Raw genomic sequence first — 57,671 nt, 5'->3', positions numbered from 1 at the left:
GGCGCACCCTGGCCTGGCTGGCCGCCCTCCTCGTGGTCCTGGCCGCGATCCTCGGCGGGGGCGTGGCCTCCGGCGCGGCCTCCTGGGCTCCCAAGCTCGCCCTCGACCTCGAGGGCGGCACGCAGATGGTGCTGGCCCCCGAGACCTCGACGGGCGAGTCCGTCACCCCCGAGCAGCTGGACCAGGCCGTGGAGATCATCCGCCAGCGTGTGGACGGCTCCGGCGTGGCCGAGGCGGAGGTCGCCACGCAGGGCTCCCAGAACGTGGTCGTCTCCCTGCCCGGGGTCCCGGACGAGGAGACCCGCCGGCTGATCCAGGCGTCCGCGGACATGCAGTTCCGCCCCGTGCTGCAGTCCGGCTCGGGGGAGGCCACGCCCGAGGACCAGCGCCTGCCCGAAGACCAGCTGCCGAAGCCCGACGGCGAGCCGGCCGACGCCTACGACCCGAACTGGGTCACCCCGGCCCTGCTGGCCGAGTTCCAGGCCACGGACTGCACCGCCCCGCGGGACCCGGCCGCGCCCCCGCCGCCGTCCGACCGGGCGATCGTCGCCTGCCAGCCCTCCGAGGAGCTCGCCGACGGCGCCGTCACGTCCGCCCAGAAGTACATCCTGGGCCCCGTGGTCATCCCGGGCACCCAGATCAAGGGCGCGTCCAACGGCATGGCCCAGGCCCAGAGCGGCGTCTCCACCAACCAGTGGGTCGTCAACATCGAGTTCGACGAGGAGGGCACCAAGGCCTTCACGGAGGTCACCCAGAAGCTCACCCCGTACCCCGAGGGCGACCCGCGCAAGCAGTTCGCGATCCTGCTGGACGGGGACGTGATCTCCGCGCCGCAGTCCAACGTGGTCATCACCAACGGCAGCGCGCAGATCAGCGGCCCCACCCTGAACGAGCAGACGACGGCGCAGTTGGCCGAGCAGCTCAACTACGGCTCCCTGCCGATCTCCTTCTCGATCGAGTCCGAGCAGCAGATCTCCGCCACGCTCGGCCGGGACCAGCTCTTCTGGGGCCTGATCGCCGGCCTGATCGGCCTCGGCCTCGTGGCCGTGTACCAGTTCTTCCAGTATCGGGCCCTGGGCCTGCTGACCTTCGCCTCGATCATCGTGGCGGGCGTGCTGACGTGGCTGACCATCGCGATCCTGGGCTGGACGGACAACTACCGCCTGTCCCTCGCGGGCATCGCCGGGCTCATCGTGGCGATCGGTCTGACGGCGGACTCGTTCATCGTCTACTTCGAACGCATCAAGGACGAGCTGCGCGCGGGCCACACCGTGCCCGTCGCCGTGCACGAGGGCTGGAAGCGCGCCCGGCGGACGATCACCGCGTCCAAGGCCGTGAACCTGCTGGCCGCCGTCGTGCTGTACTTCGTGGCCGTCGGCAACGTGCGCGGCTTCGCGTTCACCCTCGGCCTCACCGCGATCGCCGACCTGATCGTGGTGTTCATGTTCACCCACCCGCTCATGGTGCTGTTGGCCCAGACCCGCTTCGTGGGCGAGGGACACCCGATGTCCGGACTGGACCCGTCGCTGTTGGGCGGGCCGTCCCTGTACCAGGGCGCCGGGCGCTTCCGCGAGCCCGCCACTGCCCCCCGCACCGGGCTCCCGGCGGAGGCCTCCGACGAGCCGGCCGCCGACGCCCCGCGCCCGCTCGCCGCGACGGGCGCCCCCCGCGCGGGCTCGTCCGCCCGGGGCGGCCGCCGCTCGCGCACCGCGCCGCCCATGACGATCGCCGAGCGACGCCGCGCCGAGCGCCGCCGCCAGGAGGAGGACCAGTGAACCGCTTCGCCGACTGGGGCAACGCCCTCTACTCGGGCCGCATCTCCTACCCGTTCATCCAGCGCTGGCGGCGGTGGTTCGCCCTCGCCGCCCTGCTGCTCGTCCTCGCCGGCGGCCTGACCGCCCTCCGCGGTGGCTTCAACCTCGGCATCGAGTTCCGGGGCGGCTCCGAGTTCACCGTCTCGCAGACGGCCTCCACCGACGTGGCCGCGGGCGAGCGCGCCGTGACCGACGTGCTGGCCGACGGCCACGCCACCGTCACGAACGTCGCCCCGGGCACCGTGCGCGTCCAGACCGAGCAGCTCGACGACGCCCAGACCCGAGCCGTGGCCGCGAACCTGCAGGAGGCCTACGGCGTCGGCCAGGACCAGGTGACCTCGACCTTCGTGGGGCCGACCTGGGGCGCCGCGGTGTCGCAGCAGGCCCTGATCGGCCTGGTGATCTTCGTGGTGCTCGTGACCCTGTTCATGGCCGTGTACTTCCGCACCTGGAAGATGTCCCTGGCCGCCGTGCTCGGCATGCTCTACGTGGTCGCGCTGACCGCCGGCATCTACGGCGCCACCGGCTTCGAGATCACGCCGTCGGCCATCATCGGCTTCCTCACGATCCTGTCGTACGCGCTCTACGACACCGTGGTGGTCTTCGACAAGATCCGCGAGAACACGATCGGGGCCGAGGAGGACCCGGAGCGCTCCTTCGTCGAGAACGTGAACCTCGCGGTGAACCAGACGCTCGTCCGGTCCATCACGACCTCCGTCGTCGGCATCCTGCCGGTCGGCTCGATCCTGTTCATCGGCGCGGGGCTGCTCGGTGCCGGCACGCTGCGGGACATCGCGCTCGCGCTGTTCGTGGGCATCATCGTGGGCACCCTGTCCACCCTGTTCCTCCAGGCGCCGCTGTACGCCCTGCTGCGCCGCAACGACCCGGACGTGCGCGACCACGACGCCCGGGCCGCGGCCCGCGCCGCCCGGGAGCGTGCCTCAGAGGCGGTCACCGATCCCGACGTCGCCCCCTGGGACGACGGCGCGCGACTCTGACGGAGCCGCTGCGGCCCCGGTGCACCTGCCACCGGGCCCGGCGGTCTTTCTGGGGCGGGGCGGGACGGGCGCGGGTAGACTCGCCGATCATCCCGGCCGGAGCGGTCGGGGCCGCACGAGTCAGGAGGCGTGGCCCATGAGCGAGCAGGACCCCACTCCCGTCCCGGTCCGGCCCCGCGGCCGGATCGCACGCCTGACCGGCCGGCACGCCACCGAGTACTCGCCCCTGCTCGAGCCGCTGATGCGCACGGTGCGGCAGCGAGCCACCAAGACCGAGCTGGCCGACATCGTCCGCGCCTTCGAGGTCGCCCGCGCGGCACACGAGGGGCAGATGCGGCGCTCCGGGGACCCGTACATCACCCACCCCGTCGCGGTCGCCACGATCCTCGCCGAGATCGGCGTGACCGGCCCGACCCTCCTGGCGGCCCTGCTGCACGACACCGTCGAGGACACGGACTACTCCCTGGAGCGCCTGCGCGCCGACTTCGGCTCCGACGTCGCCCTCCTCGTGGACGGCGTGACCAAGCTGGACAAGGTGACCTACGGCGCCGCGGCGCAGGCCGAGACCGTGCGCAAGATGGTCATCGCGATGGCCCAGGACGTGAACGTCCTGCTCATCAAGCTCGCCGACCGGCTGCACAACGCGCGGACGTGGCGGTACGTCTCCCCGGAGTCCAGCGCCCGCAAGGCCCAGGAGACCTTGGACATCTACGCCCCGCTGGCCCACCGGCTCGGCATGAACACCGTCAAGTGGGAGCTCGAGGACCTCTCCTTCGCCGCCCTCAAGCCCAAGATGTACGCGGAGATCGTGCGCCTCGTGGGGGAGCGCAACCCGGAGCGGGAGAAGCACATCGCGGCGCTGCGCACCGTGATCGAGGAGCACCTGCGCGAGCACCGGATCCGGGCGACCGTCACCGGACGGCCGAAGCACTACTACTCGATCTACCAGAAGATGGTGACGCGCGGGAAGGACTTCGACGACATCCACGACCTCACGGGCATCCGGGTGCTCGTGGACTCCGTGCGTGACTGCTACGCCGTGCTCGGCGTCATCCACGCGCGCTGGAACCCGGTCCCGGGCCGGTTCAAGGACTACATCGCGGTCCCGAAGCTCAACATGTACCGCTCCCTGCACACCACGGTGATGGTGCCGGGCGGCAAGCCGGTGGAGATCCAGATCCGCACGCAGGAGATGCACCGCCAGGCCGAGTACGGCGTCGCCGCGCACTGGCGGTACAAGGCCCAGGTCGCCGGCCAGGCGCCGGTGCAGGCCACGCCGGCCTGGCTGCGCTCGGTGATGGACTGGCAGGCGGACACCCGGGACCCGGACGAGTTCCTCGCCTCGCTGCGCACCCAGATCGGGGCGGACGAGGTGTACGTCTTCACGCCGAAGGGGGAGATCCGCACCCTGCCGGCCGGCTCCACGCCCGTGGACTTCGCCTACGCCATCCACACCGACGTCGGCCACCGCACCATCGGCGCCCGGGTCAACGACAAGCTCGTCCCGCTGTCCACGCCGCTCAGCCACGGCGACACCGTGGAGGTCTTCACCTCGCGCGCCGAGGACGCGGGGCCGAGCCGGGATTGGCTGGGCTTCGTGGTCTCGCCGCGGGCCCGGTCCAAGATCCGTCACCACTTCGCCACGCAGCGCCGCGACGAGCAGGCCGACCGGGGACGCGAGTCGCTGACCCGTCAGCTGCGCAAGGCCGGCATGGCCGTGCAGCAGGTGCTCGGCGGCGAGGAGCTGGTGCAGGTGGCCACGGATCTCGGCTACGCGGACCTCGACGGGCTGTTCGTGGCCCTCGGCGACGGCCACGTGTCCGCCCAGTCCGTGCAGGAACGCGTCGCGGAGCGCCTCGCTCCGCCGACGCCGACGCAGGCCGAGCCGGAGGGCGAGCTGACCGTCGGCGAGGTGGACCTGCAGGAGCTGGTCCCGGCCCAGTCGCGGCGCGCCCCCGCGCGGGCCACCAACGACGCCGGCGTGCTCGTGGACGGCGACGGCGGCGTCATGGCCAAGCTGGCACGGTGCTGCAACCCGGTGCCGCCGGACGCCATCGACGGGTTCGTCACCCGCGGCTCCGGGGTCTCCGTGCACCGGGTCGACTGTCCCAACCTGGCGACCCTGCTCGCGCAGGAGCCGGAGCGCCGCACCCCGGTCAGCTGGGCGCCGTCGCGGGACACCGTCTACCTGGTGGAGATCCAGATCGAGGCGCTGGACCGCAAGTCGCTGCTCTCCGACGTCACCCGGGTCCTCTCCGAGAACCACGTGAACATCCTCTCGGCCTCCGTGAACACCACCCGCGACCGCGTGGCGATGAGCCGGTTCGTCTTCGAGATGGGCGACCCCCGGTTCCTCGGCCACGTGATCGACGCGGTGCGCCGCATCGACGGCGTCTTCGACGTGCACCGCACCTGAGCCTCCCGGCCTCAGTCGGGGACGTCCAGCGCCGCCAGCAGCGCGCCCAGCCGGCGCCGGGCCGCCACGACGCCGGCACGGCGGGTCCGGCGGGCCAGCCGCTCCCGCAGCCCGGCGGCGCCGTGGGCGCCGATCACGGCGGCCGCGCGCCGCGCCGCATCCGGGTCGGCGCTGAGCAGCAGGTCTTCGACTGTCCGGGCGGGCGTCGTGACCCGCACGGGGCCGAAGCGGAGCACGTCGTGCTCGGCGGGGGCGACGCCCGTGGCATCGGCCGCGACGTCCGACTGCGTGAGCGTCCAGGGCAGCAGGCCCCCGCCGGCGGGGCGCCGGTGGAAGTGCGGCACGGCCGCGTGCAGCCGCCCGGGCGCCGCGCCGCCGGCCAGGATCCAGGCCGCCGACGGGCCGATCGCGGTCCAGCCGGCGGCCAGGAGCGGGCCGCCGAGGGTCCACAGGGCAGCGGCCCGGACCGCGGGATCGTCCGCGGCGTCCGGCCGCGCCCACACCCCGGGCAGCAGCGGCCGCACGGCGCCCCGCGCGCCGAGCGCCTGCAGCTCCGGCTCCGTGAAGGGGTCGCCCGCCAGCACGAGTGCCCCGGTCGGGGCGGTCTCCTCGATCGTCACGGTCGTCATGCCCGGATCCTGCCAGAGACGGGGACGCCCCCGCGGCCGCCTGTGGACAGGCGGGCCGCGGGGGCGTGCTCGAGACGGGTGGGGCTCAGCGGAGCTCGGAGGCCGAGGCCTCGAGGGCCTGCTTCCACTGCAGGCGCGCGTCGAGCGCCTCCTGGGCCTTCTTGACGGCGCGCTGGTCGCCCCGGGCCTGGGCCCGGGCGAGATCCGCCTCGAGCCCCGCGATGGTCTCCTCGAGCTGCGTGAGGGCGGAGTTCGTGCGGGCCTTGGTCTCCGGGTCGGTGCGGCGCCAGTGCTCGTTCTCCGCCTGCTTGAGGGCGTCCTCGAGCTTGCGGAAGCCCTCCTCCATCCGGCGGACGTCCCCGCGGGGCACGCGGCCGGCATCCTCCCACCGCCCGCGCAGCTCGTTGAGCGCGCGCCGTCCGGCCTTGACGTCCGTGAAGGGGAGCAGCTTCTGGCCGTCGGCGAGGATCTGCTCCTTCACCTTCAGGTTGGCCCCGTACTCGCGGTCGATCTCCTGGTTCGCGGCCTTGCGGGCGGCGAAGAAGACGTCCTGGGCGGCGCGGAAGCGGGCCCAGAGGGCGTCGTCCTCCTTGCGGGAGGCCCGGGGGGCGCGCTTCCACTCGTCCATCAGGTCGCGGTACTTGCCGGCGGTCACGCCCCAGTCGGTGGACGTGGACAGCTCCTCGGCGCGGGCGATGAGGCGCTCCTTGACCTGCTTGGCCTCGGCCGAGGCGGCGTCCAGCCGGGAGAAGTGGGCGCGGCGGGTCTTGTCGAACGTGGTGCGGGCGCCGCGGAAGCGCTTCCACAGGTCGTCCTCGACCGACTTGGCCAGACGCGGACCGGCCTTCTGGGCGGCCTTCCACTGCTCGAACAGCTCCGTCATGCGCTTGGACGCGGTCTTCCAGGGCATCCGCTCGGCCGGGGTCTGGGCGAAGGTCTCGGCCTCGGCGACGATGGCCTCGCGGGTGGCCAGCTGCTCGGCCTGGGCGGCCTGCCGGGCCTCCTGTTCCGCGGCGCGGTAGTCGCCCAGGAGGGTCTCCAGGGCCGCCAGGCGGGTGCGGAGGGCGTCCATGTCGCCGACCATGTGGCGCTCGTTCACCGCGGTCGTCATCTGACCCAGCGCGCGGCCCAGCTCACCCGAGGGGGCGCCGGCGGCGATGCGCTGCTCGAACAGGGCCATCTGGGCGCGCACGTCGTCGTACTTGCGCACGAAGTACGCCAGCGCGTCCTCGGTGCTCGCGTCCGGCACCTGGCCGACCGCGTGCTCCTCCTGCCCGTCCAGCAGCGTGACGTGGCCGTCCTCGCTCACCCGGGCGAACCTGGCGGCCTCCTCCACCGGGGTGGGCGGCACGGTCGGGGCCACGACGGGGGCCGGGGCGACGGACGCGGCGGCGGGCGTCGCGGGGCGCACGGCGGCCGGGCTGGCCTTCTTCATCGCGGCCGGGGAGGGCACGGCGGGCGTCTCGGCGGGCTGGGAGGAATCACCGTGCGCCGGGGCGTCGGGGACGATCTCGGGGACGGGCCGGGCCTCGGCGGGCACGGTCGTATCGGCGGCCTCGGCCGACGCGGGGGTGGACTCGGTGGCGGGGGACTGCTGGTCGTCGGGCTGCATGTGATTGGTCACCGCTGGAACTCTCCCTGACTGCGCCGGCACGCAGTCGTCGAGGGATGCGGCCGGTCGGGATGGACACGAACAGGGCCAGCGTACCGGGCCGGACAGCGCCCGCGCCTAGAATGGGCCGGTGCGCCGGCGGGGGACCGTCGCGCGTCCCCGCCGTCGTCGTCTCGAAGGATCGCCATGTCCCGCAAGGCCTCCCTGTCCGGTTTCCACGAGTGGCTGCCCGCCGAGCGGCTCGTGGAGCAGCACGTGCTCGACACGCTGCGGCGGACCTTCGAGCTGCACGGGTTCGCCGGCATCGAGACCCGTGCCGTGGAGACCCTGGGCCAGCTGCTGCGCAAGGGCGAGGTGGACAAGGAGGTCTACGCGGTCTCGCGCCTGGCCGAGGACGAGGAGGTCGCCGCGGGCCTGCGCGATCCCAAGGACCCGGCCGACCCCAAGCGCCTGGCCCTGCACTTCGACCTCACCGTGCCGTTCGCCCGCTACGTCGTGGAGAACGCCGGCCACCTCGCCTTCCCCTTCCGTCGCTACCAGATGCAGAAGGTCTGGCGCGGGGAGCGCCCTCAGGAGGGCCGCGCCCGCGAGTTCACCCAGGCGGACATCGACGTCGTCGGCGACGGCGCCCTCTCGCCCCGGTACGACGCCGACGTCGCACTGGTGATGGCCGAGGCGCTCGGCGCCCTGCCGATCGGCGACTTCCTCATCCGCGTGAACAACCGCAAGCTCGCCGAGGGCTTCTACCGGGGCATCGGCCTGGAGGACACCGCCGGCGTGCTGCGCAGCATCGACAAGCTGGAGAAGGTCGGCCCGGAGGAGGTCGCGCGGCTGCTCCAGGAGGAGGTCGGCGCGAGCCCCGAGCAGGCTGCGCAGGCGCTGGCCCTGGCGGACATCCGCACGTCGGACACCTCGTTCGTCGAGCGGGTCCGCGCCCTGGGGGTGACCCACGAGCTGCTCGAGGAGGGGCTGACCGAGCTGGCCGACGTCGTCGCCACCCTGCACCGCCGCGCCCCCGGGCGCGCCGTGGCGGACCTGTCCATCGCGCGCGGCCTGGACTACTACACGGGCACCGTCTACGAGACCGTCCTGGTGGGCCACGAGCAGCTCGGCTCGATCTGCTCGGGCGGCCGCTACGACGCGCTCGCGTCCAAGGGGAACCGCGTGTTCCCCGGTGTCGGACTGTCCATCGGCGTGACGCGGCTGGTGATGCGCATGCTGTCCCAGCAGATGGCCGTGGCCTCCCGCTCCGTGCCGACCGCGGTGTACGTGGCGCTGACGGCGGACGAGGACTGGTCCGAGGCCCAGGACGTCGCGGCCCTGCTGCGGGAGCGCGGCATCCCCGCGGAGGTCGCGGTGTCCGCGGAGAAGTTCGGCAAGCAGATCAAGTATGCGGACCGCCGCGGCATCCCGTTCGTCTGGTTCATGGGTCGGGACGACGCCGGCGCGCGGGTCCACGAGGTGAAGGACATCCGCTCCGGCGAGCAGCACGCCGCGGACCCGGCCGACTGGACCCCGCCGGCCGAGGACCTGCTGCCGCAGGTCGCCCGCGCGCAGGACTGAGCGGACGCGGCCGCTATGCCGGCCCCGGTGTGCGGCGGCGGTGGGTGTCTGCGCGTCGGGTCACCGGCCCCGGCGCCCGGCCCGCACGAACGCGCGCCCGCCCACCCCGATCAGGAACACGCCCGCCATCGCGGCCACGGACATCGGCGGCAGGCTGAGGGCGAGCAGCAGGCACAGGGCCAGGCCCAGGACGTTGACGGCGCGGGGCACGCGCAGCGGGCGCAGCGGGCGCGGCCGGGCCGGGCGGCGGCCGTCGTCGTCCCCGCGCAGGGTCAGGGCGGACAGGTTCGCCACCGCGTAGTAGACGAGCACGCCGAACGAGCTGAAGCCCACCACGGTGAGGATGTCCGTGGTGAGCAGGAGCAGGATCACGGCCGCGGCCAACGTCAGCTGAGCCGTCCACGGCGTGCCGGTCCCCGCATGGACCCGTGCCAGGGGGCGGGGCAGGTCGGACTCGCGGGCCATGGCCAGGGCGGTGCGGGAGATGCCCGTCAGCAGGTTGAGCATGGCCCCGGCCGCGGCGAGGGCGGCGCCGGCCACCGCCACCCAGCCCCAGCCGGAGCCCAGGGCGGTCTCGAGCAGGTCGCGCACGGGCGCCGGGGACCGGGCCAGCCCGGAGGTCCCGAGGCCCGAGATCAGCGCCGTGGCGAGCAGCAAGTACAGCGCCACGGTCACGGCGAGGGCGATCAGGATGGCGCGCGGGATCGTGCGTGCGGGGTCGATGACCTCCTCACCCATGGTGGCCACGCGCGCGTAGCCGGCGAACGCGAAGAACAGGACGCCCGCGCCCATGAGCACGCCCTGCACGGGGGAGTCGACGCCGAGCGCCGCGGCCGAGCCCCCGGGGGCCTCGCGCGCCAGGCCTGCGCCGATGGCCAACACGAGCACGGCGAGCACGGGCACGAGGATCGCCAACGTCGCCTGCGCGGTCCGCGTCACGCCCGCCATCGCCACCCCGGTGAGCACGACGACGGCGGCCACGCCCGTCCACCGGGCCGCGGCGGCGTCGTCGGGGAAGAGGTACAGGCCGAGGGTGGCCGCCATCGCGGCCACCGACGCGGTCTTGCCCGTGACGAAGCCCCAGCCGGCGACGAAGCCGGCCCACGGGTGCAGCTGCCGCCGGCCGTAGACGTAGGCGCCGCCGGACTCGGGGTGGACGGTGGCCAGCTGCGCCGTGGACAGGGCGTTGCACAGGGCCGCGACGGCCGCGACCGCCAGGGCCCCGTACAGCAGGCCGGGGTGGCCGCCGGTGAGCGCGGCCGCCAGGCCGATCGCGGTGAACACGCCCGCGCCGATCATCGAGCCGAGGCCGATCGCGACGGCGTGGAGCAGGGTCAGGCGGCGCTGCAGGGCGGCGGTCATGACGGGGTCCTCCTGGGCTGGGGCAGTGTGGACGGGGCACTAGACTGACGGGAACGGCGCGCGCCCGCCCCGCAGGCGTATCACACGGCGTCGACCATCACATGAACCCCGCACATCGTCCGGCGACCGGACGGAGAGGATCCTCGTGCTGCGCACCCACTCCCTCGGCGAGCTCAACGCCTCGCTCATCGGCCAGACCGTCACCGTCACCGGCTGGGTGGCGCGGCGGCGAGACCACGGCGGCGTGGCCTTCGTGGACCTGCGCGACGCCTCGGGCTTCGCCCAGGTCGTGGTGCGGGACGAGGCGGACTTCGACCCGCTGCGCAACGAGTGGGTCCTGCAGGTCACCGGCACGGTCGAGCGCCGCCCCGAGGGCAATGAGAACCCGAACCTGCCCTCCGGTGAGATCGAGCTGATCGCGGAGACCGTGACGGTGCTCAACACCGCCGCCGCGCTGCCGTTCCAGGTGGACGAGCACGTGGAGGTCGGCGAGGAGGCCCGGCTGCGCCACCGCTACCTGGACCTGCGCCGCCCGCAGCCCTCGCGCATCATGCGCCTGCGCTCCGAGGTCAACCGGACGGCGCGCGAGCTGCTGCACGGCGAGGGCTTCGTGGAGGTCGAGACCCCGACACTCACGCGCTCGACGCCGGAGGGCGCCCGCGACTTCCTCGTCCCGGCCCGCCTGGCTCCCGGCTCCTGGTACGCCCTGCCGCAGTCACCGCAGCTGTTCAAGCAGCTGCTGCAGGTGGGCGGGATCGAGAAGTACTACCAGATCGCCCGCTGCTACCGCGACGAGGACTTCCGCGCGGACCGCCAGCCCGAGTTCACCCAGCTGGACATCGAGGCCTCCTTCGTGGAGCAGGACGACGTGATCGCCCTCGGCGAGAAGATCGTCAAGGCCCTGTGGGCCCTCGTCGGTGTGGACGTCCCGACGCCGATCCGCCGCATGACCTACGCCGAGGCGATGGAGAAGTACGGCTCGGACAAGCCGGACCTGCGCTTCGGCCTCGAGCTGACGGACCTGACCGAATACTTCAAGGACACCCCGTTCCGCGTGTTCCAGAACGAGTACGTGGGCGCCGTCGTGATGCCGGGCGGCGCCTCCCAGGCCCGCCGCACCCTCGACGCGTGGCAGGAGTGGGCCAAGCAGCGCGGCGCCAAGGGCCTGGCCTACGTGCTCATCCAGGAGGACGGCGAACTGACCGGCCCGGTGTCCAAGAACATCTCCGAGGAGGAGAAGGCCGGGCTGGCCGCCGCCGTGGGCGCGAACCCGGGCGACTGCGTGTTCTTCGCCGCCGGGAAGCCGAAGGAGTCCCGCGCGCTGCTGGGTGCGGCCCGCGTGGAGATCGGCCGTCGCTGCGGGCTGTTCACCGATGCCGGTGACGGCGTGGCCGCGAAGGACGCCGACTGGGCGTTCGTGTGGGTCGTGGACGCGCCGATGTTCGAGCCGGCGGCCGACGCCGTGGCCTCGGGCGACGTCGCCGTGGGTGCGGGCGCCTGGACCGCCGTGCACCACGCGTTCACCTCGCCCAAGCCGGAGTTCGCGGACACCTTCGACACCGACCCGGGCGCGGCCCTGGCGTATGCGTACGACATCGTGTGCAACGGCAACGAGATCGGCGGCGGTTCCATCCGCATCCACCGTCGGGACGTGCAGGAGCGCGTGTTCGAGGTCATGGGCTTGTCCCCGGAGGAGGCGAACGAGAAGTTCGGCTTCCTGCTCGAGGGCTTCAAGTACGGCGCCCCGCCGCACGGCGGCATCGCGTTCGGCTGGGACCGCGTGGTCGCCCTGCTGGCCGGCACCGACTCGATCCGCGAGGTCATCGCGTTCCCGAAGACCGGCGGCGGCTTCGACCCGCTGACGGCCGCACCGGCGCCCATCACCGCCCAGCAGCGCAAGGAGGCCGGCGTCGACGCGCAGCCGGAGCCGAAGCAGGCCGAGGCCGAGCCGGAGGCCTGATCCGGGTCCGCGGCGGGCCCGCCTCAGCCGCGCCGCGGACCGGCCAGCTCGTCCGAGTCCACGATCAGCGTGAACGGCCCGGAGTTGGTGAGGGAGACGTCCATCTTCGCGCCGAACACCCCGCGCTCCACGCGCACGCCGGCGGCCTCGAGCTCGGCCGTGAACCGCTCGTAGAGCGGCTCGGCCTGGTTGCCCTTCGCCGCGCGCGTCCAGGACGGCCGCCGGCCCTTCCGCACGTCGCCGTACAGCGTGAACTGGCTGACGACGAGCGCCGGGGCACCGGCGTCGGTGAGGGACCGCTCGCCGTCGAGCATGCGGAGCCCGGCCACCTTGCGGGCCACCTGGACGGCCTCGGCCTCCGTGTCCGTGACTGACACTCCGAGCAGGATCACCAGCCCCTCGCCCTCGAAGGAGCCGACCACCTCGCCATCCACGACGACGGAAGCGGAACGGGCGCGTTGCAGAACGGCTCTCATGCAGCCATTCTGCAACGCGCCCGGAACCGGTCCGCGTCAGCGGATCACTGACGACGGGTCGGATCCACCTCGTACACGGTGGTCGAGCCGGAGACCTCGTTGGCGACGATCAGCAGGGCGGTGCCGGAGGGGGACTCGTCGGCCGGCACGAAGGTCAGGCCCTCGGCGCCCATGTCACCCAGGCCGGCCGCGGCGTCGTCGCCCGCGGCATCCCAGTCACGGTCGTTGACGTAGTCCACGTAGGTGGCGTTCCGCGGGTCGGTGATGTCGAAGACCATCACGCCGCCGATGCGCTCGAGGCCCACGAACGCGTAGGTGCGGCCCTGGATCGTGCCCACCACCACGGACTCGGGCTCGGGGCCCTTGTCATCCGAACGGGAGTCCCCGGACGGGGTCTCGTCGTTGTTCGCGTTGAACGCGTGCTCCGGCAGCTCGCCGGCGGCCACGAGCCGGGCGATCTGCTCTTCGATCATGCCGGCGGAGTCGAACAGGCGGGTGCCGTCCGCGGTGTAGATGGAGAAGGACCGGCCGCCCAGTGTGGTCAGGGAGGAGTGGCACTCGCGCTCAGAGTCGTAGCCGAGGTCGGTGAGCACCTTCAGGCGGCCCAGGGCATCCTTCTTCTGCAGGGCCTTGGCCCCCGGGAACTCGGCGGCGCACAGGTCCAGGTCGCTGACGCGCTCGGAGTCGTTGAAGTCGCCCCACTCCCGCCCGTCACCCTCGTTGGCGGTGACGACCAGGTTCTGACCGCGCCAGCGGTACGTGTCGATGCCGTCGGGCATGGGCAGGCCGTCGACCGGCCAGTGGCCCAGCTCGATGCCGCCGTCCTTGTCCGAGGCGTCCAGCATGCCCTCGGTGGACCAGTCGGTGGGCGTCAGCGCCCAGAGGTCCTCCAGCGTGGCGGACTTCAGGTCCACGACGGCGACGGCGTTGGCCTCCTGCACGGACACGTAGGCGGTGCGTCCGGGCGGGTCGATGGTGACGTACTCCGGCTCGAGGTTGCGGGCCACCCGACCGGCGGGCTCGTGACCGGCGGGCACGGCCACATCGGGGCCGGAGACGCGCACGCCGGCGGGCAGGGCGGTGCCGGCGTCGTAGGCGCGGAAGTCCACGGTGCGCACCGCGTCTTGGGTCAGGCGGGAGAACTGCTGGGCGTTCTTCGGCACGGAGACCACGGAGATCGTGCCCTCCGGGTCGACGGAGAAGTCGTCGGCCGGTTCGCCCTCGTTGGCGACCACCACGTACGCCCCGTTCGGGGAGAAGGCCAGCGAGTCCGGCAGGGCGCCCACCCGCACGCCGCCGAGGTAGCGCAGGGTGGTGGTGTCGAAGAACACGACCCAGCCGTGGTCGGTCTTCTCGGCGGCCTCCACGGCGACGGCCATCACGCCGCCGGAGACGGCCACGGAGTTCACCGTGGCGCCCTTGTCCGTGACGGAGCCGTCCGCGGTGCGCAGGCCCTCGGCGGAGAGGGTCCGCTCGGCCACGGGGGCGGCGTCGGCGCCCAGGCGCATGACGTCGACGGCGCCGCGCTGCGCGTTCACCACGAACAGGCGGCCGGAGACCGCGTCGAAGGCCGGGATCTCGGCGGCGGACTCGCCGAACACGCCGGTCTCGTGGGTGCCGGCGCGGGTGAGCTCGATGCTCTTGCCGGACGGGTTGGCGGCGATGGCGGCGCGCTGGGCCGTGGCCGAGTGCGGGGCGGGCGCGCTGAGGGAGGCCGGGGCGAGGAAGGCCGTGGACAGGGCCGCGGCGGTGACGGCCGTGGCGAGGCGTGCGAGGCGAGGCATGGATGCTCCAGTCAGGGCAGGGAGGCGGAGGACGGGGTCACCCCATCGCACGGATGTGAACGGACCGTGACGTCCCGGCCAGCGCGCGGTGTCCCGCGGGTGTCGACGCCCCGGACGCCCCGCGTGCCGTCCGCCGAGGTCAGTCCTCGCTCGGCAGCCCCGCGAGCACCCGCACCGTCGTGAGGTTCCGGGCCGTGCCGCGCACCCCGAGCGCCCGGTCGAGGCGAGCCGGGGTGAGCGGGGAGTCGGCGACCCCCGCGGCGCAGCGCATCCACAGCAGCCGTCCCTCCAGGGCCGTGCGATCCGGCCCCGCGGGTCGGCCATCCCCGTGGTCGAGCGCGGCCAGGGCGGCGGCCGCCTCGGGTGCGGGGTCGTCCTCGAGCACGGTGAGCTGGGTGCGTTTCGGCTCGCCGCCGGCCCAGGGGAGCGCGTCGTGCAGCTCCAGGGCGCGCCGGAGCGTGCCCACGTCCACGAGGACCACGGGGACGTCGAGGCCGCCCTCCTCACGCGCCCGCCGCGCGAACCCCTGCCGCACGCCCTCGGCGGCCGCGTCGGAGGACGCCCGGAACAGGACGTTGCCGCTGGCCAGGTGGGTCGTGACCGCCTCCCCGCCGGCGGCCCGGGCCCAGCGGATCAGCGTGTCCTTCCCGACACGGTTGCTCCGGCCCACGTTGATCCCGCGCAGCAGCAGGACATGGGTGTGGTCGGCGCGCGGGGCGGCGGGGCTCATGCGGCCAGGATGCCACCCACGCGCCCGCGGGCCGAGGACTACCCTGGACCCGATGGACGACCTCTTCAGCGCCGCGCACACCGGGGCCGACGACGACGGCCCGGCCGGCACCGTGGCCGCCCCGCACCCCGGCGCACCGCTGGCCGTGCGCATGCGCCCGCGCACGCTGGATGACGTGCTGGGCCAGCGGCACCTCATGCGGCCGGGCTCCCCGCTGCGCAAGCTCGCCGAGCCCGATCCGGACTCCGCCGCGGGACCGAGCTCGGTCATCCTCTACGGGCCTCCGGGCATCGGCAAGACGACGCTGGCCCACGTGATCGCCCGCGCCCCCGGGCGCACGTTCACGGAGCTGTCCGCGATCACGGCCGGTGTGAAGGACGTGCGGCAGGTGATGGAGCAGGCCCAGCGCGAACGGGACCTCTACGGGCGCACCACCGTCCTGTTCCTCGATGAGATCCACCGCTTCTCCAAGGCGCAGCAGGACGCGCTGCTGCCGGGCGTCGAGAACCGCTGGGTCGTGCTGGTGGCCGCGACCACGGAGAACCCGTCCTTCTCCGTGATCGCACCCCTGCTCTCCCGGTCGCTGCTGCTCACGCTGCGTCCCCTCACGGACGACGACATCGTCGGGCTGCTGGACCGTGCCGTGACCCAGGAGCGCGGGCTCAACGGCGCCGTGGTGCTCCAGGACGACGCGCGGGACTACCTGGTGCGGATGGCCGGCGGCGACGCGAGGCGGGCGCTCACGGTGCTGGAGGCCGCGGCCGGCGTCGCCCTGGACAAGGCGCGCGAGGCCGGCCGGGCGGGGGAGGGCGCCGTCGCGGTCACGGAGGAGGACGCCGCGCAGGCGATGGACCACCACGTCCAGCGCTACGACAAGGACGGCGACCAGCACTACGACGTGATCAGTGCCTTCATCAAGTCCATCCGCGGCTCGGACGTGGACGCGTCGATGCACTACCTCGCCCGGATGCTGGAGGCGGGGGAGGACCCCCGGTTCATCGCCCGGCGGCTGATCATCTCCGCGTCCGAGGACGTGGGCATGGCCGACCCGACCGCGCTGCAGACCGCCGTGGCCGCCGCCCAGGCCGTGCAGCTGATCGGCATGCCGGAGGGACGCATCATCCTGGCGCAGGCCGTGACGCATCTGGCCACCGCGCCGAAGTCCAACGCGAGCTACACCGCCGTGAACGAGGCGATCGCGGACGTGCGGGCCGGCCACACGGGCGCGGTGCCGGCGCACCTGCGGGACGCGCACTACCCCGGCGCGGCGGCCCTCGGCCACGGCCAGGGCTACGTCTACAGCCACGACGAGCCGCACGCCGTCGCCCGTCAGCAGTACGCGCCGGACCCCCTGGTCGGGAGGGACTATTACCGGCCCAAGCCCATCGGACACGAGAAGCGGCTCACCGAGCAGGTGGTCGCGCTGCGCCGGATCATCCGCGGCGACTGAGCGCGCGCCGGGCCCGAGGGCGGAGGCCTCGGGCGGCCGCGCGGAATAAAGACGCCCGGATCACCGGTTGTCCAGGGATGAGCGGGGCGGTCGACGTCGGCCCGCCGACTCCTCGCCCGCTCGCGCCCCCATGCACCACCGACGCACAGAAGGAACAGAAGGAGCCGCCCCCATGACCCAGTCCACTCCGCAGCAGTCCACCCCCCAGCACACCGCCGCGCAGCAGCCGGCCCCGTACGGCCGCCCCGGCGCCGGCGGCCCCGCCCTCCCGCAGGCCGACTACCGCATCCTGCGCTCCGTCCCGGCCTACGCCGAGGCCCAGGCCCTCGTGGACCAGCTCTCCGACGCCGGGTTCCCCGTGGAGCGCGTGCGCATCGTGGGCACCGGGCTGCGCTCCGTGGAGCAGGTCCTGGGCCGGATGACCACCGGCAAGGCCGCCGTCCGCGGCGGGCTGCAGGGCCTGTGGTTCGGCCTCCTGCTCGGCCTGCTCTTCTCGATCTTCGCCCCCGGCTTCGGGTTCCTCTGGATCCTGCTGATCTCCCTGGGCCTGGGCGCCCTGTGGGGGGCGGTCTTCGGGGCGATCGGCCACGCGGCCACCGGCGGCAGGCGCGACTTCACGTCCCTGCAGACCATGGAGGCCGAGTCGTACGACGTGCTGGTCGAGGCCTCCCACCTGGACCAGGCCGGTCAGCTCCTCGGCGCGGACCCCGGCACCGCGGCCACGCCGCGCGCCTGAGCCCCGGCCCGCCCCGTCGTCGTCGCTCTGGTAAGGTGGACCGGTCTGGCAGGCGCTGCGCCCCGGACGCATCCCCCTCGCTCGGATCCCCGCGGACGCCCGCGTGCCCGGGCGAGGGACGCGCAGCGCATCAGTGGATGACGGGCGGCGGCACGCCCCTCAGCTCTCCTCAGGATCGCGGGGAGGCCAGGTTCGAGGCCCCTTGACCCGTGCGCCCCGGCGCCCGGACGAGACCTCGAGACAAACCCGAACCGTGCCGCACGTCAAGGAAAGGCAGGTCCACCATGAGTGGCAACCTTCGCACCCGCCGCACCGTGCGGCACTCCCGCGCCCTGGGCATCGCGCTGACCCCCAAGGCCGAGAAGTACATGGAGCGTCGTCCGTACGGCCCCGGCCAGCACGGCCGTGCCCGCCGCAAGCAGGACTCGGACTACGCGGTGCGCCTCAAGGAGAAGCAGCGTCTGCGCGCCCAGTACAACATCCGCGAGGCCCAGATGCGCCGCTACTTCGAGGAGGCCAAGCGCACCGCCGGCCTGACCGGTGAGAACCTGGTCGAGCTCCTCGAGCAGCGCCTCGACGCCCTCGTGCTGCGTGCCGGCTTCGCCCGCACCATCCAGCAGGCCCGTCAGCTCGTCGTGCACCGCCACATCATGGTGGACGGCAAGCGCGTGGACGTCCCCTCGTTCCGCGTGAAGGAGGGCCAGATGATCCACGTGCACGAGCGCTCGGAGAAGATGGTCCCCTTCCAGCTGGCCGCCGCCGGCGCCCACCAGCAGGTCCTGCCCGCCACCCCGGGCTACCTGACCGTGGAGATCGACAAGCTGCGCGCCACCCTCACCCGTCGCCCGAAGCGCTCCGAGGTCCCCGTGACCTGCGAGGAGCAGCTCGTGGTCGAGTACTACGCGCGCTGATCCGCCGCGGCCGGGTCCGTCCCGGACGACGGCGCCCCGCGCGTCCCGCAGGCCCGGTCACCTCTCGGAGGTGACCGGGCCTGCGGCGTCCCCCGGGCCCGCCGCCGGGGATCGGCGCCGCGCCCGGTAAGGTGGGGCCGGAATCCCTGCCGTCCGAAGGAGGCCCCCGCCATGCTCCGCTCGCTGCTGCTCGTCGGCGCCGGCGCCGCATCCGGCTGGTTCGCACACCGCGCCCTCGGCGACCGTGCCCACCCGGCCACCGACGCGACCGACGCGCCGACGTCTGACCCTGGCTCCGCGGGGGGGCGCGCGGGGTTCTCCGCCCGCCTGGACCCGGAGCGTCTGGCCCGCCAGGCCGGTGAGGCCGCCGCCGACGCCGCGGCGGCCGCCCTGCAGGACGGTGCCCGGCGCCTGGCCGAGCGCGTCCGCGCCGAGGCCCCCTGGGCCGCGCCCTACCTGCCCCACACGGGGCCGATCATCTCCGGGGAGACCGTGGAGCCGCCGTCGCACGGCGCCGCCCGCCCCCAGACCACCACCACGCAGAAGGACACCCCCGCATGAAGTCCCAGGAGATCGCCCGCCGCTGGACCGCCTTCTTTGAGTCCAGGGGGCACCGCGTGGTGCCGTCGGCGTCGCTCGTCTCGCCGGATCCGTCGCTGCTGTTCACGGTGGCCGGCATGGTCCCGTTCATCCCGTACTTCCTGGGGGAGCAGACCCCGCCGAGCCCGCGCGTCGTCTCGGTGCAGAAGTGCATCCGCACCGCGGACATCGAGGAGGTCGGCAAGACCGTCCGCCACGGCACCTTCTTCCAGATGTGCGGCAACTTCTCCTTCGGCGACTACTTCAAGGAGACGGCCATCCCGATGGCCTGGGAGCTGCTGACGTCCTCGGTCGAGGACGGCGGCTTCGGCCTGGACCCCGAGCGCCTCTGGGTCACCGTGTACCGCGAGGACGACGAGGCCGAGCGCATCTGGCGCGAGGACGTGGGCGTCCGTCCCGAGCGCATCCAGCGCATGGGCAAGGACGACAACTACTGGAACACCGGCCAGCCCGGCCCGGGCGGCCCCTGCTCGGAGATCTTCTACGACCGCGGCCCCGCGTACGGCGTCGACGGCGGCCCGGCCGCGGACGACACCCGCTACATCGAGATCTGGAACCTCGTGTTCATGCAGTACCGCCTCTCCGCGGTGCGCTCGAAGGACGACTTCGACATCGCCGGCGAGCTCGAGCACAAGAACATCGACACCGGTCTCGGCCTCGAGCGGCTCGCCATGATCCTCCAGGGTGTGGAGAACATGTACGAGACGGACCAGGTCCGCCCCGTGCTCGACCGCGCCGCGCAGCTGGCCGGCCGCTCCTACACCTCCACCGAGGACCCGGCCGACCCGCACTACGACGACGACGTCCGCCTGCGCATGGTGGCCGACCACGTGCGCTCGGCCCTGATGCTGATCAGCGACGGCGTGCGTCCCGGCAACGAGGGCCGCGGCTACGTGCTGCGCCGCCTCATCCGCCGCGTCGTCCGCGCCCTGCGCCTGATGGGCGTCACCGAGCCCGTGTTCCCCGAGCTGCTGCCGGTCTCCCGGGACGCGATGAAGGGCACCTACCCGGTGGTCGCGGACGAGTTCGAGCGCATCTCCCGGATCGCCTACGCCGAGGAGAAGGCGTTCCTGCGGACCATCGCCGCGGGCACGGCCCGCCTCGACGCCGCGGTGGGCCAGGCCCGCTCGGCGGGCGGCGGCATCGCGGGCCCGGACGCGTTCGAGCTGCACGACACCTACGGCTTCCCGATCGAGCTGACGCTCGAGATCGCGGAGGAGGCCGGCGTCGCCGTGGACGAGGCCGGGTTCCGCGCCCTCATGGCCGAGCAGCGCGACCGCGCCCGCGCGGACGCCAAGGCCAAGAAGTCCGGTCACACGGACACGGCCGTGTACCAGCGCCTGCGCGCCGAGGGCCAGACCCACTTCACCGGCTACACCGAGCACACCACCGAGTCCGTGGTGCGCGGCCTGCTGCAGAACGGCGAGGAGGTCGCGTCCGCGGGCGCCGGCACGGAGCTCGAGCTCGTCCTGGACGCCACGCCGTTCTACGCGGAGTCCGGCGGCCAGGCCGCGGACACCGGCCTGATCACCGGCGACGGCTTCCGCCTCGAGGTGCTCGACGTGCAGGCCCCCGTGAAGGGGCTGTCCGTGCACCGGGTCAAGGTCCTCGACGGGGAGGTCGCCGCCGGCGCGCAGGCCCTCGGCGCGATCGACCTGCAGCGCCGCCTCGACGGCGAGAAGGCCCACTCCGGCACCCACCTGGTGCACGCCGCGCTGCACCAGGTCCTCGGCCCCGAGGCCACGCAGTCCGGCTCCTTCAACAAGGAGGGCTACCTGCGCTTCGACTTCCGCTGGGCCGAGGCGCTCTCGGCCGGGGCCCGCTCCGAGGTCGAGGACGTGGTGAACATCGCCATCCGCGACGACCACGCCGTGCTCACCCAGGAGATGAGCCTCGAGGAGGCGCGCGCACTTGGTGCGATGAGCCTGTTCGGCGAGAAGTACGGCGACCGGGTGCGCGTCGTGGAGATCGACGGTGCCTGGTCCCGCGAGCTGTGCGGCGGCACCCACGTGGGCCGCACCGCGCAGATCGGCTCGCTGACCCTGCTCGGCGAGCAGTCCGTGGGCTCGGGCAACCGCCGCGTCGAGGCGCTCGTCGGCCTGGACTCGTTCCGCCACCTCGCCGCGGAGCGCACCCTCGTCTCCGAGCTCTCGGAGATGTTCAAGGCCCCGGCCGAGGAGCTCAAGGACCGCATCGGCGCCACCCTGGACCGGCTCAAGGCGGCCGAGAAGCAGGTCGCGGAGCTGCGGGCCCAGGCGCTGCAGGCCCAGGCCGGCCAGCTCGCCGGGCAGGCCCAGGACGTCACGACGTCCGCCGGGACGTCGGTGCGGGTGCTGGCGCACCACGTCGGCGACGTGGCCGGGGACCAGCTGCGTTCCCTCGTGCTGGACCTGCGCGCCCGGATCGAGTCGGCCGGCGGCAACGCGGCGGGCACGCCTGTGCTCGTGGCCCTCACGGCCGAGGCCAAGGGCCGGCCCCTCGTGGTCGTGGCGACCAACGAGGCCGCCCGCGCGGCCGGCCTCAAGGCGGGCGCCATGGTCAAGACCGCCACCGGCGTGCTCGGCGGCGGGGGCGGAGGCAAGGACGACGTCGCCCAGGGCGGCGGCCAGGACGTCACGCGCGTCGAGGACGCGCTCGAGGCCGTCGTCGCCGCGGTGCGCGCGGCCTGAGGCGGACGTGAGCGCAGGTCAGGACGGGGCCGCCGTGGCGAGCGACGCCGTGCGCCGGGGGCGCACCCTCGGCGTCGACGTCGGCCGTGCCCGCGTGGGCGTCGCGTCGGCCGACCCCGACGGCCTGATCGCCACCCCCGTGGCCACCCTGCGGCGGGATGCGCGTCGACGTCGTGACGTGGACGAGCTCGTCGCCCACGCACGCGAGCTCGACGTCGTCGCCGTGTACGTCGGTCTGCCGGTGAATCTGCGGGGCGAGCACACGCCGTCCACGCAGGACGCCCTCGACTACGCGGACGCCGTCGCCGCCGCCCTGGTCGAGGCGGGCCAGCCTGTGCCGGTCCGGCTCGTCGACGAGCGGCTCAGCACGGTCTCCGCGCAGGCCGGACTGCGGGCCGCGGGCCGGTCCGTCAAGGACAGCCGCGGCGTGATCGACCAGGCGGCCGCCGTCGCGATCCTGCAGGCCGCCGTGGACGAGCAGCGCCGCACCGGACGCTGGGCCGGCCAGGACCGGGAGCGGATCCGGTGACCGGCGACCGCCAGCACGCTCGGCGTGAGGACCAGTGGGACGATCTGCTCGGCGACGAGGCCGACGTCCACGACGACCTCGACGTGTTCGGCTTCGCCCACGGCGAGGCGGACGAGGCCGATCTCGGCGCCCCGTCCCAGCCGGTCGACGCGGCCGGCCCACGCCGGCCTCGCAGGTTCCTGCGTCGCCGGGGCTCCGGGTCTCACCCGGCCCCGCGGGTCGACCGCGGCGCCGACCGGCGGCGGACCGCGCTGGTGCTGGGCACGGTGCTCGTGGCGTTCGCCGTCGTGGTCGGGCTGATCGTGCGCGGCTTCCTGAGCGGCCCCGACCACACGGCCGTCGAGGGTGACGAGGTGACGTTCTCGGTGGGGCCGGGCGAGGACCTGGGCTCCGTGGCGGCCCGCCTGGACCGGGCCGGCATCGTGGCCTCCGCCCGTGCGTTCGAGCGCGCTGCCCGGGACACGGACAGCGGTCTCGTGCGGTCGGGGGACTTCGTGCTGCGCGAGCGGATGCCCGCGGCCGAGGCCCTCGCGGTGCTCCAGGGCGCCACGGACGGGGCCGTGCACTACGTGCTCGTGGAGCGCGGCCGGCGGCTCACCGAGGTGCTGGACGCCGTCGCCGAGGCCACGGGGCTGCCCCGCGAGGAGCTCGAGGCCGCCGCCCAGGACCCGACCCGCTACGGCGTCCCCGGGGAGGCGGGCACGCTCGAGGGCTGGCTCGACGCGGGGGAGTACCGCCTCCCCGTCGACGCCACCGCCGAGCAGGTGCTCGACGCCCTGATCCGGCCCACCCTCGCCGAGCTCGACGCCCTCGACATCCGCGACCCGGCCGACCAGCAGCGCGTGCTCACGATCGCCTCCATCCTCGAGGCGGAGGCCCTGCCCCAGGACTACCGGCAGGTCGCCGGCGCCATCGAGAACCGCCTCGCCCCGGACAACACCGAGACGCACGGCCTCCTGCAGATCGACGCCACCGTCACGTACGGCCTCGGCGTGCGCAGCCTCAGCTTCACCTCGGGCCAGCGCCAGGACGCCTCGAACCCCTACAACACGTACGTGCACCCGGGCCTGCCACCGGGTCCGATCGGCATGCCCTCCGACGCGGCCGTCGAGGCCGCCCTCGACCCGGCCGAGACGGACGCCTACTACTGGGTGACCACGGACATCGGCACCGGCCACACCGAGTTCTCCCGCACCTATGAGGAGCACCAGCAGCACGTGCGCACCCTGCAGCGCTACTGCGCCTCCAATCCGGGGGTGTGCTGATGCGCCCCGTGCTGCGCGCGGCGGTCCTGGGCCGGCCGATCGCCCACTCGCTCTCCCCGGTGCTGCACACGGCCGCCTACCGGGTCCTGGGCCTCGACGTCGACTACGGCCGCCGTGACCTGGGCGAGGACGAGGTGCTCGCCTTCGCGGCCGAGCACCTCGGCGCCCCGGGCGCGGCCGACGGCGGCGCGGCCGCGGCCCGCGGGCAGGACTGGCTCGGCTGCTCCGTCACCATGCCGCTGAAGCGGGCGGTCGTCGCCGCCGCCGGGCACGTCAGCGACCGTGTCCGGCTCCTGGGCAGCGCGAACACCCTCGTGCGCGACCACCCCTCCGCGCCCGGGGTCGTCCACGCCGAGAACACGGACGTGGACGGCATCCTCGGCGCCCTCGCCGCGGCCGGCCTCGACCGTGCCGCCCGGGGCGGGACCCTCGGCGTCCTCGGGAACGGGGGGACCGCGACGGCGGCCGTCCTCGCCGCCGCCACGCTCGGCGCGGACGCGGTGCTCTTCGGCGTCCGCGACGCCGCCCGCGCCGCCGAGGTGACGGCCCTGGCCGACGCGCTCGGGCTGCGCTGGGCGACCCTGACCCAGGCGGATCTGCTCCGGCGGGCGCCGGGGCTGCGTGCCGTCGTCGCCACCCTGCCGCCGCGCGCCGCGGACGCCCTGGCCGCACACGTGCCGGCCGACGCCGCCCTGCCGCCCCTGCTGGACGCGGCCTACGACCCGTGGCCTTCCGTGCTGGCGTCCGCCTGGTCCCGGGAGGTCGGTCCGGTGGCGTCCGGGCTGTCCATGCTGCTGCACCAGGGCATCCAGCAGGTCCGGCTGTTCACGGCCCGGCCCCGCGCCGCGGCCGGGATGCCCGAGCCGGACTGGGCGGCGGTGACGCGCGCCGCGGCGGACGCCCTGGGGCCGGCCGCCGGCTGAGTGCCGGACGCCGCACCCGGCGCGTCCCGTCCGGTCACACGTGGCGGCGCGGTGCCCCGTGCGTGAGAGACTGCACGCCATGGTGCGCTGGTTGACAGCGGGGGAGTCTCACGGCCCCGCGCTCACAGGAATCGTTGAGGGACTGCCGGCCGGGATCCCGGTCACGACGCAGGACGTGCAGGACGCGCTCGCGCGCCGCCGCCTGGGGTACGGGCGCGGCGCGCGCATGAAGTTCGAGCAGGACGCGGTGACGATCCTCGGCGGCGTCCGCCACGGCCGCACCCTCGGCTCGCCCGTGGCGATCCAGGTGGGCAACACGGAATGGCCCAAGTGGGAGAAGGTGATGGCCGCCGATCCCGTCCCCGCGGAGGAGCTCGACGGTCTGGCCCGCAACGCGGCGCTCACCCGCCCACGGCCCGGCCACGCCGACCTGACCGGCATGCAGAAGTACGGCTTCGACGAGGCCCGCCCCCTCCTCGAGCGCGCCTCGGCCCGTGAGACCGCCGCCCGTGTGGCCCTGGGCACCGTCGCCCGCGCCTTCCTCGGCGAGCTCGGCGTGCGGATCGTCTCCCACACCGTGGCCTTCGGGGAGGCCGCCCTGCCGGAGGGCCACCCGTTCCCCGTCCCCGAGGACGAGGCCCGCCTCGACGCCGACCCGGTCCGCTGCCTCGACCCGCAGACCTCCGCGGCGATGGTCGCCGAGGTCGACGACGCCCACCGCGCCGGGGAGACCCTCGGCGGCGTCGTGGAGGTGCTGGCGTACGGCGTGCCGATCGGCCTGGGCTCCCACGTGCACTGGGACCGCCGCCTCGACGCGCGGCTGGCGGGGGCGCTCATGGGCATCCAGGCGATCAAGGGCGTGCAGGTCGGCGACGGGTTCGCCACGGCCGCCCGACGCGGCTCCGCCGCCCACGACGGGATCGCCCGCGGCGCGGACGGCCGCCCCCGGCGCACGAGCGACCGGGCCGGCGGCATCGAGGCCGGCATGTCGACGGGCGAGCTGCTGCGCGTGAGCGCCGCGATGAAGCCGATCGCCACGGTGCCGCGCGCACTGCCCACGGTCGACGTCGCCACGGGCGCGGAGACCACGGCCCACCATCAGCGCTCCGACGTGGCGGCCGTGCCCGCCGCGGGCATCGTCGCCGAGGCCATGGTCGCCCTCGTCCTGGCCGACGCGATGCTCGAGAAGTTCGGCGGCGACTCCGTGGCCGAGACGCGCCGCAACCTCGAGGCGTTCCAGGCCGCGGTCCCCGCCTTGCCGGAGCCGGGCGCCGACGTCGTGGCGGACGGCCCGATGGGCGACCCCCTGCCGTGACCGACACCCCCGGGACCGCGCCGGCCCCGGGACCGGACCCGAGCACGCGTCCCGTCCCCGGGCCCGTCACTGTGTGCCCGTGGGAGGGCATGACCGGTGCCCTCGAGGCGCGCCTGACGGCCGCGGCCACGGTGGCCGCCGCGGCCGACGAGGACCCGGCCGCGCGCCCGGCCCGCCGGGTCGTCCTCGTCGGCCCGATGGGGGCCGGGAAGACGACGGTCGGCCGGGCCCTGGCCGCCGTGACCGGGCTGCCCTTCGTGGACTCCGACGAGCTGTTCATCCAGGTGCACGGCCCGATCCCGGAGTTCTTCGCCGAGCACGGCGAGGCCGCGTTCCGGGCGGAGGAGGCGCGCGTCATCGGCCATGTGCTCGGCCGACCCGCCCCGTGCGTCCTCTCGTGCGGCGGCGGCGCCGTCCTGCATCCGGGCACCCGCCGCGCGCTGGCCGGGCCGGACTCCGACGTCGTCTACCTCGCGGTCGGAGAGGAGGAGGCGCTGCGCCGCGTGGGCGGCGGCGCGGGCCGCCCCGTCCTGGCCGGAGACCCCGCCGGGACCTGGCGGCGCATCCTCGCCGAACGCGAGGGGCTGTACCGCGAGGTCGCCGACCTCGTGCTCGACACCACAGGCCTGACGGCCGCCGAGGCGGCCTGGCGTATCGTGGGGGACGCCCACCGCCCCCGAAGGAGTGAGTCACACCCATGACCGACCGTGAGCCGGACATCACCGAGCAGGAGACCCCGGGGGCGGCGCCCGCGGCCGCTCCGGCCGCACCCGAGGACGTGACGGTCATCCCCGTGGCCGGCGGCCACGAGGCGGCCGTGCACGGCGGCTACGACGTGGTGGTGGGCCGGGGCCTGCTCGCGCGCCTGCCGGACATGCTCGGCCCGACCGTCCGACGCGTGCTGGTCATCCATCCGCGCGCCCTCCGGGCCACCGGCGACGTCGTCAAGAACGACCTCGAGGCCGTGGGCCTGACCGCACTGACCGCCGAGATCCCGGACGCCGAGGAGGGCAAGCACCTGCAGGTGGCCGGGTTCTGCTGGCAGGTGCTCGGCCAGAACGACTTCACCCGGTCGGACGCGATCGTCTCCGTGGGCGGCGGCGCCGTGTCCGACCTGGCCGGCTTCGTGGCGGCCACGTGGCTGCGCGGCATCCGCGTCGTGCACATGCCCACCACCCTGCTGGGCATGGTGGACGCGGCGGTGGGCGGCAAGACCGGCATCAACACCGCCGAGGGCAAGAACCTGGTGGGGGCGTTCCACAATCCGGCCGGCGTGCTGGCCGACCTGGACACGCTGCTCACCCTGCCGGCCAACGAGCTGATCTCCGGCCTGGCCGAGGTCGTGAAGTGCGGCTTCATCGCCGACCCCGCGATCCTCGACCTCATCGAGGAGGACCCGGCCCAGGCCCAGAACCCGCACTCCGCGCGGCTGCGCGAGCTGATCGAGCGCTCGATCCGGGTGAAGGCGGACGTCGTCTCCCGCGACCCCCGCGAGTCGGGGGCCCGCGAGGCGCTGAACTACGGCCACACGATGGGCCACGCGATCGAGCTCGCCGAGCGCTACCAGTGGCGCCACGGCGCCGCGGTGTCCGTGGGGCTGGTCTTCGCTGCCGAGCTGGCCCGCTCCCTCGGCCGGCTCGACGACGCCACCGCGGACCGGCACTGGTCGGTGCTGACGGCCCTGGGCCTGCCCGTCTCCTACCGCGGGGACCGGTGGCAGACCCTGCTCGAGGGCATCCGCCGGGACAAGAAGAACCGCGGCGACCAGCTGCGCTTCGTCCTGCTGGACGGGCTCGCGCAGCCCACCACCGTGGACATCCCGGACGCGTCCCTGCTCTTCGCGGCGTACCAGGAGATCGCGGAGTGAGCCGCCGCTGACCCCGGCCCCGCGCGGGGCCTCCCGTAGACTGGCCCGCGCACATCCAAGACCCCACCCACTCCAGGCGGACCCGTGACGGTCCGCGAGACCGATCGGGAGCACACACGTGGCAACGAGCAACGACATCAAGAACGGCGCCGTCCTGAAGCTGGAGGGCCAGCTCTGGAACGTCACCGAGTTCCAGCACGTCAAGCCGGGCAAGGGCGGCGCGTTCGTCCGCACCAAGATGAAGAACATCACCACGGGCAAGGTCGTGGACAAGACCTTCAACGCCGGCGCCAAGGTCGAGTTCGCCACCGTCGACCGCTCCGACTACCAGTACCTCTACCAGGACGGCGCGGACTACGTGTTCATGGACGTCAAGGACTACGACCAGATCACCGTGCCCGGGGCCGTGGTCGGCGACGCCGCGAAGTACATGCTCGAGAACACCCAGGTCGTCATCGCCCTGCACGAGGGCACGCCGCTGTACCTCGAGATGCCGGCGTCCGTGGTCCTGGAGATCACCTACACCGAGCCGGGCCTGCAGGGGGACCGCTCGTCCGCCGGCACCAAGCCCGCCACCGTGGAGACCGGCGCCGAGATCCAGGTGCCGCTCTTCGTGGAGCAGGGCACCCGCGTCAAGGTCGACACCCGCACCGGCGACTACCTCGGCCGCGTCAATGACTGAGCGGGCCTCCGCCGGCTCCGCTGCCAAGCGGGGGACCACGGCGCGCAGCCGCTCCCGGCAGCGTGCGGTGGAGATCCTGTTCGAGGCCGAGCAGCGCGGCTCCACCGCGCTGGAGGGCATCCGCACCCGACGCGAGAGCACCGACCTGCAGGTGAACGCCTACACCCAGCGGCTCGTGGAAGGCGTCATCGCGGACCAGGAGCGGCTCGACGAGGCCCTGAGCTCCTACTCCCGCGGCTGGTCCCTGGACCGCATGCCCGCCGTCGACCGGGCGATCCTGCGCGTGGGGGCCTGGGAGCTGCTGTTCCAGGACGACGTGCCGGACGCCGTCGCCATCTCCGAGGCCGTCGCCCTGGCCGCCCAGCTGTCCACGGACGACTCGCCCGAGTTCGTCAACGGTCTGCTCGGCCGCCTGCAGCAGGTCAAGTCGACACTGCTCGCCTGAGCCGCCGAGAGCTCCGTCACGAGGCCCGTCCCGCACCGCGTCATCCGCGCCGTGGGGCGGGCCTCGCTGGTAGAGTCGGCGACGTCCCGCACGGGGGCCCACCGGCGCCCGGGGACGAACCACGCATCCTTTAAGAGCCGTCCTGTGAGGCGGGGAAGGAGGCGCCGGCATGGGAACTGATCCCGCCGCACCTCGTGCTGCCCGGACCGTGCTGTCCGCGTCCGAGATCGACCGGGCGCTGACCCGGATCGCCCACGAGATCCTCGAGTCCAACAAGGGTGCCGAGGGTCTCGTCCTGATGGGGATCCCGCGCCGCGGGGCGCCCCTGGCCCGGCGGCTCGGCGCCCTGCTGGCCCGCATCGAGCCGGCCTTCGACCCCACCGCCGCCGTCGGCGAGGTGGACGTGACGCTCTACCGCGACGACCTCCGCCGCGGCACGGCCCGCACCCCGATGCCCACCCGCCTGCCCGAGGTCCCCCTCGACGGCGCCGTCGTCGTGCTCGTGGACGACGTCCTCTTCTCCGGCCGCACCGTCCGGGCCGCCCTCGACGCGATCGCCGACCTGGGCCGCCCCGCCGCCGTGCGCCTGGCCGTCCTCGTGGACCGCGGGCACCGCGAGCTGCCCGTCCGGGCCGACTTCGTGGGCAAGAACCTGCCGACCTCCACCGCCGAGCGCGTTCAGGTCCGGCTCATGGAGGTCGACGGCCCCGAGGGCACCGGCGAGGTCACCGAGGACGCCGTGAGCATCGTCGACCGCGTCGCGACCCGGGAGGGCTGAGCCGTGCGCCACCTGCTGTCCACCGCCGACCTCTCCCGCGCCGACGCCCTCGCCGTCCTCGACACCGCCGAGGAGATGGCCGCCGTCAACCAGCGCGAGGTCAAGAAGCTGCCCGCCCTGCGCGGCCGCACCGTGGTGAACCTCTTCCTCGAGGACTCCACCCGCACCCGCATCTCCTTCGAGGCCGCCGCCAAGCGGCTCTCCGCGGACGTGATCAACTTCTCCGCGAAGGGATCGTCCGTCTCCAAGGGGGAGTCGCTCAAGGACACCGTCCAGACGCTCGAGGCCATCGGCGCGGACGCCATCGTGATGCGCCACTGGTCCTCGGGCGCGGCCCGCCAGCTGGCCGACTCCGGCTGGGTGCGCTCCGCCGTCGTGAACGCCGGCGACGGCACCCACGAGCACCCCACCCAGGCCCTCCTGGACGCCTTCACCCTGCGCCGGCGCCTCGCCGCGGCGACGGGAGAGGACCTGGTCGGCCAGGACCTGACCGGCATGCGCGTGGTGATCGTGGGGGACATCCTGCACTCGCGCGTGGCCCGGTCCAACGTGTGGCTGCTCAGCACGCTGGGCGCCCAGGTCACCCTGGCCGCCCCGCCCACCCTGCTGCCCGTCGGCGTGGCCGCGTGGCCGTGCCAGGTCACCTACTCGCTGGACGAGGCCCTCGACGCCGGCCCCGACGCCGTCATGATGCTCCGCGTCCAGGCCGAGCGGATGGGCGGCGCCTTCTTCCCGTCCGCGGGGGAGTACACCCGGACCTGGGGGCTGACCGACGACCGCTTCGCCCGCCTCACCGCCGGCCGCGGCGCCCTGCTCGACGAGCCCGTGGTCATGCACCCCGGCCCGATGAACCGCGGCCTGGAGATCAGCCCGGCGGCGGCGGACTCGCCCCGCAACACCGCCCTCGAGCAGGTCGCCAACGGCGTGTCCGTCCGCATGGCGGTCCTGCACCTCGTCCTCAACCACGACCAGGAGGTCCGCCCGTGAGCGCCCCCAGCCCCGCCCCCCTGCTGCTGCGCAGCGCGCGCCTGACCACGGGCGAGACCGCCGACGTGCTCGTCGCCGAGGGCCGGATCGCCGCCCTCGGCCCGGACGCCGCGACCCACGTCGCCGGCCTCGACCCGGCCCCCGAGGAGGTCGATTGCGCCGGCCTGGTGCTGCTGCCCGGGCTCGTCGACCTGCACACCCATCTGCGCCAGCCCGGCAAGGAGGACGCGGAGACGGTCGAGACCGGCACCCGCGCCGCCGCGATGGGCGGCTTCACCTCGGTCCACGCGATGGCCAACTCGACGCCGACGGCCGACACCGCCGGCGTGGTGGAGCAGGTGTGGCGGCTGGGCCGGGACGCGGGCTGGTGCGATGTGCACCCCGTGGGCGCGGTGACCGTGGGCCTGGCCGGCGAGGCCCTGGCCGACCTCGGCGCGATGGCCGACTCGCAGGCCCGCGTGCGGATGTTCTCCGACGACGGCATGTGCGTCCACGACGCCGTGCTGATGCGCCGGGCGCTCGAGTACGTGAAGTCCTTCGGCGGCTTCGTGGCCCAGCACGCGCAGGAGCCGAACCTCACCGCCGGCGCCCAGATGAACGAGTCCGAGCTCTCCGGCGTCCTCGGCCTGGCCGGCTGGCCCGCCGTGGCGGAGGAGGCCGTCATCGCCCGTGACGTGCTGCTGGCCCAGCACGTGGACTCCCGCCTGCACGTGTGCCACGTCTCCACGGCCGGCTCCGTCGAGCTGATCCGCTGGGCCAAGGCCCAGGGCGTGGCCGTGACCGCCGAGGTCACCCCGCACCACCTGCTGCTCACGGAGGAGCTCGTCCGATCCTACGACCCCGTGTTCAAGGTCAACCCGCCGCTGCGCCGCGAGTCCGACGTCCTGGCCCTGCGCGCCGGCCTGGCCGACGGCACCATCGACACCGTGGGCACCGACCACGCCCCGCACACCGCCGAGACCAAGCAGTGCGAGTGGACGGTCGCGGCGATGGGCATGACGGGCCTCGAGACCGCCCTGTCCGTGGTGCAGCAGGCGATGGTGGACACCGGCCTGATGGACTGGGCGGGCGTCGCCCGCGTGATGTCCACGGCGCCGGCCCGGATCGCCGGCCTGACCGACCAGGGCCAGGCCGACGAGCGCGGCGTCCCGCGCGTCGGCGCCGTGGCCAACCTCGTGCTCGTGGACCCGCGGGCCCGCCGCACCGTGGACCCCGAGCAGCACCTGACGAAGTCCCGCAACAGCCCGTACCGGGGCATGGAGCTGCCGGGCGCGGTGCGCCACACGGTCTATCGCGGCGCCCGCGTCGTCGCCGACGGCGCCCCCGCCCGGCCGTACCGCCACCCGGCCCTGACGGAGACGGGGGAGCGCGCGTGAGCATCACCCCCCTGGCCGCCGCCCTGGCGGCCCGACCCGTCCCCCCGCGGACCCCGACGAAGGACTACGCGGACGTGTGGCTGCCGGTGACCCTGGGCACCCTGGCCGTCGTCCTCGTGCTGCTCGGCCTGCTGGCCCTCGGGTGGCGGGCCCGCCGCCGGGCGCAGGCCGGGATCCCGGCCCCGGCCCCCGTGCCGACGGCCCTCTACGACGCCGAGCCGACGCTGTCCGCGGAGGGCATGCACGTGGGCACGGTGCGCGGCGAGGACCGACTGGACCGCGTGGCGGTGCACGGCCTGGGCCTGCGCTCGCGCGCCGTCCTCGAGGTCCACGACGCCGGCGCCCACCGCGGCCTGCTCGTGCTCCGCCCCGGGGCCGCCAACCTGTTCATCCCCGCGGACGACCTCGTCGAGGCCGGCCTGTCCGCGGGGATCGCCGGCAAGTTCGTCGAGCCGGGCGGGCTCGTCGCCTGGGGCTGGCGCCTCGGCGACGTCGAACTCACCTCCGCCTTCCGCCCCGACCGCCCCGAGGACCGCGACCGGCTCCTCGCCGCCCTGCAGACCATCATCGACCCCGCCCCGGCCGACCCGGCCGGCCGCGCAGGAGAAGGAGACCCCCGATGAGCACCCCCACCGACGACCTGGCCCTGCTCGTCCTCGAGGACGGCACCGTCCACCGCGGCCGGGCCTACGGCGCCCGCGGCCGCACCCTGGGCGAGGCCGTGTTCACCACGGGCATGACCGGCTACCAGGAGACCCTCACCGACCCGTCCTACGCGGGGCAGATCATCGTGCAGACCTCCCCGCACATCGGCAACACCGGGGTCAACGACGCCGACCGCGAGTCGCGGGCGATCTTCGCCGCCGGCTACGTGGTCCGCGACGCGGCCCGGCGTCCGTCCAACTGGCGCGCCGAGCGCACCCTCGACGAGGAGCTCGAGACGTTCGGCGTCGTCGGGATCCGCGAGGTCGACACCCGGGCCATCACCCGCCGCCTGCGCACCGAGGGCTCGATGCGCGCCGGCGTGTTCTCCGGCGAGCACGCCGCCCGCCCGGAGGCCGAGCTGCTGGCGGAGGTGCGCGCCCAGCCGTCGATGGCCGGCGCCCGCCTCGCGGAGTCCGTCACCACGGAGCAGCCGTACGTCATCGAGCCGGCCGAGCACGGCTGGGAGGGCGAGCCGATCGCCGAGATCGCCGCCCTCGACCTCGGCATCAAGGCCGCCACGCCGCGGCACCTGGCCTCCCGCGGCATCCGCGTGCACGTGCTGCCCGCGGCCACGGACCTGGCCGGCATCCGCGCCGTGGACCCGGACGGCGTCTTCCTGTCCAACGGCCCCGGCGACCCGGCCACGGCAGACGCCCAGGTGGAGCTGCTGCGCGAGGTCCTCGACGCCGGCCTGCCGTTCTTCGGCATCTGCTTCGGCAACCAGATCTTCGGCCGCGCGCTCGGCTTCGACACCTACAAGCTGAAGTTCGGCCACCGCGGCCCGAACCAGCCGGTGCTGGACAAGGCCACGGGCCGCGTGGCCATCACCTCCCAGAACCACGGCTTCGCCGTGGACGCCCCCCTCGGCGAGCCGATCGAGGCGCCGGAGTCGCGCTTCGGCCGCGTCGAGGTCTCCCACTGGTCCCTGAACGACCAGGTCGTCGAGGGCCTGCGCCTGCTCGACCGGCCCGCCTTCTCCGTGCAGTTCCACCCGGAGTCCGCGGCCGGCCCCAACGACACCCTCGACCTGTTCGACCGCTTCGTGCAGCTGCTCACCGAGCACCGCGCCGCCACCACCCCCGCCACCGAAGGAGCCTGATCCATGCCCAAGCGCACCGACCTGAAGTCCGTCCTGGTCATCGGCTCCGGCCCCATCGTGATCGGCCAGGCCGCCGAGTTCGACTACTCGGGCACCCAGGCCATCCGCGTCCTCAAGGAGGAGGGCGTCCGCGTCGTCCTCGTCAACTCCAACCCGGCCACGATCATGACCGACCCGGAGCTGGCCGACGCCACCTACGTCGAGCCCATCACCCCGGCCGTGGTCGCCAAGATCATCGAGAAGGAGCGCCCGGACGCCCTGCTGCCCACCCTGGGCGGCCAGACGGCGCTGAACACCGCCATCGCCCTCGACAAGGACGGGGTGCTCGAGCGCTTCGGCGTCGAGCTGATCGGCGCGAACATCGAGGCCATCGAGCTCGGCGAGAACCGCGAGCTGTTCAAGGGCGTCGTGGAGCGTGCCGGCGGCGAGTCCGCCCGGTCCCACATCGTGCACACGATGGAGGAGGCCCTGGCCGCCGTCGAGGACCTGAAGTACCCCGTGGTGGTGCGCCCCTCGTTCACGATGGGCGGCCTCGGCTCCGGCATGGCCTACGACGAGGCCGACCTGTACCGCATCTGCGGCGCCGGCCTGCAGTACAGCCCGACCTCCGAGGTTCTGCTCGAGGAGTCCATCCTCGGCTGGAAGGAGTACGAGCTGGAGATGATGCGGGACAAGAACGACAACGTCGTCGTCGTCTGCTCCATCGAGAACGTGGACCCCGTGGGCGTGCACACCGGCGACTCCATCACCGTGGCCCCGGCCATGACGCTGACGGACCGCGAGTACCAGAAGCTGCGGGACATCTCGATCAACGTCATCCGCGAGGTCGGCGTGGACACCGGCGGCTGCAACATCCAGTTCGCGGTGAACCCCGTGGACGGGCGCGTCGTCGTCATCGAGATGAACCCGCGCGTCTCCCGCTCCTCGGCGCTGGCCTCGAAGGCCACCGGCTTCGCGATCGCCAAGATCGCCACCAAGCTGGCCCTGGGCTACACGATGGACGAGATCCCCAACGACATCACCCAGAAGACCCCGGCGTCCTTCGAGCCGGTCCTGGACTACGTGGTCGTGAAGGTCCCGCGCTTCGCGTTCGAGAAGTTCCCGGCGGCGGATCCCACGCTGACCACCACCATGAAGTCGGTCGGCGAGGCCATGGCCATCGGCCGCAACTTCACGGAGGCCCTGCAGAAGGCCCTGCGCTCGCTCGAGCAGAAGGGCTCGGAGCTCGCGTTCCCGCAGGACGCCGACCCGCAGGCCCTGCTCGCGGCGGCGAGCACGGCCACCACCGACCGGCTCTCCCAGACCCAGCAGGCGCTCTACGCCGGCGCCACGATCGAGGAGGCCTTCGAGGCCACCGCGATCGACCCGTGGTTCCTGGACCAGTTCGTGCTCATCAACGAGGTCGCGGACGAGATCCGCGACGCCGAGGTCCTCGACGAGGCCCTGCTGCGCCGCGCCAAGCGGCACGGGTTCTCCGACGCCCAGATCGGCTCGCTGCGGCACATGGACGCCGCGGTCGTGCGCGGCGTGCGTCACGCCCTGGGCGTGCGCCCCGTCTACAAGACCGTGGACACCTGTGCCGCCGAGTTCGAGGCCTTCACCCCGTACCGGTACTCCAGCTACGACCTCGAGACCGAGGTCGCCCCGCACGAGGGCGAGTCGGTGATCATCCTCGGCTCGGGCCCGAACCGGATCGGCCAGGGCATCGAGTTCGACTACTCGTGCGTGCACGCCACCATGGCGCTGCGCGAGGCCGGCTACGAGACCGTGATGGTCAACTGCAACCCGGAGACGGTATCCACGGACTACGACATCTCCGATCGCCTCTACTTCGAGCCGCTCACGCTCGAGGACGTCCTGGAGGTCATCGCGGCAGAGGAGGCCTCCGGCGGCGTGCGCGGCGTCTTCGTGCAGCTCGGCGGCCAGACCCCGCTCAAGCTGGCCCAGCAGCTCGCCGACGCCGGCGTGCCGATCCTGGGCACCTCGCCCGCGGCCATCGACCTGGCCGAGCACCGCGGTGAGTTCGCGCTCGTGCTCGAGCGCGCGGGCCTGGTGGCGCCGAAGAACGGCACGGCCGTCTCCTTCGACGACGCCAAGCGCGTGGCGGACGAGATCGGCTACCCCGTGCTCGTGCGCCCCTCCTACGTGCTCGGCGGCCGCGGCATGGAGATCGTGTACTCCGAGGAGGCGCTGGCCCACTACGTGGCGCACGCGACGGAGATCACCCCCGACCAGCCGATGCTCGTGGACCGCTTCCTCGAGGACGCGATCGAGATCGACGTCGACGCCCTCTACGACGGCACCGAGCTGTACCTCGGCGGCGTCATGGAGCACATCGAGGAGGCGGGCATCCACTCGGGCGACTCCGCGTGCGTGCTGCCCCCCGTCACCCTGGGCCCGGACGTGCTCGAGCGCGTGCACCGCGCCACCGAGCGGATCGCGGCCGGCGTCGGCGTGCGCGGCCTGATCAACATCCAGTTCGCGCTCGCCTCGGACGTGCTGTACGTGATCGAGGCGAACCCGCGCGCCTCGCGGACCGTGCCGTTCGTCTCGAAGGCCACGGGCGTCCAGCTGGCCAAGGCGGCCGCGCGGATCGGCGTCGGCGAGAGCATCGCCGACCTGCGCGCGGCCGGCATGCTGCCCACGGCGTACGACGGCGGCACCCTGCCGATCGGCGCGCCCGTGGCGGTCAAGGAGGCGGTGCTGCCGTTCACCCGCTTCCGCACCGCGGAGGGCCGCGTGGTCGACTCGCTGCTGGGCCCGGAGATGCGCTCGACGGGCGAGGTCATGGGCATCGACAAGCACTTCGACACCGCGTTCGCCAAGTCCCAGTCCGCCGCCGGCGGCCCGCTGCCCACCTCGGGGCGCGTGTTCGTGTCGGTCGCGAACCGGGACAAGCGCACCCTCGTGGGCCAGGCCAAGCGCCTCGTCGACCTCGGCTTCCAGGTGGTCTCCACCGGCGGCACCGCCGAGGTGCTGCGGCGCAACGGCATCCCCGCGGAGGTCGTGGCGAAGATCGCCGACGCCGGGCACGAGGACGGCGCGGGCACCGTGCTGGAGCAGCTGCACGCCGGCACCGTCGATCTCGTGCTGAACACGCCCTCCGGCGGCGACGCCCGCACGGACGGCTACGAGATCCGCGCGGCCGCGACGTCGCTCGGCGTGCCGGTGATCACGACCACGGCCGAGTTCGGGGCGTGCCTGCAGGCCATCGAGGCCATGCGGTCCTACGAGTGGTCCGTCACCTCACTGCAGGAGCACGACGCGCGCCTGCAGCAGGCTGTCGCCGGTCCGGAGGCCGCGGCGTGACCACGACGGCGACGGGCGGCGCGGGGCCCCGCGCCCCCTTCGGGCGGCGGCTGGCCCAGGCCATGGAGACGGCCGGTCCGCTGTGCCTCGGCGTGGACCCCCATCCGGGCCTGCTGCGGCAGTGGGGCCTGAGCGACACCCCGGCGGGCCTCGAGGCGTTCTCCCTGACCGCCCTCGAGGCGGCGGTGGGTCCCGAGGGGCCCCGCGTGGCGGCGATCAAGCCCCAGGTGGCGCTGTACGAGCGCCACGGATCGGCCGGCCTGGCGGCCCTGGAGCGGCTGCTCGCGGCCGCCCGAGACGCCGGGGTGCTCACGATCGCGGACGCCAAGCGCGGTGACATCGGCTCCACCATGGACGGCTACGCCGCCGCGTGGATCGCCGATGCCTCGCCCCTGGCCGCGGATGCGGTGACGCTCAGCCCGTACCTGGGTTTCGGCACCCTCGTGCCGACCATCCGCGCCGCCCACGAGGCCGGCCGCGGCGTGTTCGTCCTCGCGCTGACCTCCAATCCGGAGGGCCGCGAGGTCCAGCACGTGGGCGAGGGGTCGGCCGAGGGATCGGTCGCCCGGCGCATCGCCGCGGCGGCGGCCGCCGAGAACGCGGCCCTGCGCGGCGACGACGCGTGGGGGCCGGTGGGACTCGTCTTGGGCGCCACGGTGGCCGCCGAGGCGGACCGCCTCGGCCTGGACCTGCCGGCCCTCGGCGGGCCCCTGCTGGCGCCCGGGTTCGGTGCCCAGGGCGCCACGGCCCGGGGCATGCGGGCCGACTTCGGGACGGCCTGGCCGCAGGTCTTGGCGACCTCGTCCCGCGGCATCCTGAGCGCGGGCCCGTCGGTGGCCTCGCTGGTGGACACGATCGAGGAGAATCGCGCCGCCCTGCGGTGACGCCCGCGTCCTCCCGGCGCGCCCGTGCCGTGTGGACGGGATGGTATCTTCCCTTTCGATCGGCTGTGCTCGTCGTCCTTGACGGTGGAAGGGTCTCGACGGGGCCGGTGAGGAATGAGAGGCATCGAGGTCAGACCATGGCGTTGCGGCAGCTCAGTGTGCAGGAGCGGGCGGAGGCCCGGAGGAAGGCCCTCCAGGCCCGCCAGGCGCGGGCGGAGCTCAAGGCGGCCTTCGCCGCCGGTGCGGTCGGCCTGGCCGACGTGTTCGCGCGCGCGGACACCGAGGACGCCGTCGCCCGCCTGCGGACCGTGGACCTGCTGCTGGCCCTGCCGGGCGTGGGCGAGGTCCGGGCCCGGGAGACGATGGCGGGGTGCGGCATCTCGCCGCGGCGTCGGCTGGGCGGCCTGGGCCGTCGTCAGCGCGAGGCGTTGATCGCCTATATTGGCCGGTGACCCCCACACCCCGGCGGGTCGGCGCCGGCCCGGGTGAAGGGCCTGCGAGGCCCGTCCCACCAGGAGGATGCGTGACCGACACGTTCGACCCCGGACCCGCCCCCGCCGTCCCGGTGGCCCGCACCGCCGTCCAGGAACGCCCCCCGGGCCCGGGCGTCACCGTCCTGGCAGGACCCACCGCCGTCGGCAAGGGCACCGTCTCGGCCTATGTCCGCGAGCACTATCCCGAGGCCTGGCTGTCCGTCTCCGCCACCACCCGCCCGGCGCGCCCGGGTGAGGAGGACGGGGTGCACTACTACTTCACGACGCCGGAGGAGTTCGACTCCCTCGTCGAGGCGGACGAGATGCTGGAATGGGCCGTCGTCCACGGCGTCCACCGCTACGGCACGCGGCGCGACCGTGTGATGGAGGCCGTGGCGCAGGGGCGCCACGTCCTGCTGGAGATCGACCTGCAGGGCGCGCGCCAGGTCCGCCGTGCGCTGCCGGAGGCCACCTTCGTGTTCCTGGCGCCGCCGAGCTGGGAGGAACTCGTGTCCCGGCTGCTCGGCCGCGGCACCGAGAGCCCGGAGGAACAGCGGCGTCGGCTCGAAACGGCTAGACTGGAACTCGCAGCGGAACCCGAGTTCGACGCCGTCGTCGTGAACGACCGCGTGGAGCGGGCCGCCGAGGAACTGGTGAGACTCATGGGGCTGGACCCCGAGCGCCGTCCGACCGAGGCCTGAGGACCGGCCGCACCGACGCCGCACCCGGCGCCGACGTGACAGTGAGATGAAGACTTTGGAGACCCCGTGACCGAACAGTACGAAGGCATCGTCAACCCGCCCATCGACTCCCTGCTGGAGCGGGTCGACTCGAAGTACGCCCTGGTGCTCTTCGCCGCCAAGCGGGCCCGGCAGATCAACGCCTACTACTCGCAGCTGCACGAGGGGCTGTTCGAGTACGTCGGCCCGCTCGTGGACACCCAGCTGAACGAGAAGCCGCTGTCCATCGCCCTGCGCGAGATCGAGGCCGACCTGCTCGTGTCCCGCGAGGCCGTCGAGGCCACCCCGGAGGCCGACCTGGCCGCCGAGGACTTCGGCGACTTCTCCCTGCCGGGCGAGGACGACCCGTTCGCCACCCTCGAGTCGGCCGACGCCCACCAGCCGATGGGCGATCCCGCCGCCATCGAGGAGGCCGCCGAGACGGTGCGCGCCGAGGAGGGCACCTCCGAGGACGCCCCGGAGGCCTGAGCCCGTCATGGAGATCGTCCTCGGGGTCGGCGGCGGCATCGCGGCCTACAAGGCGGCGCTGCTGCTGCGCCTGATGACCGAGGCCGGCCACGGCGTGACCGTGGTGCCCACCGCCAACGCCCTCGAGTTCGTGGGCGCGGCGACGTGGGAGGCCCTCTCCGGTCGCCCGGTCCGCACGGACACGTTCGAGGCGGTCGACGAGGTGAACCACGTCCGGCTCGGCCGGCGTGCGGACCTCGTGGTGGTCGCGCCGGCCACCGCCGATCTGCTCGCGCGCACCGCCGCGGGGATGGCGCCCGACCTGCTGGGCAACGTGCTGCTCACCGCCACGTGCCCCGTCGTCCTGGCCCCCGCCATGCACACCGAGATGTGGCACCACCCCGCCACGGTCGCCAACGTCGCCCTCCTGCGCGAGCGCGGCGTCACGGTCGTGGACCCCGCCGTGGGCCGGCTCACCGGGGCCGACTCCGGCGCCGGGCGGCTGCCCGAGCCCGCCGAGATCTGGGAGCGTGCGCAGGCCGCCGCGGCCGCGGGCGCCCCGCGCCGTCCCCGGGCCTCCGGGTCCGACGCCGAGCCGACACCCGGCCCGCTGGCCGGTCGCACCGTGGTGATCACGGCCGGGGGCACCCGCGAGGCGCTGGACCCGGTCCGCTACCTGGGGAACCGCTCCTCCGGCAAGCAGGGGGCCGCCCTGGCGCGCGCCGCCCTCGAGGCCGGCGCCACCGTGCGGTTCGTCGCCGGGTCCATGTCCGTCCCGACGCCCGAGGGCGTCGAGCGCGTCGTGCCCGTGGAGTCCACGCAGGACCTGCTCGAGGCCGTGCTGGCGGAGGCCGCCGACGCCGACGTCCTCGTGATGGCGGCGGCCGTTGCGGACTTCCGACCGGCCGAGGTCTCCGACGCCAAGATGAAGAAGGGCGACGACGGCGGCGCGCCCGTCATCGTGCTCGAGCGCACCCCGGACGTGCTCGCCACGGCCGTGCGGACCCGCTCCGAGGGCGGGCCCATGGCCCCGCTCATCGTCGGCTTCGCCGCGGAGACCGGCGACGCGACGTCCTCCGTGCTCGAGTACGGCCGGGCCAAACTGGCGCGCAAGGGCTGCGAGATGCTCGTGGTCAACGAGGTCGGCACGGACAAGGTGTTCGGCCGGGACGAGACCGCCGTGACCATCCTGTTCGCCGACGGCCGCCCCGCCGTGGAGACCGTGGGCTCCAAGGACCAGGCGGCGGCCGCCGTCGTGCAGGCGATCGTGGATGACCTCGCCGGTCGCGACCCCGCCGGCGCGTCGGGCCGCTGACCTAGACTGTGCGGCATGACCGATGCCGCCTCGCTGAGCCCCGCCCGCCACGCCGACCCGTATTCGGGGGTGGGCGGCGGAGAGCTCCGCCTCTTCACCTCCGAGTCCGTCACGGCGGGCCACCCCGACAAGATCTGCGACCAGATCTCCGACGCCATCCTGGACGCGATCCTCGCCGCCGACCCGTCGGCGAAGGTGGCCGTGGAGACCCTGACCACCACCGGCCTGGTGCAGGTGGCCGGCGAGGTGAACACCTCGGCGTACGTGGAGATCCCCAAGATCGTGCGCGAGACCATCCTGGACATCGGCTACGACTCCTCGGCCAACGGCTTCGACGGCGCCCAGTGCGGCGTGAACATCTCCATCGGCCAGCAGTCCTCGGACATCTTCGCCGGCGTCTCCCGGTCCCTCGAGGCCCGCGAGTACGGCTCGGCGGACGAGGTGGACGAGCAGGGCGCGGGGGACCAGGGCATCATGTTCGGCTACGCCACGGACGAGACCCCGGCGTACATGCCCATGCCCATCTACCTCGCGCACCGGCTCTCCGAGCGGCTCACCGCGGTGCGCCGGGCGGAGAACACGCCCATGCCGTACCTGCTGCCGGACGGCAAGACGCAGGTCACCATCGGCTACGCGCCCGGCCACGTGCCCACCACGGTCGAGGCCGTGGTGGTCTCCACGCAGCATCACGAGTGGGTCACGCAGGAGCAGCTGCGGGCGGACGTGGAGGAGCACGTGATCCGGCCCGTCATCGAGCGCTCCGGCCTCGACACCTCCGGCATGCGGATCATCATCAACCCGGGCGGCAAGTTCGTCATCGGCGGCCCCGTGGGCGACGCCGGCCTCACCGGTCGCAAGATCATCGTGGACACCTACGGTGGCATGGCCCGGCACGGCGGCGGCGCCTTCTCCGGCAAGGACCCGTCCAAGGTGGACCGCTCCGCCGCCTACATGCTCCGCTGGGTCGCGAAGAACGTGGTGGCCGCCGGCCTCGCCTCGCGCGCCGAGTTCCAGGTGGCCTACGCGATCGGCTCGGCCCGGCCCGTGGGCCTGTACGTGGACACCTTCGGGACGGCCACGGTGCCGGAGGAGAAGATCATCGAGGCCGTGAACGCGGTGTTCGACCTGCGTCCGGCCGCCATCGTGAAGGAGCTGAACCTCCTGCGGCCCATCTACCGACGGACCGCCGCGAACGGCCACTTCGGCCGGGACGACGCCGACTTCACGTGGGAGCGCACGGACCGCGTCGAGCAGCTGCGCGCTGCCGCCGGCCTCTGATCCGGAGGCGGGCATCACGGACACGCTGTTCGCCCTCCCGGAGCCGGAGGACGCGCCCCGACTGCCGGAGCGGGCCGAGGGGTGGCCGGAGCGGCCGATCGCCCGCGTCCTGCTGGACTCGCCCGTGCCGCACCTGGACCGCGAGTTCGACTATCTCGTGCCCGTGGCCCTGGACGACCGGGCGGTCCCCGGCTCCCGCGTGTCCGTCCGCTTCGGCGGACGGGCCATGACGGGCTGGCTCGTCTCGCGGGAGCAGGAGCCGGCCACCGGCGCCCAGCTCACCGAGCTCACCGGCGTGCTCACCGCCATCCCGCCGCTGACGGAGGAGGTCCTGGCGACGGCTCGCGCGGTGGCCCGCCGCCAGGCCGGCGTCGTCACGGACGTGCTGCGGGCCGCGGTGCCCCCGCGCGTTGCGCAGGTCGAGAAGGCCGCCCTGGCGGAGGACGCGGAAACCGCCGCGGACCACCCTGTGACGCTGACCGGCACGGACGCCGAGCGCCCGGAGCCTCCCGCGGCGGAGGAGGGCCTCGTGCCCACGGTGTGGGAGTCCCTCGAGGGGGGCACCGCGTTCGTGTCCGCCGTGCTGGCCGGGGACGCCGCGCGGGCGGCCGCCGTCGTGCCCTCGCGCCTGTTCGAATGGGACGAGGCGGGCGCGCTGGCCGCTCTGGCGCGCACGGTGGCCGCCTCGGACGGCGGCGTCCTGCTGCTGGTGCCCGACCACCGCGACCTCGACCGGCTCTGCGCCGCCCTCGACGAGCACGTGGGGGAGGACGCCTACGCGCGGATCGGCTCCGAGGACGGCAACACGCCCCGGTACCGCGCCCACCTGGCCGCGCTGCGCGGCACCCGGCGCATCGTGGCCGGCACCCGGGCCGCCGTGTGGTCGCCCGTGCGCGACCTGAGGCTGGTGGTGCTCTGGGACGACGGCGACGACGCGTGGGCAGAACCCCGCGCGCCCTACTTCCACGCCCGAGAGGTCGTGTTGGAGCGGGCCCGCGCGACCGGCGCGGCGCTGCTCTTCGCCGGGCCCTCCCGGTCCGTCCCGGTGCAACGGCTCGTCGAGTCGGGCTGGCTGCTGCACCTGGGCCCCTCCCGCGCGACCCAGCGCGAGCTCGGGCCACGGGTCGTCTCCACCGCCGACGCCTGGGAGACGGCGCGCGACCCGTTCGCGCAGCGGGCGCGGCTGCCGCAGGCCGCCTGGGCCGCCGCCCGCGCCGCGCTGCTCGGGCCACGGCCGGGCCCGGTGCTCGTGCAGGTGGCCCGGGCCGGCTTCATCCCAGCCCTCGTGTGCGAACGGTGCCGCACGCCCGCCCGCTGCCGCGTCTGCGCGGGGCCGCTGGGCTTCCGCGACGCGCGGGCCGCCCGGCACGGGGAGGTGGCCTGCCGGTGGTGCGGCACCCGGGAGCGCGGCTTCCGGTGCACCGAGTGCGGCGGCACGACGCTGCGGGCCGGCGCCCGCGGCGTGGACCGCACGGCCGAGGAGCTGGGCCGGGCGTTCCCGCGCGTGCCCGTGCACGCCTCCTCGGCGCAGCACATGCTCGGCTCGGTGCCGCCCGGGCCCTCCCTGGTGGTGGCGACCGTGGGGGCCGAGCCGGCGACGCCCGACGGCTACGCGGCCGCCCTGCTGCTCGACGGGGACAGCCAGCTCCAGCGCGAGGGCCTCGACGTGCCGGGCCGCGTGCTCGCCCGCTGGCTCGCGGCCGCCTGCCTGGTCCGCCCCGCCTCCGACGGGGGCGTCGTGGTGGTCACCGCGGACGCGGGGGAGGCGGTGAACGCGCTCGTCCGACGGGACCCCGACGGCTTCGCCGCGCGCCAGGTCGCCGAGCGGCGCGAGCTGCACCTGCCTCCCGCCGGCCGCCTCGCAGAGGTCACGGGGGAGGCCGCCGCCGTCGCGGAGTACCTCGAGCTCGTGGAGGCCGCCCGCCGGGAACGGCCGGACGAGGACGTCCACGAGGATCCGCACTCGGCCCCGCTCGATGGCGGCCCGGCGCGGCTGCCCTGGATTGGGCCGGTGCCGGACCCCGCCGACGAGACCCGCTCCCGCGCCCTGCTGATCTTCCCCTACGCGGCGGCCGAGGCCACCGTCGGCGCCCTGCGCGCCGCCCGGTCCGCAGCGAGCGCTCGGCGGGAGACCGCCCCGGTGCGGGTGCGGCTCGACCCGGCCGGGGTGCTCTGAGGGGCCCGTCAGCGGCCGGCGCGGCGGAGCCAGTCGCGGATCAACGCCGCACAGGCGGCCGGCCGCTCGTAGTGCAGCAGATGCCCGACGCCGTCGAGGACGTGCAGCTCCGCCGTGCCGCCCGCGTCGTCGATCGCCGCGGCGAGCGCCTCCTGTGCCGGCACCGAGCCCAGCGGATCCTCCCGCCCCGCGACCAGCAGCACCGGCAGGCTGAGGCGGGCGGCGACGTCGGCCACGGAGCCCGTGCTCGAGGCGCGGTACGCCTCGGAGAGCATGCGTGCGGAGGCGAAGTCCGAGAAGTGGCGCCGGTGCTGGTCATGGGTGTACGCGAGGACATCCCTGTCCCTGGTGCGGGTCATGGCGAGCGTGGTCACCCACACGACCGGCGGCGCGCCCAGCAGCAGCCGCGCCGGGCGCTCGGGCAGGCGGGCGGCGACCTCGTAGTACCCCTCGGCGACGGCCGCCAGCACCCGACTCGACACGGACGCCGACGCCTCCAGCGCGGGTTCGGCGATGGGGTTGAGCAGGACCAGCCGTCCCCACCGGGACGGGTCCCGCGCGACCAGCTCGGCCGCCACCGTCGTCCCGTAGGAGTGCGCGACCAGCACGGGGGTCGCCCGCAGACCCAGGGCGGCGACGACGGTGGCCACCGCGTCCGCGTGATGGGCCACGGTGTGCTCGGCGTGGGGGAAGGGCTCCGAAGCCCCGAAGCCGGGCAGCTCGATCGAGTGGATCGGATGCTCCGGGAGCGCGTCGGCCAGCAGGGCGAGGCCGTGGTGGTCCCCGCGGAAGCCGTGCACGAACACGAGCGGGGCAGCGGCCGCGTCCCCCTCGGGTGCGCCGGGCGATCCCGGCGCGGCCACCGGAACGGGGGTGTACTCCCACACGGCCACGGACGACCGGATCCCGCTGACGGGGTCCGGGACGGCCAGGGTGTGCCGGCGGGGCGTCCGGGCCGGGTGGCCCGTGAGCACGCGGGGATCGGCGGGCGCCGCGGGCGGGCGCAGCAGATCGCGCAGGCGGACGGGCGGGCCCGGGGCGGCGGACGGCGTCGGGACAGGCACGTCCCCACCCTAGCCAGGCCTTCGACCGCCGACGCCGTGGCGCCTCGTCTCCGCTGGACGCGGGGACGGGGTCCGCCGAGATGCTCGGCCTGATCGCGACCGCGGCGTGCCAGCGGGAGGGCGGCCTTGGGGTGGGCCTGAGGCCACGCTGCCCGGAACCCGGCGACGCCTGGTCCTGGCCACGATGGCGCGCGCGTGCCTACCGTACTCCGGCCCGTCCTCGGTCCCGGGGCCCGCACGGGCGCACCCCGTCCCCCACGAAAGGCCCATGCGTGCAGCACCCCGTCGCGCTCAGATCCCTGAAGATCGCCCTCGCCTTCGTCGGCCTGCTCGTCGGCGCCGGCTTCGCCACCGGCGCCGAAGTCATCCAGTACTTCGTGGGCTTCGGCTGGATCGGCGTCGTGGGCGCGGGACTGGCCGGCCTGCTCGTCACCGCCGGCGGCGCCGTCATCCTCCAGCTGGGCAGCGTGTTCCTCGCGGCCGACCACAAGGTCGTCTTCCGCAGCGTCTCGCACCCCGTGATGGCCCGGATCCTGGACGTCGTGGTGACGGTGACGCTCTTCGCGATCGGCGTCGTCATGCTCGCCGGGGCGGGCTCGACGCTCGCCCAGCAGTTCGGCTGGCCGACGTGGGCGGGCTCCACCCTGATGACCCTGCTCGTGCTCGTGACGGGCATGCTGGACGTGGAGAAGGTCTCCGCGATCATCTCCCTGATCACGCCCCTGGTGGTCGTCGCGGTCGTGGCCGGGTTCGTCCACGTCCTGGTCACCCGCGACGGCGGCTTCACCGCCCACGAGTCCCTCGCCGTCCAGGCCACCACGCCGGTGGACCCGTGGTGGCTGTCCTCGGTCAACTACTTCGGCCTCGTCGTCGTGATGGCCGTGTCCATGTGCCTCGTGATCGGCGGGTCCATCACCCACCCCCGGGAGGCGTTCCTCGGCGGCCTCACCGGTGGCCTGATGTACACCGCCCTGCTCCTGATGGCCTCCACGCTGCTCTACCTCGGCTACGCCGAGATCGGCCGCGCCGACGTCCCCATGCTGCGGCTGTTCGCCTCGATCGCGCCCTGGCTGGGCTGGGCGATGGTCGTGGTGATCTACCTGATGATCTTCAACACCGCGATCGGCATGTTCTACGCGCTGGGACGCCGCCTCACGGCCGACCGCCCGGGCCGCTACCGGCCCGTGTTCGCCGGCGTCACGCTGCTGGCCTTCGCGGTGAGCTTCGTCGGCTTCGGCGACCTGATGAACGTCGTCTACCCGGCGCTGGGCCACCTGGGGATCGTGCTCGCGCTCGTGCTCCTCGTCTGGTGGCTCACCCACCGCCGGCAGATCTCCGCCGAGTCGGGGCTGCGTCTGCGCCTGCTCGCGCTGCTCCGCCTGCGTGAGCATCCGGAGAAGACCTTCACGGCCCAGCACGCAGTGCAGCTGCAGGAGGCGGTCGGGGACTCCGTGGCGGCCCCGGACGCGGTGACGGAGGCCCTCGAGGACGAGGTCGCCCAGGTGCTCGAGGAGGACGACGCGCTCACCTCCGGAGGGGCGCGCCCCGGTCCCGACGCCGGGCCCGAGCGTCCGGCAGGCGGCAGCCACTCCGCCTGAAACCGCGTGCCCGGCCGGGCACGGCGTCTCGGAGCGGCCCTGCGGCCGGGCCGGGGCGCCGTCGCCGTAGGATGGGGTGGCCGGCCGTGCCGCCGGCCCCGTCCGCGCCGCCCGAGGGCCGGCGCCCCATCCCGACTGCGTGAGGACTCGAACCGCCGTGAGCCAGACCCCCGACAGCGCCGTGCCGGCCACCCCCAGCATCCCCGCCGACGCGGAGTACTCGTTCCGTGACGTGGAGGCCCGCTGGGCCGGGTACTGGGAGCAGGCCGGGACGTTCGCCCCGCGCGAGGACGGCTCCGAGACCCGCACCGTGGTCGACATGTTCCCGTACCCGTCGGGCGACCTGCACATGGGGCACGCCGAGGCGTTCGCGATGGGCGACGTCGTCGCGCGCCACTGGATGCAGCGCGGCTTCGACGTGCTGCACCCCATCGGCTGGGACTCCTTCGGCCTGCCGGCCGAGAACGCCGCCATCAAGCGCGACGCCCACCCGGCCGAGTGGACCTACGCGAACATCGAGACGCAGAAGCGCTCCTTCCAGCGGTACGGCATCGCCGTGGACTGGTCCCGTGAGCTGCACACCTCGGACCCCGAGTACTACCGGTGGACCCAGTGGCTGTTCCAGCAGCTGTACCGCAAGGGCCTGGCGTACCGGAAGGACTCCCCGGTCAACTGGTGCCCCCAGGACCAGACGGTGCTCGCCAACGAGCAGGTCGTGGACGGCCGCTGCGAGCGCTGCGGAACCGAGGTCACCAAGCGGACCCTGAACCAGTGGTACTTCCGCATCACCGAGTACGCGGACGCGCTGCTGGACGACATGGACCAGCTCACCGGCCACTGGCCCGAGCGCGTGCTCGCCATGCAGCGCAACTGGATCGGCCGCTCCGAGGGCGCCCACGTCGACTTCCAGGTCGAGGACGGCCCCGTCGTCACGGTCTTCACCACCCGGCCGGACACGCTGCACGGCGCGACCTTCATGGTGGTCGCCGCCGACGCGCCGCTGGCCGCCGAGCTCGCCGGCGACGACGTGCGGGCCGAACTCGAGGCGTACCGGGAGGACCTGAAGAAGGTCTCGGACATCGACCGCCAGGCCACGGACCGCCCGAAGAGCGGCGTGTTCCTGGGCCGCCACGCCGTGAACCCGCTGACCGGTGAGCGCCTGCCGATCTGGGCCTCGGACTACGTGCTGGCCGACTACGGCACGGGCGCCATCATGGCCGTGCCGGCCCACGACCAGCGCGACCTCGACTTCGCCCGCGCCATGGGGCTGCCCGTGCGCGCCGTGCTGGACACCGGCGAGGAGGACCCGGCCGTCTCCGGCGTCGCGACGACCGGCGAGGGCATCCTGGTGAACTCCGGGGAGCTCGACGGCCTGGACAAGACCGCGGCCATCGCGCGGGCCATCGAGATCGTGCAGGAGCGCGGCACCGGCCGGGGCACCACCACGTACCGGCTGCGCGACTGGCTGCTCTCCCGTCAGCGCTTCTGGGGCACCCCGATCCCCGTGGTCCACTGCCCGGACTGCGGCGAGGTGCTCGTGCCGGAGGACCAGCTGCCGGTCACCCTGCCGACCGACCTCAAGGGCGAGCAGCTCGCCCCCAAGGGCCAGTCGCCCCTGGCCGCGGCGACGTCGTGGGTCGAGGTGGACTGCCCGCAGTGCGGCGGCCCCGCGCGACGGGACACCGACACCATGGACACGTTCGTGGACTCGTCCTGGTACATGCTCCGCTACGCGTCCCCGAACGACGACGCCCGCGTCTTCGACCCCGAGGCCCTGCGCCGCTGGCTGCCCGTGGACCAGTACGTGGGCGGCGTGGAGCACGCGATCCTGCACCTGCTGTACGCCCGCTTCTTCACCAAGGCCCTGCACGACCTCGGCCTGGTGCCCTTCACCGAGCCGTTCCGCGCCCTGCTCAACCAGGGCCAGGTGCTCAACGACGGCAAGGCCATGTCCAAGTCGCTGGGCAACGGCGTGGACCTGGGCGACCAGCTGGACCAGTTCGGCGTCGACGCCGTGCGCCTGACCATGGTGTTCGCCTCGCCGCCCGAGGACGACGTGGACTGGGCCGACGTCGCCCCGGGGGCCGCCGGCAAGTTCCTGGCCCGCGCGTGGCGCCTGGCCCGCGACGTCCGCGCGACGGGCACCCCGGCCGGCACGGACCCGGCGGACGGGGCCGTGGCCCTGCGCCGGGTGACCCACCGGACCGTGCACGAGGCCCAGCAGCTGCTGGACGACGGCAAGTTCAACGTGGTCGTCGCCAAGACGATGGAGCTGGTCAACGCGGCCCGCAAGGAGATCGACGCGGGTGCCGGCGCGGCCGACCCAGCCGTCCGCGAGGCCGCCGAGGCCGTGGCCGTGCTGCTCTCCCTCGTGGCGCCGTACACGGCCGAGGACATGTGGGTGCTGCTCGGCCACGAGCCCTCCGTGGTCCGCGCCGGCTGGCCCGCGGTGGACGAGGCGCTGCTGGTCGAGGACACCGTCACGGCCGTCGTCCAGGTCAAGGGCAAGGTCCGCGACACCCTCGAGGTGCCCGCGGACATCACCGCCGAGGACCTCGAGGCGCGCGCCCGCGCGTCGCAGAAGGTGCGGAACTTCATCGGGGACGCCGAGATCGTCAAGGTGATCGTGCGGGAGCCCAAGCTCGTGAACCTGGTGATCCGCTGACCGCGTGAGACCGGCCCCGACCGAGCCGGGGGAGAGGAGGCAGGCCGTGGCGAGCATCGAGCAGTGGCGCGACGACGCGCTCGTCCGCCTGCGCTCCCGCCGCTCCCAGCTGGCCGGGCGGGCACGCTACGGGCTGCGCCCGCCCCGCCGGGACCGCACGGCCGTCGTCACGGACTCGGCCGCGGCCCTGCCCGGCGCCGTCCTCGGACACGGTCTGGCCGCGGGGATCCGCCAGGTGGCGCTGCCCGTCATGGTGGGCGAGCAGATCCACACGGAGGGCACGGACGAGCTCGCGCTGGAGCTGCCGCTGGCCCTGGCCGCCGGCACTCCGGTCCGCACCTCGCGGCCCTCGCCGGGCGCGTTCCGGACGGCCTACGCCGAGCTGGCCCGCGCCGGCTACGCACGCATCCTCTCCGTCCACCTGTCCGGCGAGCTCTCCGGCACCGTGGAGGCCGCGCGCCTGGCCGCCGCGGACGCCGAGCGCCCGGTGACCGTGGTGGACTCGCGCACCGTGGGCTTCGCTCTGGGCACGGCCGTGGTGGACGCCGCCGTGGACGCGGGGGTGGGAATGCCCGTGGCCCGCATCCGCGAGCGGCTCGAGGCCACCGTGGACTCCAGCCACGTGCTGTTCACGGTGCCCAGCCTCGAGCAGCTGCGCCGGGGCGGGCGGATCAGCGGGCTCGCCTCGCTGCTGGGCACCCTGCTGCAGGTGCGCCCCGTCATGGCCGTCGACGACGGCGCGATCGGCCTGGTCGACCGCCCGCGGTCCGCGGCCCGCGCCGTCGACCGGCTCGTGGAGCTCGCGGTCGAGAGGGCCGGAGAGGACCCGGTGCGGATCGCCGTCCACGAGTACGGCGACCCCGAGACGGCCATGCAGCTCGCGGAGCGTCTGCAGCCGATCTCCACCACACCCGTGCCCGTCGTCGAGCTGCCCGCCGTGCTCGCCGCGCACCTGGGCCTGGGTGCGCTGGGCGTGGTGATCTGCCCACTGGAATCGCCCACGGGGGGCTCGGGGGACTGAGGCCGCCCGTGCAGGAGCGCAGCGGAGACGGGCGCGTCCGTTCCTGCACACCGCCCCGGACCGCGGTGGTCATCCCCAGGCCGGGTACGGGACGCGCCCGGCTCAGACGCGGGGACGCAGACTGCCCGCATGAGCCCCAGCCACCGCCTCTGCGACGATCCGCCCGCCTTCGCCCCGGACCCCGCGGCCGTCCCCGACGTCGACACGGCCGGCCCGCACGCCGCGTCCCGGTGGGAGCGCACCCCGCCCCGGGGCCCAGTGCTGCGGTGGCGGCCGGCCCTGCTGGCCGTCACCGTGCTGCTCGTCGCCGCCGCGGCCTGGTGGGCGGTGGCCTGGCTGACCACCCCGGCGCCGCCCGCGGCGGTCCCGGCGGCCGCGGCCGGTGCAGGCATCCCGCAGACCGGCGCGCCCTCCGCCGCCTCGACGGCGGCCGGCACCGACGCGCGGACGCCCGAGGCGGGGCCGTCGGGGGAGGCGTCCGGGTCCGCCGGGTCCACCCCGCTGCGGGTGCACGTGGTGGGCGAGGTCGCCCGGCCGGGTGTGGTCAGCCTCGCGCCGGGCTCCCGGGTGGCCGACGCCGTGCGCGCGGCCGGGGGCCCGACCCGGCACGCCCGGGCGGAGCGCATCAACCTCGCGGCCCCGCTGGACGACGGCCAACAGGTCCTCGTCCCCTCCGCCCACACGCCGCAGGACGCCCTGGACCGGGTGGCCGGGGCCGCGCAGGCTCAGCCCACGCCGACCACGGGCGGGGCCGGTGCCACTGGCGAGCCTGGCGGTGCCGAGCCCCGCGGCACCGTGGACCTGAACACCGCCGACGCCGCAGGCCTGCAGACCCTGCCCGGCGTCGGCCCCGCCACGGCGGAGAAGATCATCGCCCACCGCGAGACGGTCGGCCCGTTCACCGGCCTGCAGGACCTGGACGCGGTGCCCGGCATCGGCCCGGCCACGCTTGACCGGCTCCGCGACCTCGTCTCGTGGTGAACCCGGCCCCGGGCCCGCCCAACGATCCCGTGGACCGCCGCGCCCGGCACCGCGAGGTGCCCGGCCCGCTCGAGGCCCGGTGGGTGCCCGCCCTGCTCGGGTGCCTCACCCTGGGGATCCTCGGCGTCGGCTGGGACGCCCCGGCCCGGTCGGCGGCGGCCCTCACGGGGCTGGCCGTCGCCGCGGCCGCCATCCTGGGCGCCGCCCGCTCGACCGGTCGGATACGGGGCGTGGCCACCGCGACGGCGCTGGCCGGCGTGGCCGCGGCCCTGATGCTGCAGCACTCGGCCGGGCCCGCCGCCGCGGCCAGCGGCAGCGGCTGGACCGGCGCGGTGCACGCGGGCTCACCGCTGCGGCTCGAGCTGACCCTGGACGGGCCCGCCACCCGGAGCGAGGCGACCTTCGGCCCACGCTGGAGCGTGCCCGTGCGGGTCGAGACGTTCGGTCATCCGCCGCGGGCCCCCGAGGCGGCCGTGACGGCCCGACTCACGGGCGGGGGCGCACCGCCCGCGACGATCGTCGCGCCGGAGGGCGGGACGTGGGCCCCCGACGGCGGGCCGGGATCGCGGGTGTGCGTCGTGGCCCGGCCGTCGAGGTCCGGTTCCACCGTGTTCCTGGCCGCCGCGTCCGCCCCGCAGCCGGGACCCTGCCCCGGCGGGACGCAGACGGCAGGCGGGGCCACCGGCGGTGACCCGGGCCCCCCGCGGCGGGAGGCGCTGCGCGCCGCGTTCCGTCAGTCTGCGGAGGGCACGGTCGGCGCTGCGCCGGAACTCATCCCGGGGCTGGTGCTGGGCGACCGCTCCGCCCAGGGGGCCGCCCTCGACGACGCCATGAAGGCCTCGGGCCTGTCGCACCTGTCTGCCGTGTCCGGGGCCAACGTGGCCATGATCCTCGGCGCGGTCGCGATCACCCTGCGCAGCGCGCGGGTGCACCGGGCGGTGGTCCTCAGCGCCGGGCTGGCGGTCCTCGGGGTGTTCGTGGTCGTCGTGGGGCCGGAGCCGTCCGTGCTCCGGGCGGCCGTGATGGGCGCCCTCGGAGCGCTCGCGGTGTTCTTCGGCCGCGCGCGGCAGGCGTTCGGACTCCTGACGGTGGGCGGCACGGCCCTGCTCGTCGCGGTGCCGGCCCTCGCCGTGGAACCGGCCTTCCACCTCTCCCTGGCCGCGACCGCGGGCATCGTCCTGGCCGGCGCGCCCCTCGACCGTGCGCTGCACGCCGGGCTCGGCCGGATGCTGCCCGACGTCGTAGCGCGGTGGCTCTCGGCGTCGCTCGCGGTGACCGTGGCCGCCCACCTGGCCTGCCAGCCGATCATCCTGGCCATGACCGGTGAGGTGTCGGCCTACGCGGTGCCGGCCAATCTGCTGGCCGCCCCGGCCGTGCCGCCCGTGACCGTCCTGGGCACCCTCGCCGCGGCCCTCGCCCTGCCCGCGCCGGGGATCGCGGCCGCCCTCGTGGCCGTGATCCAGTGGCCCGCGGCCTGGATCGGGTGGGTCGCCCACACCAGCGCCTCCCTGCCCGGGGCGCTGCGTCCGTGGCCGGCCGGAGCCCTCGGCGCCGGGCTGGGCGTCCTGCTGGTGGCCGCGACGCTCCTCGGGTTCGCCGCCGTGCTCCTGCTCGAACGACGCCGGACCGCCCCTGTCCGGCGTGTCGGCCGCAGCGCGCCGCGGACCCGCGAGCGCCTCCCCGCCCTGGTCGTGCTCGCCGCCGCCCTGGCCGCGGCCACCACGGGGGCGGTCGGGGCGGTCCTCGTGCCGCGGTCCTCGGGCTCGGCCCCGCCGGACTGGGCGGTGGCGTTCTGCGACGTCGGCCAGGGGGACATGGCCGTGTTCCGGTCCGGCCCGCGCGCGGGGGTCGTCGTCGACGTCGGGCCCGAGCCGGGGCTCGCACGTCGCTGCCTCGACGACCTCGACGTAGACCGGGTGGACGCCGTGCTGCTCACCCACCTGCACGCCGACCACGCCGGGGGACTGGCCGGCGTGGTCGACCGCGCCTCCCGCGGGGCGGTGCACTACGCGACCCGGGACGCACCGGCGCAGGGCCGGGAAGGGCGCGGAGGCGAGGCGGACGGCGTCGACCCGCTCGCCGACGCGGCACGGCTCCGCACCGGCGCGACGGGCACGGCCGGGCCGGTGCGGTGGCACGTGCTGCTCGCCGACGCGCGGGCCCCCGAGGAGAACGACGCCTCCGCCCAGGTGCTGGTCACCGTCGAGAGCGGGGCCGGTCCGGTCACGACGCTGGTCACCGGCGACATGGAGGAGGACGCCTCCGCGGCGTGGGTCGCGGGGCGCCGGTCCGATGCCGCCGCACCGCCGCGCGTGGACGTGCTCAAGGTCGCCCACCACGGCGCCCGCAACGGTGGGACGGCCGTGCCGCGCGCGGCCGGCGCCCGCCTGCACGTGGTCTCCGTGGGCGCCGACAACCCGTACGGACACCCCCACCGGGCCACGGTGGACGCGCTCGGCCGCCTCGGGCCGGTGGCCCGCACGGACCTGCACGGCACGCTGGCCCTCACGGCTGCGGACGGCCCCGACCCCGACGGCGCGCCCGAGATCGCGGTCCACACCGTCCGCCCGCCCTCGAGCGTCCGCACCGGACCTTAGGATGGGACGCATGTCCGCCGCCCGCAGCCCCCGTTCCGGCCGAGCCGGCCGCACCGACCCGCTGGCCTGGCGGAGGGCCGAGCCCGCCCCGCTCATGCTCCTCAAGGGGCCCGAGGACCATGCCGCCCGCTGGGTGACGGACCGCGTGACCCAGGCTCTGCGCGAGCGTCACGGTCAGCTGGAGATCCACCGGCTCCGCGCGGGGGAGTACCAGCCCGGCCAGCTGGCCACCGCGGCCAGCCCGTCCCTCTTCGCCGAGCCCACCCTCATCACGGTCGAGGGCCTCGAGGCCATGAACGATGCGTTCCTCGAGGACGCCCTGCGCCTCGTCCAGCAGGGCCCCGGCGCGGACGACGTCACGCTCGTGCTGCGTCACACCGGCGGCACCCGCGGCAAGAGGCTGCTGGATGCCGTCGCGAAGGCCGGCACGGTGGTCGAATGCGTGCCGCTGAAGAAGGACGAGGAGCGGCTGGCCTTCGTGCAGGCCGAGTTCCGCGACCGGCGTCGACGCATCGACGAGGAGGCGGCCCGCGCGCTCATCCGCGCCACCGGCGCCTCGCTCACGGAGCTCGCGGCCGCGTGCGCCCAGCTCGTCGACGACACCGAGGGCGTCGTCAGCGTCGAGACCGTGGACACGTACTACAGCGGCCGCGTGGAGGCCACGAGCTTCGCGGTGGCCGACGCGGCGCTCGAGGGGCAGGCGGCGAGGGCCGTCTCCCTCGTGCGGCACGCGATGGCCACCGGCGTCCACCCGGTGATGATCACCGCGGCACTCGCGCTCAAGGCGCGGCAGGTGGCGCGGATGATCGACGCCCGCCGGCCCGCCGCCGAGCTGCCGTCCCTGCTCGGGGTGGCCCCGTTCCAGGTGCGCTACATCCAGCAGGCGGCGCGGCACTGGACGGCGGCCGGCATCGCGCAGGCCGTGGAGTGGATCGCCCAGGCCGATGCCGAGGCCAAGGGCGCCTCCCGCAACCCGGAGTTCGCCGTCGAGCGCGCGGTCATCCGCGTGGCCACCGCCGTCAGCCGCTGACGGCGCCGCCGGACGGCACGCGACGGGGGCAGCCCGGACACGACGCGGCCCCCGCACCGATCGCTCGGGGCGGGGGCCGCGGTCACAGCCGGGGGGCGTGGATCAGCCGAGGAGGGCCTTCACGCGGGCGGCGATGCCGGACTTGCGGTTCGCGGCCTGGTTCTTGTGGATGACGCCCTTCGAGGCGGCCTTGTCCAGCTTGCGGGAGGCGGTGCGCAGCGCGGCGGCGGCGGCCTCGGGCTCGCCGGCGGCGACGGCCTTGTCCACGGCGCGGATGGCGGTCTTCAGCTCGGACTTCACCGCGACGTTGCGCTGGCGCGCCTTCTCGTTGGTGAGGATGCGCTTCTTCTGGGACTTGATGTTAGCCAAATCGGGTCCTTCGTCGTCGGCGGCGCGGACGAGGGTCCGGGCGCCGCATGAACAGGGGGTCGTGGAGGGTGCCCGGATCCGTGGACTGAGCGGCGTGGGGAACACCGATGATGACCCGTTCCGGGGGTGCCCGTCGGCCGGCGGACACAATGCGGACGATCCTACCACCCAGACCCTGCGATCCGCGCGGCGGACTCAGCGCCCCCGCCGCCGGGCGCGGGCCAGCGCGGCCGTGACCCGGTCGAAGGCCGCCCGGTCCAGGACGCCGCCCTCCCGGCGCACCGCGGCCGGATCCACGCGGACCACCCGGTCCAGCTTCGCCTCCGAGGCGCGGCCGGACCGGTCCCAGGCGCCCGCGCCCACGTCCACGTAGTCCTCGTCCCGGGCCAGGGCGTTGTTCCGGTCCCGGCTGGTCAGCATGAGCCCGAGCAGGTGCGCCCCGTCCCGGCCGATCAGGAGCACGGGGCGGTCCTTGCCCCGGCCGTCCATCTCCTCGTACGGCACCCAGGTCCACACGACCTCGCCCGGCCCGGCCGTCGGCCCGGGCACGGGCGCGTACTCGACGCGGACGGTCCCGGTGAAGTCCGGCAGGGACGCGTGGCGGCCGGTGTCCTGTCGCCGGGGCCGGCGCTCCTGCCCGGGCCCGGGCATCGGCCACGAGTCGGTGGGCTCCGTGGGGTCCCACGCGGGCCCGGGAGGCCCGGGCGGGCCCGGGAAGGGTGACGGGCCGCTCCGGTCGCCGGCCCGTCGACCGGCCTCGGAGGCGGCTCGACGCGGCCGGGCGTCGTCGCGGAGGGTGCCGATCAGGCGTGCCGTCCGGCGGCCGAGGGACAGGGCGCGATGCAGGTCGAAGGCCATGGGCGTGAATCTAGTGGACGCGCGGGCCCGGCGTCCGGGTCGGGTCGGCGGCGGGACATGAGAGACTAGGCGGTCAGAGTCCCGTCCCCGTCACCCGTAGAGGAAGTGCCCGTGTCGCCCCTGGCGTCGAACCCCCCGGTGCCCGCTGCCACCGACCCCTCGGTGATCCGCAACTTCTGCATCATCGCCCACATCGACCACGGCAAGTCCACGCTGGCGGACCGCATGCTGCAGGCCACCGGCGTCGTGCAGCCCCGCGACATGAAGGCCCAGTACCTGGACCGCATGGACATCGAGCGTGAGCGCGGCATCACCATCAAGTCCCAGGCCGTGCGCATGCCCTGGTCCGTGGACGGGGTGGACTACGCCCTGAACATGATCGACACCCCCGGGCACGTGGACTTCACCTATGAGGTCTCCCGCTCGCTGGCCGCGTGTGAGGGCGCGATCCTGCTGGTGGACGCCGCCCAGGGCATCGAGGCCCAGACCCTGGCGAACCTCTACCTCGCCATGGAGCACGAGCTGGAGATCATCCCCGTGCTCAACAAGATCGACCTGCCCGCCGCGGATCCGGACCGCTACGCGGCCGAGCTGGCCTCCCTGATCGGCTGCGAGCCCGAGGACGTGCTGCGCGTCTCCGGCAAGACGGGCGTCGGCGTGGAGGAGCTGCTGGACCGCGTGGTCCGCGCCGTCCCCGGCCCGGAGGGCGACGCGGACGCCCCGGCCCGCGCGATGATCTTCGACTCCGTGTACGACACCTACCGGGGCGTCGTCACGTACGTGCGCGTCGTGGACGGCCGGCTCTCCCCGCGGGAGAAGGTCCGCATGATGTCCACGGGCACCACCTACGAGCTCCTCGAGATCGGCGTCTCCTCCCCGGAGCCCGTGCCCACCAAGGGCCTGGCCGCGGGCGAGGTGGGCTACCTCATCACCGGCGTGAAGGACGTGCGTCAGTCCAAGGTGGGCGACACGGTCACCAACCACGCCCACCCGGCGGAGCAGTCCCTGGGTGGCTACGAGGACCCCAAGCCCATGGTGTTCTCGGGCCTGTATCCCATCGACGGCTCGGACTATCCCGTGCTGCGTGACGCCCTGGACAAGCTCAAGCTCAACGACGCCGCGCTCGTCTACGAGCCGGAGACCTCGGTCGCGCTGGGCTTCGGCTTCCGCGTCGGCTTCCTCGGT

The 57,671-nt window shown here is 74.5% G+C and carries 47 protein-coding genes (2 of these 47 running past the window's edge); 38 read left to right on the top strand and 9 right to left on the bottom strand.

Going from position 1 to position 57,671, the window contains the following annotated elements; translation table 11 throughout:
- From secD to AC0VX2_RS06280, 3 genes are all read left to right on the top strand, one after another.
- Positions 1-1,775 carry the 3' portion of a protein translocase subunit SecD gene (gene secD, locus AC0VX2_RS06290; protein WP_136939971.1) on the top strand. 31 nt of this gene lie to the left of the window's left edge, so 1,775 of the gene's 1,806 nt are visible here — the last part of the coding sequence; the start codon falls outside the window, past its left edge; its stop codon occupies positions 1,773-1,775.
- Positions 1,772-2,812: a protein translocase subunit SecF gene (gene secF, locus AC0VX2_RS06285; protein WP_036317952.1), complete on the top strand. Its 1,041-nt coding sequence runs from the start codon at positions 1,772-1,774 to the stop codon at positions 2,810-2,812. Before secD ends, secF begins: the two co-directional genes overlap by 4 nt.
- Positions 2,813-2,948: 136 nt before the next feature.
- Positions 2,949-5,228: a RelA/SpoT family protein gene (locus AC0VX2_RS06280; RefSeq protein WP_136939972.1), complete on the top strand. Its 2,280-nt coding sequence runs from the start codon at positions 2,949-2,951 to the stop codon at positions 5,226-5,228.
- 11 nt (positions 5,229-5,239) lie between these two features.
- Here AC0VX2_RS06280 and AC0VX2_RS06275 read toward each other — a convergent pair whose 3' ends face one another.
- Together AC0VX2_RS06275 and AC0VX2_RS06270 are read right to left on the bottom strand one after the other, a co-directional pair.
- A complete protein-coding gene (locus tag AC0VX2_RS06275; protein ID WP_036380977.1) occupies positions 5,240-5,857 on the bottom strand; it encodes a hypothetical protein in 618 nt (205 codons plus the stop codon).
- An 85-nt stretch (positions 5,858-5,942) separates the two neighbouring features.
- Positions 5,943-7,481 (bottom strand): DUF349 domain-containing protein, encoded by a 1,539-nt coding sequence (locus AC0VX2_RS06270; protein ID WP_036380974.1) that lies wholly within the window; start codon positions 7,479-7,481, stop codon positions 5,943-5,945.
- A 174-nt stretch (positions 7,482-7,655) separates the two neighbouring features.
- Here AC0VX2_RS06270 and hisS point away from each other — a divergent pair, with 174 nt between their 5' ends.
- Entirely contained in the window at positions 7,656-9,032 is a 1,377-nt protein-coding gene (gene hisS, locus AC0VX2_RS06265; protein WP_036313678.1) for a histidine--tRNA ligase, read from the top strand.
- 60 nt (positions 9,033-9,092) lie between these two features.
- On the opposite strand, the gene AC0VX2_RS06260 is transcribed toward hisS, so the two are convergent.
- Positions 9,093-10,394 (bottom strand): APC family permease, encoded by a 1,302-nt coding sequence (locus AC0VX2_RS06260; protein ID WP_136939974.1) that lies wholly within the window; start codon positions 10,392-10,394, stop codon positions 9,093-9,095.
- Between the two features lie 145 nt (positions 10,395-10,539).
- Here AC0VX2_RS06260 and aspS point away from each other — a divergent pair, with 145 nt between their 5' ends.
- Entirely contained in the window at positions 10,540-12,354 is a 1,815-nt protein-coding gene (gene aspS, locus AC0VX2_RS06255) for an aspartate--tRNA ligase (RefSeq protein ID WP_136939975.1), read from the top strand.
- A gap of 23 nt (positions 12,355-12,377) precedes the next feature.
- Here aspS and dtd read toward each other — a convergent pair whose 3' ends face one another.
- The 3 genes from dtd to AC0VX2_RS06240 all read right to left on the bottom strand — a co-directional run bounded on the left by dtd (position 12,378) and on the right by AC0VX2_RS06240 (position 15,344).
- Positions 12,378-12,830: a D-aminoacyl-tRNA deacylase gene (gene dtd / locus AC0VX2_RS06250; protein ID WP_036313682.1), complete on the bottom strand. Its 453-nt coding sequence runs from the start codon at positions 12,828-12,830 to the stop codon at positions 12,378-12,380.
- A gap of 44 nt (positions 12,831-12,874) precedes the next feature.
- Positions 12,875-14,614: a choice-of-anchor I family protein gene (locus AC0VX2_RS06245; RefSeq protein ID WP_020621557.1), complete on the bottom strand. Its 1,740-nt coding sequence runs from the start codon at positions 14,612-14,614 to the stop codon at positions 12,875-12,877.
- A 139-nt stretch (positions 14,615-14,753) separates the two neighbouring features.
- On the bottom strand, positions 14,754-15,344 hold the full coding sequence (locus AC0VX2_RS06240; RefSeq protein WP_020621558.1) for a DUF1697 domain-containing protein: 591 nt from the start codon (positions 15,342-15,344) through the stop codon (positions 14,754-14,756).
- 52 nt (positions 15,345-15,396) lie between these two features.
- Between AC0VX2_RS06240 and AC0VX2_RS06235 the strand changes: the two genes are divergently transcribed.
- From AC0VX2_RS06235 to AC0VX2_RS06110, 26 genes are all read left to right on the top strand, one after another.
- Positions 15,397-16,794 (top strand): replication-associated recombination protein A, encoded by a 1,398-nt coding sequence (locus tag AC0VX2_RS06235; RefSeq protein WP_251393407.1) that lies wholly within the window; start codon positions 15,397-15,399, stop codon positions 16,792-16,794.
- 172 nt (positions 16,795-16,966) lie between these two features.
- Positions 16,967-17,530, top strand: coding sequence for a general stress protein (locus AC0VX2_RS06230; RefSeq protein ID WP_020621560.1), 564 nt, complete (start codon positions 16,967-16,969; stop codon positions 17,528-17,530).
- Between the two features lie 284 nt (positions 17,531-17,814).
- Positions 17,815-18,441, top strand: coding sequence for a 30S ribosomal protein S4 (gene rpsD / locus AC0VX2_RS06225; RefSeq protein ID WP_036313685.1), 627 nt, complete (start codon positions 17,815-17,817; stop codon positions 18,439-18,441).
- Between the two features lie 171 nt (positions 18,442-18,612).
- Positions 18,613-19,002: a hypothetical protein gene (locus tag AC0VX2_RS06220; protein ID WP_020621562.1), complete on the top strand. Its 390-nt coding sequence runs from the start codon at positions 18,613-18,615 to the stop codon at positions 19,000-19,002.
- Complete coding sequence (gene alaS, locus AC0VX2_RS06215) at positions 18,999-21,710, top strand: alanine--tRNA ligase (RefSeq protein WP_036313688.1); 2,712 nt, start codon at positions 18,999-19,001, stop codon at positions 21,708-21,710. The genes AC0VX2_RS06220 and alaS overlap by 4 nt, the downstream gene beginning before the upstream one ends.
- A gap of 7 nt (positions 21,711-21,717) precedes the next feature.
- Positions 21,718-22,239: a Holliday junction resolvase RuvX gene (gene ruvX, locus AC0VX2_RS06210; RefSeq protein ID WP_051995205.1), complete on the top strand. Its 522-nt coding sequence runs from the start codon at positions 21,718-21,720 to the stop codon at positions 22,237-22,239.
- A complete protein-coding gene (locus AC0VX2_RS06205; RefSeq protein ID WP_136939976.1) occupies positions 22,236-23,504 on the top strand; it encodes an endolytic transglycosylase MltG in 1,269 nt (422 codons plus the stop codon). The genes ruvX and AC0VX2_RS06205 overlap by 4 nt, the downstream gene beginning before the upstream one ends.
- On the top strand, positions 23,504-24,427 hold the full coding sequence (locus AC0VX2_RS06200; protein ID WP_036313793.1) for a shikimate dehydrogenase family protein: 924 nt from the start codon (positions 23,504-23,506) through the stop codon (positions 24,425-24,427). Before AC0VX2_RS06205 ends, AC0VX2_RS06200 begins: the two co-directional genes overlap by 1 nt.
- A 79-nt stretch (positions 24,428-24,506) precedes the next feature.
- On the top strand, positions 24,507-25,742 hold the full coding sequence (gene aroC, locus AC0VX2_RS06195) for a chorismate synthase (protein WP_036313697.1): 1,236 nt from the start codon (positions 24,507-24,509) through the stop codon (positions 25,740-25,742).
- 89 nt (positions 25,743-25,831) lie between these two features.
- Positions 25,832-26,443 carry a shikimate kinase gene (locus tag AC0VX2_RS06190; protein WP_235187725.1) on the top strand — a complete coding sequence of 204 codons (612 nt, stop codon included), beginning with the start codon at positions 25,832-25,834 and terminating at the stop codon, positions 26,441-26,443.
- A complete protein-coding gene (gene aroB / locus AC0VX2_RS06185) occupies positions 26,440-27,609 on the top strand; it encodes a 3-dehydroquinate synthase (protein ID WP_036313703.1) in 1,170 nt (389 codons plus the stop codon). Before AC0VX2_RS06190 ends, aroB begins: the two co-directional genes overlap by 4 nt.
- Positions 27,610-27,727: 118 nt before the next feature.
- On the top strand, positions 27,728-28,291 hold the full coding sequence (gene efp / locus AC0VX2_RS06180) for an elongation factor P (RefSeq protein ID WP_002857030.1): 564 nt from the start codon (positions 27,728-27,730) through the stop codon (positions 28,289-28,291).
- The gene (gene nusB, locus AC0VX2_RS06175; RefSeq protein ID WP_136939977.1) at positions 28,284-28,736 is read left to right on the top strand and encodes a transcription antitermination factor NusB; all 453 of its coding nucleotides are present in this window, start codon (positions 28,284-28,286) and stop codon (positions 28,734-28,736) included. Before efp ends, nusB begins: the two co-directional genes overlap by 8 nt.
- Before the next feature lie 169 nt (positions 28,737-28,905).
- Positions 28,906-29,514, top strand: coding sequence for a bifunctional pyr operon transcriptional regulator/uracil phosphoribosyltransferase PyrR (gene pyrR / locus AC0VX2_RS06170; protein WP_087114165.1), 609 nt, complete (start codon positions 28,906-28,908; stop codon positions 29,512-29,514).
- A 3-nt stretch (positions 29,515-29,517) separates the two neighbouring features.
- Entirely contained in the window at positions 29,518-30,501 is a 984-nt protein-coding gene (locus tag AC0VX2_RS06165; protein WP_036380943.1) for an aspartate carbamoyltransferase catalytic subunit, read from the top strand.
- Positions 30,498-31,877, top strand: a complete 1,380-nt coding sequence (locus AC0VX2_RS06160; protein ID WP_396729450.1) for a dihydroorotase — start codon at positions 30,498-30,500, stop codon at positions 31,875-31,877. The genes AC0VX2_RS06165 and AC0VX2_RS06160 overlap by 4 nt, the downstream gene beginning before the upstream one ends.
- The gene (locus AC0VX2_RS06155; RefSeq protein WP_036380937.1) at positions 31,874-32,500 is read left to right on the top strand and encodes a PH-like domain-containing protein; all 627 of its coding nucleotides are present in this window, start codon (positions 31,874-31,876) and stop codon (positions 32,498-32,500) included. The genes AC0VX2_RS06160 and AC0VX2_RS06155 overlap by 4 nt, the downstream gene beginning before the upstream one ends.
- Positions 32,497-33,681, top strand: a complete 1,185-nt coding sequence (gene carA, locus AC0VX2_RS06150; protein ID WP_036313720.1) for a glutamine-hydrolyzing carbamoyl-phosphate synthase small subunit — start codon at positions 32,497-32,499, stop codon at positions 33,679-33,681. The genes AC0VX2_RS06155 and carA overlap by 4 nt, the downstream gene beginning before the upstream one ends.
- A 3-nt stretch (positions 33,682-33,684) precedes the next feature.
- On the top strand, positions 33,685-36,990 hold the full coding sequence (carB, locus tag AC0VX2_RS06145) for a carbamoyl-phosphate synthase large subunit (protein ID WP_010078599.1): 3,306 nt from the start codon (positions 33,685-33,687) through the stop codon (positions 36,988-36,990).
- A complete protein-coding gene (gene pyrF / locus AC0VX2_RS06140; protein ID WP_036313723.1) occupies positions 36,987-37,874 on the top strand; it encodes an orotidine-5'-phosphate decarboxylase in 888 nt (295 codons plus the stop codon). Before carB ends, pyrF begins: the two co-directional genes overlap by 4 nt.
- Positions 37,875-38,011: 137 nt before the next feature.
- Entirely contained in the window at positions 38,012-38,326 is a 315-nt protein-coding gene (mihF, locus tag AC0VX2_RS06135) for an integration host factor, actinobacterial type (protein ID WP_036313727.1), read from the top strand.
- A 71-nt stretch (positions 38,327-38,397) separates the two neighbouring features.
- A complete protein-coding gene (gene gmk, locus AC0VX2_RS06130) occupies positions 38,398-39,048 on the top strand; it encodes a guanylate kinase (RefSeq protein ID WP_010078602.1) in 651 nt (216 codons plus the stop codon).
- 66 nt (positions 39,049-39,114) lie between these two features.
- On the top strand, positions 39,115-39,555 hold the full coding sequence (gene rpoZ / locus AC0VX2_RS06125) for a DNA-directed RNA polymerase subunit omega (RefSeq protein WP_010078603.1): 441 nt from the start codon (positions 39,115-39,117) through the stop codon (positions 39,553-39,555).
- A 7-nt stretch (positions 39,556-39,562) separates the two neighbouring features.
- A complete protein-coding gene (gene coaBC, locus AC0VX2_RS06120) occupies positions 39,563-40,849 on the top strand; it encodes a bifunctional phosphopantothenoylcysteine decarboxylase/phosphopantothenate--cysteine ligase CoaBC (RefSeq protein ID WP_044659810.1) in 1,287 nt (428 codons plus the stop codon).
- Between the two features lie 15 nt (positions 40,850-40,864).
- The gene (gene metK, locus AC0VX2_RS06115; protein WP_010078605.1) at positions 40,865-42,127 is read left to right on the top strand and encodes a methionine adenosyltransferase; all 1,263 of its coding nucleotides are present in this window, start codon (positions 40,865-40,867) and stop codon (positions 42,125-42,127) included.
- A 13-nt stretch (positions 42,128-42,140) separates the two neighbouring features.
- Positions 42,141-44,303 carry a primosomal protein N' family DNA-binding protein gene (locus AC0VX2_RS06110; RefSeq protein ID WP_309225964.1) on the top strand — a complete coding sequence of 721 codons (2,163 nt, stop codon included), beginning with the start codon at positions 42,141-42,143 and terminating at the stop codon, positions 44,301-44,303.
- Positions 44,304-44,311: 8 nt separating this feature from the next.
- Here AC0VX2_RS06110 and AC0VX2_RS06105 read toward each other — a convergent pair whose 3' ends face one another.
- Positions 44,312-45,367: an alpha/beta fold hydrolase gene (locus AC0VX2_RS06105; protein WP_036336590.1), complete on the bottom strand. Its 1,056-nt coding sequence runs from the start codon at positions 45,365-45,367 to the stop codon at positions 44,312-44,314.
- 272 nt (positions 45,368-45,639) lie between these two features.
- Here AC0VX2_RS06105 and AC0VX2_RS06100 point away from each other — a divergent pair, with 272 nt between their 5' ends.
- From AC0VX2_RS06100 to holA, 6 genes are all read left to right on the top strand, one after another.
- Positions 45,640-46,965, top strand: coding sequence for a YkvI family membrane protein (locus AC0VX2_RS06100; protein WP_036336588.1), 1,326 nt, complete (start codon positions 45,640-45,642; stop codon positions 46,963-46,965).
- 157 nt (positions 46,966-47,122) lie between these two features.
- Positions 47,123-49,630, top strand: coding sequence for a leucine--tRNA ligase (gene leuS, locus AC0VX2_RS06095; RefSeq protein WP_036336586.1), 2,508 nt, complete (start codon positions 47,123-47,125; stop codon positions 49,628-49,630).
- A 46-nt stretch (positions 49,631-49,676) separates the two neighbouring features.
- Positions 49,677-50,651, top strand: coding sequence for a DegV family protein (locus tag AC0VX2_RS06090; protein ID WP_036336584.1), 975 nt, complete (start codon positions 49,677-49,679; stop codon positions 50,649-50,651).
- Between the two features lie 129 nt (positions 50,652-50,780).
- A complete protein-coding gene (locus AC0VX2_RS06085) occupies positions 50,781-51,632 on the top strand; it encodes a ComEA family DNA-binding protein (protein ID WP_036336582.1) in 852 nt (283 codons plus the stop codon).
- Between the two features lie 29 nt (positions 51,633-51,661).
- Positions 51,662-54,229: a ComEC/Rec2 family competence protein gene (locus AC0VX2_RS06080; protein WP_036336627.1), complete on the top strand. Its 2,568-nt coding sequence runs from the start codon at positions 51,662-51,664 to the stop codon at positions 54,227-54,229.
- Positions 54,230-54,239: 10 nt separating this feature from the next.
- Complete coding sequence (holA, locus tag AC0VX2_RS06075) at positions 54,240-55,259, top strand: DNA polymerase III subunit delta (protein WP_036336580.1); 1,020 nt, start codon at positions 54,240-54,242, stop codon at positions 55,257-55,259.
- Between the two features lie 102 nt (positions 55,260-55,361).
- Here holA and rpsT read toward each other — a convergent pair whose 3' ends face one another.
- Both rpsT and AC0VX2_RS06065 read right to left on the bottom strand, forming a co-directional pair.
- On the bottom strand, positions 55,362-55,628 hold the full coding sequence (gene rpsT / locus AC0VX2_RS06070; RefSeq protein ID WP_036336578.1) for a 30S ribosomal protein S20: 267 nt from the start codon (positions 55,626-55,628) through the stop codon (positions 55,362-55,364).
- A gap of 195 nt (positions 55,629-55,823) precedes the next feature.
- Positions 55,824-56,486, bottom strand: a complete 663-nt coding sequence (locus AC0VX2_RS06065) for a type II toxin-antitoxin system PemK/MazF family toxin (RefSeq protein ID WP_060973718.1) — start codon at positions 56,484-56,486, stop codon at positions 55,824-55,826.
- A 111-nt stretch (positions 56,487-56,597) separates the two neighbouring features.
- Here AC0VX2_RS06065 and lepA point away from each other — a divergent pair, with 111 nt between their 5' ends.
- A protein-coding gene (gene lepA / locus AC0VX2_RS06060; RefSeq protein ID WP_129866782.1) for a translation elongation factor 4 crosses the window boundary here: on the top strand, positions 56,598-57,671 show its 5' portion. The gene runs 786 nt beyond the window's last position; 1,074 of the gene's 1,860 nt are visible here — the first part of the coding sequence; the start codon lies at positions 56,598-56,600; its stop codon lies off the right edge, out of view.

The sequence above is a fragment of the Micrococcus sp. iso_239 genome (assembly GCF_056173395.1).
This window is presented reverse-complemented; position numbering and strand designations above follow the sequence as displayed.

What these genes read in the sequence shown, in the direction of transcription:
- AC0VX2_RS06280 (WP_136939972.1), top strand. Translation starts at nt 2,949, where the DNA reads ATGAGCGAGCAGGACCCCACTCCCGTCCCGGTCCGGCCCCGCGGCCGG.
- AC0VX2_RS06275 (WP_036380977.1), bottom strand. Translation starts at nt 5,857, where the DNA reads ATGACGACCGTGACGATCGAGGAGACCGCCCCGACCGGGGCACTCGTG.
- hisS (WP_036313678.1), top strand. Translation starts at nt 7,656, where the DNA reads ATGTCCCGCAAGGCCTCCCTGTCCGGTTTCCACGAGTGGCTGCCCGCC.
- AC0VX2_RS06260 (WP_136939974.1), bottom strand. Translation starts at nt 10,394, where the DNA reads ATGACCGCCGCCCTGCAGCGCCGCCTGACCCTGCTCCACGCCGTCGCG.
- dtd (WP_036313682.1), bottom strand. Translation starts at nt 12,830, where the DNA reads ATGAGAGCCGTTCTGCAACGCGCCCGTTCCGCTTCCGTCGTCGTGGAT.
- AC0VX2_RS06245 (WP_020621557.1), bottom strand. Translation starts at nt 14,614, where the DNA reads ATGCCTCGCCTCGCACGCCTCGCCACGGCCGTCACCGCCGCGGCCCTG.
- AC0VX2_RS06240 (WP_020621558.1), bottom strand. Translation starts at nt 15,344, where the DNA reads ATGAGCCCCGCCGCCCCGCGCGCCGACCACACCCATGTCCTGCTGCTG.
- AC0VX2_RS06235 (WP_251393407.1), top strand. Translation starts at nt 15,397, where the DNA reads ATGGACGACCTCTTCAGCGCCGCGCACACCGGGGCCGACGACGACGGC.
- AC0VX2_RS06230 (WP_020621560.1), top strand. Translation starts at nt 16,967, where the DNA reads ATGACCCAGTCCACTCCGCAGCAGTCCACCCCCCAGCACACCGCCGCG.
- rpsD (WP_036313685.1), top strand. Translation starts at nt 17,815, where the DNA reads ATGAGTGGCAACCTTCGCACCCGCCGCACCGTGCGGCACTCCCGCGCC.
- AC0VX2_RS06220 (WP_020621562.1), top strand. Translation starts at nt 18,613, where the DNA reads ATGCTCCGCTCGCTGCTGCTCGTCGGCGCCGGCGCCGCATCCGGCTGG.
- alaS (WP_036313688.1), top strand. Translation starts at nt 18,999, where the DNA reads ATGAAGTCCCAGGAGATCGCCCGCCGCTGGACCGCCTTCTTTGAGTCC.
- AC0VX2_RS06200 (WP_036313793.1), top strand. Translation starts at nt 23,504, where the DNA reads ATGCGCCCCGTGCTGCGCGCGGCGGTCCTGGGCCGGCCGATCGCCCAC.
- aroC (WP_036313697.1), top strand. Translation starts at nt 24,507, where the DNA reads ATGGTGCGCTGGTTGACAGCGGGGGAGTCTCACGGCCCCGCGCTCACA.
- AC0VX2_RS06190 (WP_235187725.1), top strand. Translation starts at nt 25,832, where the DNA reads ATGACCGGTGCCCTCGAGGCGCGCCTGACGGCCGCGGCCACGGTGGCC.
- aroB (WP_036313703.1), top strand. Translation starts at nt 26,440, where the DNA reads ATGACCGACCGTGAGCCGGACATCACCGAGCAGGAGACCCCGGGGGCG.
- nusB (WP_136939977.1), top strand. Translation starts at nt 28,284, where the DNA reads ATGACTGAGCGGGCCTCCGCCGGCTCCGCTGCCAAGCGGGGGACCACG.
- pyrR (WP_087114165.1), top strand. Translation starts at nt 28,906, where the DNA reads ATGGGAACTGATCCCGCCGCACCTCGTGCTGCCCGGACCGTGCTGTCC.
- carA (WP_036313720.1), top strand. Translation starts at nt 32,497, where the DNA reads ATGAGCACCCCCACCGACGACCTGGCCCTGCTCGTCCTCGAGGACGGC.
- carB (WP_010078599.1), top strand. Translation starts at nt 33,685, where the DNA reads ATGCCCAAGCGCACCGACCTGAAGTCCGTCCTGGTCATCGGCTCCGGC.
- mihF (WP_036313727.1), top strand. Translation starts at nt 38,012, where the DNA reads ATGGCGTTGCGGCAGCTCAGTGTGCAGGAGCGGGCGGAGGCCCGGAGG.
- coaBC (WP_044659810.1), top strand. Translation starts at nt 39,563, where the DNA reads ATGGAGATCGTCCTCGGGGTCGGCGGCGGCATCGCGGCCTACAAGGCG.
- metK (WP_010078605.1), top strand. Translation starts at nt 40,865, where the DNA reads ATGACCGATGCCGCCTCGCTGAGCCCCGCCCGCCACGCCGACCCGTAT.
- AC0VX2_RS06085 (WP_036336582.1), top strand. Translation starts at nt 50,781, where the DNA reads ATGAGCCCCAGCCACCGCCTCTGCGACGATCCGCCCGCCTTCGCCCCG.
- holA (WP_036336580.1), top strand. Translation starts at nt 54,240, where the DNA reads ATGTCCGCCGCCCGCAGCCCCCGTTCCGGCCGAGCCGGCCGCACCGAC.
- AC0VX2_RS06065 (WP_060973718.1), bottom strand. Translation starts at nt 56,486, where the DNA reads ATGGCCTTCGACCTGCATCGCGCCCTGTCCCTCGGCCGCCGGACGGCA.